This is a genomic window from Ancylobacter gelatini, assembly GCF_022601675.1.
Lineage (GTDB): Bacteria > Pseudomonadota > Alphaproteobacteria > Rhizobiales > Xanthobacteraceae > Ancylobacter > Ancylobacter gelatini.
This window is the reverse complement of the sequence record NZ_JAKVIL010000012.1, coordinates 1-55594: the sequence shown is the minus strand read 5'-3', so window position 1 is coordinate 55594 and position 55594 is coordinate 1. Positions and strand designations below refer to the sequence as shown.

Sequence of the window (55594 nt, the reverse complement as noted above, 5' to 3'; positions counted from 1 at the left end):
GCGAGGCGCCGCCATAGATCTGATCGCCGAGGATCGGATGGCCGATGGCGTCGAGATGGACGCGAAGCTGGTGCGTGCGCCCGGTTAGCGGCGACAGCGCGAGCACCGCAAGCCCCTCGCCGGCCGCCAGCACCTGCCACTCGCTGATCGCCTCCTGCCCCGAGGGGTCGACCGCCATCCACCAGCCGCGATGGGGCGAGCGCTTGGCAAGCCGCAGTTCGATGCGCCCGCGCGGCTGCGCCGGCACGCCGCGCACCACGGCTACATAGGTCTTGCCCACCGTGCCGTCGGCGAAGGCGCGCCCGAGATCGGCCAGCGCCTTGCGGTGGCGGCCGAGCACGAGGCAGCCGGAGGTGTCCTTGTCGAGCCGGTGCGCCAGCTCGGGCGCATTGGGCAGGCCGAAGCGCAGCGCGTCGAGATGGTCGGCCAGCGTCTCGCCGCCCTTCGGCCCCTTGTGGACCGGAAGGCCGGGCGGTTTGTCGATCACCAGCATCATCCCGTCGCGATGCAGCACCCGCGCGGCGATGCCGGCGGGAGCGGAGACGGTGGCGGAAACGATGTCGGACGCGGCGGGACCCTGTTCCATGCCGCGCTTCTCACCACAAAGACGCGGGCACGTCGAGAGGCGAGAACGCCTCCCTCACCCCGCTCAGCTCCGGGCGAGCTCCTCATGAACGTCGAGCGTCGAGCGCACGCCGATATCGTCGAAATGTTTTTCGAGGAAGGTCTCGGCGGATTCGCGGCCGATATCACGCAGGAATTGCAGGAATTCCCACTCGGCGTTCATCTTGGTGGAGGCGTCGAGCGCCACCAGCTTCTCGGCGCCGTCGATGCGGTGCATGCGCAGATTTCGGTAGCCGTCGATGCCATTGCCCTTCTCGGCCAGCTTGCCCTGATTGAGCAGGCGCGTGACGAAATCCGCCGCGCGGAGCTGGGCGAGCAGCGAGGCGTTGAAGGTGATCTCGTTCATCCGGTTGTTGATGTCCCGCGCGGTCTTGGGCGTCTCGCGGCGGATGATCGGGTTGATCTGCACCAGCAATATGTCGTCGGTCTTCACCGCGTCGTAGAATGGGAACATGGCCGGGTTGCCCATGTAGCCGCCATCCCAATAGGGCACGTCGTCGATCTCCACCGCCTGGAACATGAAGGGCAGGCAGGCCGAAGCCATGATCGCGGCCGGCGTCAGTTCCTTCTTGGAGAACACCCGCGCCTTGCCGGTGTGCACATTGGTGGCGCTGACGAAGACATGGACGTGCGAGCAGGACTGCACCGCGTCGAAATCCACATGCTCCTCGATGAGGTCCATCAGCGGATTGATGTTCAGCGGATTGAAGTCGTAAGGCGACAGGAACCGGCTCATCACGTCGAAGGCGATGTAGCTCGGATTCATGTTGAGCGACCAGTTGCCGAGCAGCCGGTCGAGCAGGGTGCGCTGGAGCGGGCTGGTGCGCCCGTCCTTGGAAACGGCTCGCCAGTAATTGGTAAGCGCCTCGCGCCCGCCTTCATTGCCGTCCCGCGCCAGCCCCGAGGCCAGCACCGCCGCGTTCATCGCCCCGGCACTGGTGCCGGAAATGCCTTCGATGACGATGCGCCCGTCCTCCAGCAGACGGTCCAGCACGCCCCAGGTGAAGGCGCCATGCGCGCCGCCGCCCTGAAGCGCGAGGTTGAGCGGCTTGAGATTGGTGCCACCGCGCCGGCGCGCCACCTTCACCGCCTCCGGGACGTCCTGTTCGCGCTTGACCGCCGCAGCCCCGGTCGGGCCGTTGGGCGCGAGGGCGCCGGCCAGCGTCTCGGGCGAGACATCGGCCGGCGAGGCTGCGGGCGGCATCTCCTTGGGAGGCGCCGACTCCACCGGAGCCGAAGCCGTCTCCGGCTTTGCGGTGACTTTGGCCGCGACTTTTGCCGCGGCGTTGCGAGCCGGCTTTGCAGTTGCCCTGGCGGTCGTTTTCACCGCCGGCTTGGGCGCGGACGCAGCTTTGGCGGCCGAAGCCGACATGTCGTCGGTCTTCGCAGCCTCAGTCGCGGCTGTCTCGGCCGTGATCGCGCCGCTCTTCGGGGCGGAGGAGGCGCTGCGGGGCGTGCGGGCCTTGGTGCCGGCCTTTGCGGCGCCTCGGGTCGGCTTCGGGCGTTCGACCACGTCGTCGTCCTCCTGTGCGCTCACTCGGCGACCCAGCCGCCATCGATCTGCTGCAGCGAGCCGGTGATGGAGCGGGCGGCGTCACCCGCCAAGAACACGGCCAGCGCCGCCACCTGGTCGACCGTGACGAATTCCTTCGTCGGCTGTTCGGCCAGCAGGAATTCCTTCACCTCCTGCTCGCTGATGCCGCGCGCCTTGGCGGTGTCGGGAATCTGCTTCTCGACCAGCGGGGTCCAGACATAGCCGGGGCAGATCGCGTTCACGGTGATGCCGAAGGTCGCGGTCTCCAGCGCCACGGTCTTGGTCAGGCCCGCAATGCCGTGCTTGGCGGAAACGTAAGCCGACTTGAAGGGCGAGGCGACCAGCGCATGGGCCGAGGCGGTGTTGATGATGCGGCCCCATTTGCGCGCCTTCATGCCCGGCACGGCGGCCTTGATGGCGTGGAAAGCGGCCGAGAGGTTCAGCGCGATGATGAGGTCCCACTTGTCGTCCGGGAAATCCTCGACAGGCGAGACGTGCTGCACGCCGGCATTGTTCACCAGGATGTCGACCGAACCGAGCGTGTCCTCCGCGAACTTCACCAGCGCCGCGCATTCCGAGCCCTTGGTCAGGTCGGCAGCGGAATAGATCGCCTTGACGCCGAACTCGCTCTCGATGCCGGCCCGTTCCTTCTCGATCGCGGCGGCATCGCCGAAGCCGTTCAGGGTGACGTTCACGCCTTCGGCCGCCAGTGCGCGGGCGATGGCGAGGCCGATACCGCTGGTGGAGCCGGTGACGACGGCGTTCTTTCCCTTAAGCATAGAAGGCGCTCCTGAACTGACCTGACTGAACGGCATCCGCCGCGCTCGCGCGGTCGCATTGTGCCGTGTGACTTCCTACATACCGGCAGGGTAGCACGACGACCCGGGCTGCAAAGGCCAAACGTCGCCCGCAGACCAATTGCCTATCGTCCTTGTGCATCCATGGTTTCCGGTTTTCCAGTGCTGGAGTACGATTGTCGTATGAACCCCTCCGCCGACCACGAGACCCGCGGGCACCAGTCCCACCACCACGGAACTGATGACCACGGTCATCACGACCACGACCACAGCGCCTGCGTCTCCGACGCGCTGGCGCGGGCGCAGGCGAGCTGCGAGGAGCGCGGCGCGCGCTTGACGCCGCTGCGTCGGCGGGTTCTGGAAGCTCTGGCCGACAGCCATGTGCCGCTCGGCGCCTATGAGCTGGTGGAGCGGCTCGGGGCGAGCGGCGACAAGCCGGCGCCGATGTCGGTCTATCGCGCACTGGACTTCCTGGTCGCCGAAGGGCTCGCCCACCGCATCGAGAGCCGCAACGCCTTCATGGCGTGCGGGCGGGCGCATGGCCGCGATGACGTGATCGTGTTCCTGATCTGCGAGCGCTGCGGGCTCACCTCCGAGGTCGCCTCCCATGCCGTGGGCCGAGATCTCGCCTGGGCGACGCGGGCCGCCGGCTTCACGCCCCGCACGCCGGTGATCGAGATCGCCGGCACCTGCGCGCGCTGCGAGGCCGCGCTGGTGCGGCAAGGCGCGAGCACCGACGCCGGTTGACGCCGCCGCGCCGCCGGCCTAACCCGATGGCGGTCGTTGCCCCGGAGCCCCGCGCCCATGAACGTCGCGTCCACCCTTTCGACCGCCCCCGTCGTCGCCCCGGAGCTGGAGGCTGCCGGACCCGCCGCGCGCCGTGACACGGTCGCAGTGAAGGTCGGCTCGGTCACGGTCGGCGGCGGCGCCCCGGTCGTGGTGCAGTCCATGACCAATACCGATACGGCGGACGCCGCCGGCACCGCCCGGCAGATCGCCGCGCTGGCCCGCGCCGGCTCCGAAGTCGTGCGCATCACGGTGGATCGCGACGAGTCGGCCGCCGCGGTGCCGGAGATCAAGGAGCGCCTGCTCAAGATGGGGCTAGAGACCCCGATCGTCGGCGACTTCCACTATAATGGCCATCTGCTGCTGGCGAATTTCCCGGACTGCGCCGCCGCGCTCGACAAATATCGCATCAACCCCGGCAATGTCGGCTTCGGCGAGAAGCGCGACCGGCATTTCACCACCATCGTCGAGTTGGCCATCAAGCATGGCAAGCCGGTGCGCATCGGCGCCAACTGGGGTTCTCTCGACGGTGACATGCTGACCCGGCTGATGGACGAGAATGCGCGTCTGCCGCGCCCGGCCGAGGCCCGCGCCGTGACGCGCGAGGCACTGGTGCGCTCGGCGCTGATGTCGGCGGCGCTGGCGGAAGACATCGGCCTGCCCCGCGACAAGATCATCCTCTCCGCCAAGGTCTCGGCGGTGCAGGACCTGATCACGGTCTATGCCGAGATGGCGCGGCGCTCGAATTACGCGCTGCATCTCGGGCTCACCGAGGCCGGGATGGGCTCCAAGGGCATCGTCGCCTCGACGGCGGCCATGGGCGTTCTGCTCCAGCAGGGCATCGGCGACACCATCCGCGTCTCGCTCACCCCCGAGCCGAACGGCGACCGCACCCGCGAGGTGACGGTGGCGCAGGAAATGCTGCAGACCATGGGCCTGCGCACCTTCGTGCCGCTGGTTGCCGCCTGCCCCGGCTGCGGGCGCACCACCTCCACCACCTTCCAGGAACTGGCCTTCGAGGTGCAGGACTTCATCCGCACCTCGATGCCGGAATGGAAGAAGCACTATCCCGGCGTCGAGACGCTCAATGTCGCGGTGATGGGCTGCATCGTGAACGGGCCGGGCGAGAGCAAGCACGCCGATATCGGCATCTCGCTGCCCGGCACCGGCGAGTTCCCCACCGCCCCGGTCTATATCGACGGCAAGAAGGCGCACACGCTGCGGGGCGCGAGCCTGCGCGACGATTTCAAGAAGATCGTCGAGGATTATGTGGCGAAGCGTTTCGGCGTGGGCAAGCCGGCGGGCGTCGACGCGGCGGAGTGAGGCGCCCCCGCGTTAGAACCCCATGCGCAGGGTGGCATCGAAGCGGGCGTCGGTGAACAGCACGAGGATCGCCACGAACACCACCGCCGCGCCAAGCGTGGTGATCGCGCGCACCCGCCGGGTGGGGCTGAAGAACGCGACGAGCGGCAGCGCCACCTCGACCAGCGAGAGCGCCGCCCAGAGCTGGCGCACATCCGCACCGAAGAAGAACCCGTTCGCGGCGATGGTCGCCAGATTGTAGAGCGCGAAAAACAGCAGCGACCATCGGCCCTCATTCTCGAAGAACTGAGCGAGATCGGTCGCCTGATCGGCCTCGGACTGCGGCAGCAACAGCGCCGCCGAGACGAACAGCAGGCAGGTGAGCAGCGAGAGCGCCACCACCGACTCGATGCTCCAGCCGCTGAAGCCGGGCGGGATGTGGTTCACCGACCACCAGAACTGCACGATGACGAGGAAGAGGATGCCGGCCCAGACCAGCGGGATCCAGTCCACCCGCGAGCGATGCCGGCCGCGGAACAGCACGATGCCGCCCGACAGCAGCCGGGTCATGCCCAGCCCGATGATGATCGAGACGACGGCGGCGATCTGCGAAAAGGAATCCATGGCGTATCCGTAGGACCCATCCAGCGCCGGGCGTCAAGCTGCGCGAGGATGCCGAGGGCGGGGCAACCCTGGCAGGCGCGCCATCCTTGCCCTTCTCCACCTTTCGGCGTAAAAGCCCGCGCTCGCCCGAGCCTGTGAATGGCAGGGCCTTCAGGAGAAACTGTGATGGGCTACAAGGTCGCCGTCGTCGGTGCCACAGGTAATGTGGGCCGTGAAATGCTCGACATCCTCTCCGAGCGGGGCTTTCCCGCCGACGAGGTGGTCGCGCTCGCCTCCCGCCGTTCGGTCGGGACGGAAGTGTCGTTCGGCGACAAGACCCTCAAGTGCAAAGCCCTGGAGAACTACGATTTCTCCGACACCGACATCTGCCTGATGTCGGCCGGCGGCGACGTGTCCAAGGAATGGTCGCCCAAGATCGGCGCGCAGGGCTGCGTGGTCATCGATAACTCTTCCGCGTGGCGCTATGACGCCGACGTGCCGCTGATCGTGCCGGAAGTGAACGCTGACGCGGTGAAGGGCTTCGTGAAGAAGTACATCATCGCCAACCCGAACTGCTCGACCGCCCAGCTCGTGGTAGCGCTGAAGCCGCTGCACGATCTCGCGACCATCAAGCGCGTGGTCATCTCGACCTATCAGTCGGTCTCCGGCGCCGGCAAGGATGCGATGGACGAACTGTTCTCGCAGACCCGCGCCGTGTTCGTCTCCGATCCGGTCGAGGCCAAGAAGTTCCCGAAGCGGATCGCGTTCAACGTGATCCCGCACATCGATGTCTTCATGGAAGACGGCTACACCAAGGAAGAATGGAAGGTGATGGCCGAGACCAAGAAGATCCTCGATCCGAAGATCAAGCTGACCTGCACCGCGGTGCGCGTGCCGGTGTTCGTCTCGCATGCGGAATCGGTCAACGTCGAGTTCGAGAAGCCGATCACGGTCGAGGAAGCCACCTCGGCGCTGCGCAACGCGCCGGGCATCCTGGTCGTCGACAAGCGCGAGCCCGGCGGCTACATCACGCCCTATGAGGCGGCCGGCGAGGACGCGACCTACATCTCACGCATCCGCGAGGATGCGACCGTCGAGAACGGCCTCGCCTTCTGGTGCGTCTCGGACAATTTGCGCAAGGGCGCGGCGCTGAACGCGGTGCAGATCGCGGAAGTGCTGGTCAACCGCAAGCTGCTGGCGCCCAAGCAGAAGGCGGCGTGAGCGCTGGTTTCTATTGTCTGAGACTGAGAATACGGAGAGGCGCCCGCGAGGCGCCTTTCTTCGTTTTCGACCGCCCGCTATGCGGACGTTGCGCGCAGCGGGCGCGCATGATCGATGACCGCCCGCAGAATCATTGCCAGCGTCTCGACATGCTGGGGGACCATGAGCGAGCCGCCAAGGCGCGGGTTGAACTCGAAGACGCAGATGCTCTGATCGCCGCGCACGATGTAATTGGCATTGCATGGGCCACTGAACCGCAGCGGCGCGAGGAAACGTTGCAGCGTCCGCAGCACGTGCCGGCTCGGGCGATAGGGGACCGATTGCACCTGCGTCGACCAGCGGCGCACCCGCTCGCCTTCCGGCAGAATGTGCATGAACGAGGCGTGGGATAGGATCCTGCCATCGAGGCAGACCATGTGCGTGACGATCTGCTGGCGCGCGCCTTCATAGGATTGCAGCACGACCTCCTGCCCCCGCCACGGGTCCATTGCGAGCAGGGCGTCGAGCTGCTCGCGGGAATCGGCGACCTCGATTCCAGCGCCGCCATTCAGGTCGCAGCGCTTCAGCATGCAGGGGAATGTCGCATGGTCGGCTGTCGGATAGGCGACAGGACAAAGGGCGGTGAGCCCCTGCGCCTGCGAATAGCCGGAGAACGCGGCCTTGTGGTCGAGCACCTTCACGGCCTGCAGGTCCGGCAGCAGCCCATGATGCTGGTGCCGCGGGCACACCATAAGATGGGCTTCCATCAGCGGCAGCAGGATGGTGCGCAAGCCCTGCTTCGGCTGCGGTATCGACGCCGCGTCATCGTCGGGAACGACCGCCACCTCGACAATGCCGGGCACCCGCCGCCACACCGGGGCGTCCGGGCGGAGAGCAAGCATCCAGTCGCCGGAATGGATGCCGAAGATGACGATGCGGGTTGGCCTGGGCTTGGAGCCGAAGATGCCGGCGATCCTGCCGGACAGATCAGCGAAAGTGCCGGCCATCACCATGCCATCCCCGCCCACAACTTTGCCACCAACGTCAGTCTGGACTGTTTTTTGCGGGTTGTCCTGGAGAACACCTTCCACTCCGGCGGTAAATCGCCTTGCTTTGGCGCAGGAGCGCCCTCCAGGTCTCGCTTGCGGCTTTCACATCGGCATGAACAGCTGAAGCGCAGCGCGTCACCATTCGGTCGAACTCCTGCGCCACGTATGAGGAACGAATCCCCCTTGGAAGGTACCAGCCCTTGATCAACCGGCTCTTCGCGGCGTGCCTTGCCTGCGGGCTTGCCCTCCTCGCTCTTGTGGTCCCCGCGGCCGCCCATCCCCATGTCTGGGTCGAGGTGCGCTCCGAGCTCGACTACGCGCCGGATGGCACCCTCAAGGGCGTGCGCCACAACTGGACCTTCGACGAGGCGTTCTCCTCCTTCGCGCTGCAGGGCCTGCCGACCAAGGCGGACGGCTCGCCGAGCGACGAGACGCTGAAGGACCTCGCCAAGGTGAACATCGATTCCCTCAAGGAGTTCGACTATTTCACCTATGCCAAGCGGGGAAAGACCGATGTCGCGTTCCTGCCGCCGGCCGACGACTACACGCTGACCTATGACGGCAAATCGCTGACGCTGCATTTCACCCTGCCCTTCGCGACCCCCCAGCCGAAAAAGGGCGCGCTGACGCTGGATGTCTACGACCCGACCTATTTCGTCGCCTTCCAGCTCGCCGACGAGGCCCCGATCACGCTGGCCGGCAATGCGCAGGACTGCGCGTTGACGCTGCACCGGCCCGACCCCGCCGTCGGCCAGACCACCACGCTGAGCGAGAGCTTCTTCAGCGCGCTGACCTCGACCTCGGAATTCGGCTCGCAATTCGCCAATCGGGTCACGGTGACCTGCTCTTGAACCGCGCGCTGGCCGCCCTCGCGCTGGCGCTGCTCGGCGCGGCGCTCGCCCATCCGGCACTGGCGCAGGCCAGCCCGTTCGGCATCGGCGCAGCCCCGACGGAGCCGGGCGGGATCTCGGGCTTCATCCTCGCCAAGCAGGCGGAGTTCTACCGGCTGCTGACCGGCGCGGTGCGGCAGGCCAAGGCAGACGGCGACGCGCTGTACCTGCTCGGCGCAATCTCCTTCGCCTATGGCGTGTTCCACGCCGCCGGCCCCGGCCATGGCAAGGCGGTCATCTCCTCCTATCTGCTGGCCAATGAGGCGACGTGGAAGCGTGGCGTCGGCCTCGCCTTCGCCAGCGCGCTCGCGCAGTCCATGACCGCGATCGTCATCGCCGGCCTGTTCGCGGCGGTGCTCGGCACCACGGCCGCGACCATGAGCCTGGCGGTGAACACCATCGAGATCGCCGCCTACGGGCTGCTGGTGGTGCTTGGCGCCCGGCTGAGCTTTCTCAAGGCGCGCGCGCTGATCACCGCATGGCGGGGGACGGCCGCCCATGTCCACACCCCGGACTGCGGCTGCGAGGATGGCCACGGGCATATGCCGGACCCGTCCGACCTGCCGAAGCGCAATGGCTGGCGCGACTGGGCGATGGCGGTGCTCTCGGTGGGGCTGCGGCCCTGCACCGGGGCGATCCTGGTGCTGGTATTCTCGCTGGCGCAGGGCATCTTCTGGGTCGGCGCGGCCTCGACCCTTCTGATGGGGCTCGGCACCGCGCTTACCGTGAGCGCGATCGCGGCGATCGCGGTGTTCGCCAAGCATCTGGCGGTCCGCCTCGCCGCCAACCGGCCGGGCGCGGGCGCCGGGGTGCTGCTGCGCGGCGTCGAGCTGGCGAGCGCGCTGGCGCTCACCGCCTTTGGCGTCGCTTTGCTGTTCGGCTTCATGGCGAGCGAACGGCTGGCTTTGGGATAGCTCAGCCCTGCGGCCTGTCACCCCGGACGGCCCGCGGCCGGGCCGGAGGACAAGCCCAGGCGCCCGCTCATTCCTTCAGATAGTCGTAGACCACCTTGCCGAGGCCGAGCGTGAGATCGGTGCGGAAATGCGCGGCCGAAATCACTTCCAGCACCGGAAGCTGGGATACCGTGCACAGCGCATGCGGAAACAGGCCGATCGCGGCCGGGCCGGTCCAGGCCTCCTTCACCACGAGGTCCTCCAGATAATACTCGACCAGTTCCAGCACCCGCGCCGAGCCGTCGACATGGGGGATGATCTTCAGCATCCAGTTCGGGGCCAGCAGCGATTTGTGCAGGGCGTCGAGGTCGAGCGCCTCGTATTTGTAGCCCATGGTGGCGCTGGTGCAGAGCACGCTGCCGTAATGCAGAGTGCCGACCAGCGTGTCGCTCTCCACCTGCAGCTTGGGCTTGGCGATCTTCTTGGGGAAGCCCCACAGCTCCCGCCCGCCGGCGGTCGGCGCCTCGTCGTCTAGATACATGGAGTGGACGTAACCGCCCTTCACGCCGTTGAACTCGACCGGGATCACCTGCCCGGTCTCGGTGTAGTCGCCGAAGCCGGTGGAATCCGGCATGCGGATGAACTCATATTTGACGATCGGGTCGACCACCTTCAGCGGCTCCGGCACCACCTTGGCCAGCGCGGCCGGGTCGGTCCGGTAGGTGATCACCAGGAATTCGCGATTGAAGAAGCGATAGGGTCCCCGGGGATAAGACGGACTGGTCAGCGGCATCGAATAGGCTTTGGCGCGCACGTCCTCGATCTTCATGGCGAATACCCTTTTGAGAAGCGGTACGTCCGACCCTAGTCGATCGGGTCGGGGGGCAATAGTCCCATTTAGGTCATGCCATCGACATGTGCGGCCGAAGCCATAGCCGGCTCAGAGCACCAGCAGGCCGGCCTTGCCGTCTTCGGCTCCGATCGCCAGCGCGCCGCCATCGGCCCGCCATGCCAGCGCGGAGACCGGCGCTCCGGCCGGCGCGCGCACGAGGATTTCCGCCCCGTCGGCGATGCGCACCATCAGCGCCAGCCCATCTTCATAGCCGACAGCAACCACCTCCTCCTTGGGATGGGTGGCCACCGCCGAGACCCGCACATCGCGCGGCGCCAGCATGGTCGGCTGCTTGCCCATCGGGCCTTCCTTGCTGGCGAAGGGCCAGAGAATGGCCTCGGTCGAGCCGGAGGTGGCGAGGAAGCGACCGCCCGGAGTGAACTCCATGGTCCGCACCCGCGAGGGATAGCCGGACATGCGCATGTGCTGCCCATCCGGCAGCCGCCAGCCATGGAGCGCGGGCTCCTGCATGGTGGTGACCACGAAGCGCGCTTCCGGGTGCCAGATCACGCCGCGATGCGAACCCTTCCATTCCAGTATCTGGGGCTTGGCGACCGCATTGGGAAACCACAGCGAGGCGCCGCCATAATGAGCGATGGCGAGCCGCGTGCCCTTGGGGGCGAAGGCGAGCCCTCCGACGGTCGAGGGCACCTCCACTGACTTCACCACGCCCTTGGCCGGCTGGAAATACGCGGTCTTGCCGTGAGAATAGGCGAAGGAGCCGTCCGGCGCGGCCGCCACATGATCGATCCAGCGCCCCTTCTGCTCGAACAGCGTCTCGACGGAGCCGTCGCCGCGCGTCGCCACCACCCGGCCGTCATCGCCGCCGGTGAGCACGCGCCGCGCATCGCCGGAGACCGAGAGCACCGATCCCTTATGCGCGGTGACGCGGGTCTCGCTCTCGCCCGCCAGCACGATGTCACCCTCGCCCAGCACGAAGGCGGCGTTCGCCCCCAGGAACCGGATACCAACCACCGCCCCGCCGAAATCGAACGGGCGCAGCCTGGAGGTCAGCGAGGACGGGGTGGCGGCAGTGGTCGGGGAGGAGGCCATGGCACTTTCGGCGTCGTTGCAGCGTCAGCCGGGTTAGCCCAATTCCGCTGCCGCGTCACGCGTGAGGTGACGATCACGGAGGGTGAGCGCAGACACGGCGGCGCGGTAGGCGACCTCCCCGGGTCGAGCCGGAGAGGTCGGAGCGGCGGGCATCACGCCACGCAGGACAGGAAACCGGCATGCAGCGCCTTGTCGTCGAGCTGGCGCCCGATGAAGACGATGCGGCTGGTCTTGGGTTCGTCCGCCTTCCACGGGCGCTGGTGGTCGCCGTCGAGGATCATGTGCACGCCCTGGAACACGAAGCGGTCCGGATCGTCCTTGAACGCCAGAATGCCCTTGGAGCGCAGGATGTTCGGCCCCTCGCGCTGGGTCAGCTCCTGAATCCACGGAAAGAACTTGTCCGGGTCCAGCGGCTTGTCGGACGAGAACGACACCGAACGCATGTCCTCGTCGTGGAAATGCTTGTGGCCGCCTTCGAGGAAGTCGGGATCGATCGCCGTGATGCGGTCGAGGTCGAAGGCGCCCTGCCCGAGCACCTTGTCGATCGCGATGTCCGAACGCTGGGTGCGGTGGATGCGGGCGAACGGGTTGATGGCGCGGATGCGCATCTCGACGTCCTTGAGCTCGGTCTCCGACACGAGGTCGGTCTTGTTGAGCAGGATGACGTCGGCGAAGGCGATCTGGTTCTTGGCCTCGGGCGCATCCTTCAGCCGCTCCTTCAGCCATTTGGCGTCGGCGACGGTAACCACCGCGTCAAGCGTGGTCTTGGCGCCCACGGTCTCGTCGACGAAGAAGGTCTGCGCGACCGGGGCGGGATCGGCGAGGCCGGTGGTCTCGACGATGATGCCGTCGAAGCCGTCCTTGCGCTTGAGCAGGCCGTCGATGATGCGGATCAGGTCGCCGCGCACGGTGCAGCAGATGCAGCCGTTGTTCATCTCGAACACTTCCTCATCGGCGCCGACCACGAGGTCGTTGTCGATGCCGATCTCGCCGAACTCGTTGACGACCACGGCGAATTTCTTGCCGTGCGGTTCGGAGAGGATGCGGTTGAGCAGCGTGGTCTTGCCCGCGCCCAGATAGCCGGTGAGCACGGTGACGGGAATCTTGGTGGTCTCGGCCTCAGCCATGGGAAACCTCGGTCCTTTAACGACGTCATGCCCGAGCGTGACCCGGGCATCCACGCCTTGCGGCGAAAGTCATGAATGGCCGGGACACGCCCGGCCACGAACAGGAATGGCGATCCGCCGGATCGTCCTCAGCTGGACAGCGCCGCGGACAGCTGGCGGATGTTGTTCTGCATCATGTCGATGTAGGTGCTCGCCGGGCCTTTGTCATCGGAGAGCGCGTCGGAATACAGCGTGCCGCCGATCTTGGCGCCGGTCTCCTGCGAGATGCGCTTGACGAGACGCGGATCGGAGATGTTCTCGACGAACACCGCCGGCACTTTCTCGGCCTTGATCTGGCGGATGATGCGGGCGACATCCTTGGCCGACGCTTCCGCCTCGGTCGAGACGCCCTGCGGCGCGATGAACTCGACATGATAGGCGTCGCCGAAATAGCCGAAGGCGTCATGCGAGGTGATGATGCGGCGGCGCGCCTCGGGGATTGCCGCCACCGCCGCCTTCACCTGTGTCTCCAGCGCGTCGAGCTTGGCGGTATAGGCCGCCGCATTGGCCTCATACTCCGCCTTGCCGGCCGGATCGGCGGCGATCAGACCATCGCGGATATTGGCGACGTAGACCTTGGCGTTGGCAATGGACTGCCAGGCATGGGGATCGGTCGGGCCGTGATCGTGGCCATCATGGTCGTGCGCGGCGTGATCCTCGCCCTTGGCGTGATCGTCATGCTTGGCGTGATCGTCATGCTTGGCGTGATCGTCATGCTTTGCATGATCGTCGTGCTTTGCATGATCGTCGTGCCCATGGGCGTGCCCCTCCTCTTCCTCCTCGAACGCCAGCGGCTTGATGCCGGTAGTGGCGACCACCACCTCCGCTTTCGTGCCGGAGGCCTTCACCAGCCGGTCCAGCCAGCCCTCGAAGCCGAGGCCGTTGACGAAGACCAGCTTGGCGGCCGCGACCGTCTTGGCATCCGCCGGGGCGGGCTGGAACACATGGGCGTCGCCGTCCGGCCCGACCAGCGTGGTCACCGCCACGCGGTCGCCGCCGACGTTCTTCACGAGATCGCCGAGGATGGAGAAGGAAGCGACGACCGGCAGCTTGTCCTGCTGGGCATTTGCGGGAACGGCCAGCGCGGTCAGGCCGAGCGCGAGGACGGCACCGGCGAGGGAACGGCGGGTGAGCATGGGGATAAGCTCCTTCAGGCTTCGAGATGGCGGCGCGGCACGAGGCGGAGCAACAGCCCGCCGACCGGCCCGATCAGCACCGACAGCGCATAGGCGCCGCCGGCAACGAGGATGATCGCCGGGCCCGAGGGCACCCCGGCGTGATAGGAAACCAGCAGGCCGACCACGCCGGAGGCGCAGGCGGTGAGCACCGACAGGACGACCATGCCGGTGAGATCGCGCGCCCAGAACCGGGCGGTGGCGGCCGGCAGCATCATCAGCCCGACCGCGAGCAGCGTGCCGAGCGCGTGGAAGCCGCCCACCAGGTTCAGCACCACCAGCGCCAGGAACACCAGATGCGTCGGCGCCCCCGCCGCGCTCACCGAGCGCAGGAAGCCGGGATCGACGCTCTCCAGCACCAAAGGCCGCCACAGCACGGCGAGTACCATCAGCGAGAGCGAGGAAATCGAGACGATGAGCAGCAGCGTCGCGTCGTCCAGCGCCAGCACCGTGCCGAACAGCACGTGCAGGAGGTCGACATTGGAGCCGCGCAGCGACACCAGCAGCACGCCGAGCGCCAGCGAGATCAGGTAGAACGCCGCCAGCGCCGCGTCCTCCTTCATCTGCGTGGCGCGGGCGATCGCGCCGGCGCCGAGCGCCACCGCGAAGCCGGCCACCAGCCCGCCCACCGTCATGGCCCAGAGGTTCAGCCCGGCGGCGAGGAAGCCCACCGCCGCGCCGGGCAGGATGGCGTGCGCCATGGCGTCGCCGGCCAGGCTCATGCGGCGCAGCATCATCAGCACCCCGACCGGCCCGGCACCGAGCCCGAGCGCGATGACGCCCACCAGCGCGCGGCGCATGAAATCGAACTCGGCGAAGGGCGCGATCAGGAGATCATACGGATTCATGCCGCCACCCCGGTCCCGTGGAACTTCGGCGCCGCGCAGGCCTCCGCCCTCTCGTCCCACGCCTCGCACATGCGCCGGGCGCGGCTCAGATTTTCCGGCGTCAACGCTTCGCGCGTGTCGCACCACGCCACTTCCTCGCGGGCGAGCAGCAGCGTGCGCGGAAAATGGTGGCGCACCAGATCCATGTCGTGCAGCACCGCGACCACGGTGCGGCCCTCGCTGTGCCAGCGCTGGATCAGGGCGAGCAGGTCCGCGCTGGTGCCGGCATCGACCGCGGTGAAGGGTTCATCCAGCAGGATCAGCCGCGCATCCTGAAGCAGCAGCCGCGCGAACAGGGCGCGCTGCATCTGGCCGCCGGACAGCGTGCCGATGGGCCGTGCCTCGAAGCCGGCGAGCCCCACCGCCGCGATGGCGTCGGCGATGCGCGTGCGGTCGGCCCGGGACACGCCGCCGAACAGGCCGGTACGCCGCCACAGGCCCATGGCGACCAGATCATAGACGTCGATCGGGAAGGAGCGGTCCAGTTCGGCTGCCTGCGGCAGATAGGCGATGTCGCGGCGCGGCAGCGCGCCCAGAATCGCGCCGGAGAGCGGCGAGAGCACGCCGGCGATCGCCTTCAGCAGGGTCGACTTGCCCGCCCCGTTCGGCCCGCACACCGCGAGCAGGTCGCCGTCGGCCACCGCGCCACCGAGATGGTGCACGGCGGGATGGCGGTCATAGCCGAGCGTCAGGTCGCGAAAGGTGAGAAGGTTCATGATGAGGCCCCCCCCCACACCACAAGGGCCGTCGCCGCCCAGAGCAGCCCGGCCAGCGGCAGCGCGATGCCGAGCCGTTGCCACACCGAGAGGCGCAGCAGCGAGGGCGCCGGCCGCGCGGGCGGGTGGTGCTCGCCGGGCGCGTGGGAATGGGCATGGGAATGCGAATGCGCGTGGGAATGCGACGGCGTGGAATCGTGCCGCGGCGCGACCGCTTCACCGTGAGGGTGCTCATGGTCATGGTCATGACCATGAGCATGGGCGCGCGCCTCGCCGGGCGACAGCGGGGACAACACAGCGGAAGCGGCAGGCGAAGGCGACATGAACATCTCCGTTGGGCGGATTGATACAACATATCAATTCATCCCGTCCAGCAGAATGATATGTTGTATCAGGTGCCCAACCGAAACGCCTTCCCGGCAGGCTCTTCGCCGAAATGAGGGTTCTTCCCGGTCTCGACGCCGCGCGCGTGGCGACCTATAGGGAAGCGCTTTTAGCCGGCGTGCCCGGCCTGTTCGATCTGGAGCCTGTTTTATGGACCTTTCCCGCATCTCGGCCGGACCGAATCCGCCGGAAGAAGTTCACGCTGTCATCGAGATCCCGGCCGGCGGCCCGCCGGTGAAATACGAAATCGACAAGGAATCCGGCGCGCTGTTCGTCGACCGCTTCCTGCACACGCCGATGTTCTACCCGGCCAATTACGGCTTCATCCCGAACACGCTCGGCGATGACGGCGACCCGCTCGACGTGCTGGTCATCACCCCCTTCCCGCTGGTGGCGGGCTCGGTGATCGCCTGCCGCCCGGTCGGCGTACTGGAAATGACCGACGAGAAGGGCGGCGACGAGAAGATCCTCGCCGTGCCGGCCGACAGCGTCTACCCGATCTACAAGTCGGTGAAGAATGCGGTCGACCTGCCGGAGCTGATCATCGAGCAGATCGGCCATTTCTTCAGCCGCTACAAGGATCTGGAGAAGGGCAAGACCGTGACGATCAAGGGCTGGGCCGATGCCTCGCGCGCCCATGAAATCATCCGGACCGGCCTCGCCGCCCACAAGAAGTGAGCGCAGCGCCCCGCGCGACGTTCTGGACGAAGGCCCGGAGCCGCGCTCCGGGCCTTTCGCTTATTCAGCCGGCAAAGCCGATATGCGCCAGCGCCTTGCGCAGGCTCGCGACCACGACGACGCCCTCGCGCGCCGCCCTCGCCCGGTTGGCGACGCGCCGCGTGCCGGGAAGCCGGGCGCCGGGCTCGTTCTCGATCAGCGCGGCCAGCCGCTCCAGATGGTCGAGATAGGCCGCTCCCGCCAGTCGCGTCGGGTCGATGGCGATCACGACATGGCCGATCGCCGCCGGCGGCCCCTCGCCGTCGAACAGGCTCGGCATGTCGGCCGCGAAGGTCGAGGCGGTGATCGCCGCGGCCATCACCTCGATGATGAAGGCCAGCGCCGTGCCCTTGGCCTCGCCCATCGGCACCATGGTTCCGGCAAGACCCGCCTTGGCGTCGGTGGTCGGGTTGCCCTCACCGTCGAGCGCCCAGCCTTCCGGTATCGGCTCCCCGCGCTGCGCCGCGGCAAGGATCGGCCCGCGCGCCACCTTGGAAACCGACAGGTCGACCACCGCGGGCGGGCGACCGCGGAGCGGGGTGGCGAAGGCGAGCGGATTGGTACCGAACACGGCGCGGCGCCCGCCCGCCGGGGCGATGGACGCCGGGGCATTGGTGAAGGCCAGCGCCACGAGGCCGCGCTCGGCGAGCTTTTCCACCGGCTGGCCGGCAACGCCGAAATGGCTGGAGCGGCGCACCGCCATCAGCCCGATCCCGGCCTCGCGCGCGATCGCCTCCAGCTGCGGCAGGCCGAGATCGAGCGCGGGATAGGCAAAGCCATTGCCGGCATCGACCGCCAGCACGGCCGGCGCGGCGCGCCAGGCGCGCGGCACGGCGTGGCCGTCGATCTTGCCGCTCGCCACCATGGCGGAGTAGCTCGGCAGCCGGGTGAAGCCGTGGCCGCCGAGCCCGTCGGCCTCCGCCGCCACCAGGGCGCGGGCGGTCGAGGCCGCGTTCGCCGCATTGGCGCCGAAGCGCTCCAGCACGCGGGCGGCATAATCGGCGGCCTCGTCAAGGGTGAGGCGCAGATCGGGGAGCGGGGCGTGGTCCATCTAGCGGGCTCCTCCGCCCAGCGGCCCGGCCGCGAGGCGGGACAGGTCGAATTTCTGGACATCGGCCAGCAGTTCGACAAAGGCGCGCGCGCCATAGAGCGCACAGGCCGCGCCCTTCTCAGGGCTCGCCTGCGCGGCGTCGCCCATCGCCCCGCTCGGCTGGATATCCTGCGACATCCATCCAAAGCCGGCCGGGGAGCCGGCGCGCAAGAACGAGAATTCCTGCTCCATCGCCAGCGTCACCGGCGGAAAATCCGCAATCTCGTCATCCTTCACCGTGTCCGGCCGGAAGGCCAACATCAGCGAGGTCTCCACCCCGCCGGCATGGATGCCGTGCTGGCGCTCGGTATTGGTGAACAGCCCTTCCGGGTAGCCAAAGCGATGCCACGATGCAGTGACCGCCAGCATGCCGAGCCGCGCGCGCAGGTCGCGGGCCACGATGTCGAGGATCGGCACATTGCCGCCATGTGAGTTCACCATCACCAGCTTGCGCACGCCGGCGCGGTGCACGCTCTCGCCGATCTCGGTCCACAGGCGGATGATGGTCTCGGCGGAAAGGGTCAGGGTGCCGGGAAAGAACAGGTGCTCATTGGACTTGCCGATCGCCTGCATCGGAAGGAAGACGGCGGGGCTGCCGTCCGGCAGGAGCTTCATCACCTCGTCGAGATAACCCTGCCCGATATAGGCATCGACGCCGACCGGCAGATGCGGCCCGTGCTGCTCCACCGCCGAGACCGGCAGCACGGCGATCCAGTTCTGCGTATCGCCGGCCGCGAAATCGGTCCAGGCGAGTTCGGTCCAGAAACGTTTGGGGGGCATGGCGTCAAGGTCCGGCTGCTGCACTGGCGCGCGTTCTAGCAAGGAACGCGCCCGCGCCCAACTCCCACCGGCGGACTGAGCCCGCTGCCTAGCCCGCCTTCGCCGCCAACGCTTCGACCTCGACCTTGAAGTCGGGCCGCGTGAAGCCGGAAACGATCATCAGCGTCGAGGCAGGCGGCGGATCGACGGTGAAGCGGTCACGCGCGGCCATGTAGCCGGCCATGTGCGCACGGTCGGTGACATAGGCGTTGATCCGCACCACATCGGCCGCGCTCATGCCGGCCTCCGCGAGGCAGGCGGCGATGGCGCGGAAGCAGATATCGGCCTGCGCCTCAGCGCTGTCGGGAATCTCGTCCTGCGCGCTGATGCCGAGCTGGCCGGAGACCAGCAGCAGCCGGGCGCCGGCCGGCACCTCGACCGCGTGGCTGTAGCGCGCGAAGGGGTGGCGGATGAGGGCGGGGAGCAGATGGCGGAGCATACCGGCAGCTTAGGCGCCCCGGCTTTGCGCGCAAGCGCCGCCGCCATCGCGGGACGGGCCGCGACCGACCGTCGCGCCAATGGCGGCCAAACTGAACGGCAATTGATTGAAAACCGGGCACTTTCGCTGCAACGCAGCGATTTATTCGCTGCACGAACCGCTCTACACTGCGTGCCACAGCCACGCTCCATCGGGAGAATTTCGATGCGCTACGCGCCGCGCCTGCGTTCCGCCATTGTCGCGCTTGCCGCGCTCGCAACCGCCGCCCTCGCGGCTCCTTCCGCGCGCGCCGCCGACAAGGTGACCTTCGGCACAAACTGGGTGGCCCAGGCCGAGCATGGCGGCTTCTACCAGGCGGTGGCGGACGGCACCTATGCCAAATACGGGCTGGACGTCACCATCGTCCCCGGCGGACCGCAGGCCAATAACCGGCTGCTGCTGCCGGTCGGCAAGATCGATTTCTACATGGGCGCCAACATGCTTCAGGCCTTCTCCTCGGTGGTGGAAGGCATCCCGACCATCATTGTCGCGGCGCTGTTCCAGAAGGAGCCGCAGGTCCTGATCGCCCATCCCGACGTCACCAGCTTCGAGCAGCTCAAGAACAAGACGCTGTTCATCTCCAAGGAGGGGCTGGCCAGCTACTATCAGTGGCTCGTCGCCGATTACGGCTTCAGCGAAAAGCAGGTAAAGCCCTACACCTTCAACGCCGCGCCGTTCCTCGCCGACAAGAACAGCGCCATGCAGGGCTATGTCACCTCCGAGCCGCTGGCGATCGAGAAGCAGGGCGGCTTCAAGCCGAGCCTGTTCCTGCTGGCCGATTTCGGCTTCGACACCTATTCCACCACCATCGAGACCCGCAGCGAGTTGGTGAACCAGAATCCCGAGCTGGTGCAGCGCTTCGTCGATGCCTCGATCCTCGGCTGGTACAATTATCTCTACGGCGACAACGCCGCCGCCAATGAGCTGATCAAGAAAGACAACCCCGAGATGACCGACGAGATGATCGCCTTCTCCATCGCCAAGATGAAGGAATACGGCATCGTCGATTCCGGGGATGCGAAGACACTCGGCATCGGCGCGATGACCGACGCCAAGATCAAGAGCTTCTACGACAAGATGGTCCACGCCAAGGTTGTGCAGTCGGATATCGACTACAAGAAATCCTACACCACCGCCTTCGTGAACAAGGGCGTCGGCAAGGAACTGGGGCCGAAGTGACGGCGGGTTCGCCCGTCCCGCCGCGCGGCTTGGCCGTGACCGCCGTGGTCGACACCCCGCCCGCCCCGCTCCTGCGGCTCGAAGCCGTCGAGAAGCGCTTTGCCAACGCCGTGACCGCCCTCAAGGGGCTGGACATGGAGGTGCGGCAGGGCGAGTTTCTCTCGCTGCTCGGCCCTTCCGGCTGCGGCAAGTCCACCGCGCTGCGGCTCATCGCCGGCCTGTCGGAGCCCACCGCCGGACGGCTGGTGTGGAACGAGAAGGAGCGCGAGCCGCATTCCATCGGCTTCGTTTTCCAGGAGCCGACGCTGATGCCCTGGGCCAGCGTGTTCGGCAATGTCCATCTGCCGCTCAAGCTCGCAGGCCAGTCGCGCCGCGCGGCCGCTCCGGCCATCGAGGAAGCGCTGGAAATGGTCGGGCTTGCCGGTTTCCGCGACGCCTATCCGCGCGAATTGTCCGGCGGCATGAAGATGCGCGTCTCCATCGCCCGCGCGCTGGTGACGAAGCCGCGCCTGCTGCTGATGGACGAGCCTTTCGCCGCGCTCGACGAAATCACCCGCTTCAAGCTGAACAACGATCTTCTTGAGGTGTGGCGCCGGCTGAACTGCACCATCGTCTTCGTCACCCATTCGGTGTTCGAATCGGTGTTCCTGTCGACCCGCATCCTTGTGTTCCGCGCCCGGCCGGGACAGGTCTCGGCCGCACTCGACATCGACCCCAACCAGCCGCGCGACGAGGCGTTCCGCACCTCGCCCGAATATGCCGGCCTGTGCCGCGACACCTCGCTCGCGCTGGCCCGCGCCATGGAAGCGGGCGAGTCCCTCTCGCCCGTCCCACGGGCCGGCTGAAGGCGAGGGCGAGGCCATGCGCGCGAGGGGTATCGAGAATTCGCCGTTCCGCTGGCTTCTCCCGATCGCGGTGATGGCAGCCGTCATCCTTGCCTGGGAGGCGGTGGTCCGGCTCAATGACCTGCCGGCCTATATTCTGCCGGCGCCCTCGCGCGTGATCGAGACCCTGATCGCCGACCACGCCGTGCTGCTCGCCTCCATGCTGGTGACGTTGAAGACCACGGCGCTGGCGCTGCTCGTCGCCATCGTCGGCGGGGTGGCGCTGGCACTGGTGTTCGCCAGCGCGCGCATCGTCGAGTTCTCGCTGTTCCCGATCGCGGTGATCCTTCAGGTGACGCCGATCATCGCCATCGCGCCCCTGATGCTCATCTACCTGTCCACCGACACCGCCGTGCTGATGTGCGCCTTCATCGTCGCCTTCTTCCCGATCCTGTCCAACACCACGCTCGGGCTGAACTCTGTAGACCCGAATTTGCGCGACCTGTTCGCGCTGTCGGGCGCCAGCCGGTTGCAGACGCTGCTGCAACTGCGCCTGCCGACCGCCCTGCCCTATTTCCTCGGCGGCGCGCGCATCGCTGGCGGGCTGGCGCTGATCGGCGCGGTGGTCGGCGAGATCGCGGCCGGCTCGGCGGGCCAGGGCTCGGGCCTTGCCTTCCGCATCGTGGAATCCGGCTATCGGCTGAACATTCCGCGCATGTTCGCGGCGCTGTTGCTGATATCGCTGGCGGGCATCCTGATCTATGCCGCGCTCAGCCTCGTCTCCTGGCTGCTTTTGCGGCGCTGGCACGAGAGCGCCCTGCAATCGAACCGCTGAAACCCATGAACCCCGACCATGCCAGCGTCGACCTCGCCCACCCGCCCCGGCATTACGCGCTGACCGGCCTGCGCGCGCCGGCCTGTCTGGTGCCGGAGCTTGAGGCGGCGCCGGATGCCGAAGGGCTGGTCGCGCTCGATCTCGCGATCTCGGAGGGTGGGGTTTCCCGCGTCGTCGCGACTGGCACCCTCGATGCCGACCTGCCCCGCCTCTCCATGGCCGGCGCGCTCGCTTTGCCGGGGCTGATCGACGCCCACACCCATCTCGACAAGGGCTTCATCTGGCCGCGCGCGCCCAATCCCGATGGGAGTTTCCAGGGCGCGGTGCGGGCGGCCGATGGCGATCGCCGCGCCAACTGGAACGCGCAGGATGTGCGCCGGCGCATGGAATTCGGCCTGCGCTGCGCCTATGCGCACGGCACGGTGGCGATCCGCACCCATCTCGATTCCGTCGGCCCGCAGACCGCGATCTCCTGGCCGGTCTTCGACGAATTGCGCGCGGAATGGGCCGACCGCATCGCGCTTCAGGCGGTCAGCCTCACGCCGATCGACCTGGTGCTGGACGATGCCGAGTTCGAGCCGATGCTCGCCGCCGTGCGCCATCACGGCGGAGTGCTCGGCGCGGTGACCTATATGGGCCCGCATCTCGATGCCGGGCTGGAGCGGCTGTTCGACGCCGCCGAGCGCTTCGGCCTGGATCTCGACTTCCATGTCGACGAGAGCGCCGACCCCCGCGCCCGTTCGCTCGCTCGCATCGCGGCGGTCGCGAACCGGCGACGCTTCGCCGGGCGCATTCTGGTCGGTCATTGCTGCTCGCTGGCCCGGCAGGACGAGGCCGCCATCGACCGCACGCTCGATGCCGTGGCGCGGGCGAACATCGCCGTGGTCTCGCTGCCCATGTGCAATCTTTATCTTATGGACCGAACGCGAGGGCGTACCCCGCGCTGGCGCGGCGTCACGCTGCTGCACGAAATGGCGGCACGCGGCATCCGCGTGATGGTGGCCAGCGACAATGTCCGCGACCCGTTCTTTGCCTATGGCGATCTCGACCTGATCGAGGTCTATCGCGAGGCCACCCGCATCGCGCATCTCGACCACCCCATTGCCGGCTGGCCGGCCGTTGTGACCCGCGCGCCGGCGAAGGTCCTCGGCCTCGACCGCCTCGGGCTGATTGCGCCGGACCGGCGCGCCGATCTGTCCATTTTCCGCGCCCGCAGCCTCAACGAATTCCTCTCCCGCCCGCAGGCGGACCGCCTCGTCCTGCGCGCCGGTCGGACCATCGACACCGCGCCGCCGGACCATGCCGAGCTCGACGATCTGATGGGAGGCTATGATGGCGCCTGAAGCCCGCTACGACCTCGCCGCGCTACGCGCCCGCCTGCCCGGCATCCGCTTCGAGGACAATCCCGCGCTGGTGCGCCAGAAGAGCCGCGATTTCTACTGGTACTCGCCGACACTCAAGCGCCAGCTCGACGCGGTGAGCGCCGACCTCGTCGCCTTCGCCACAAGCGAGGACGAGGTGCTGGACATCCTGCGCGCCTGCTACGCCCTGCGCATCCCGGTCACCCCGCGCGGTGCCGGCACCGGCAATTACGGGCAGGCCATGCCGCTGGCGGGCGGGATTGTGCTGGACCTCTCCGGCCTCGACAAGGTGCTGGAGATCGGTCCCGGTCGGGTGCGGGCGCAAGCCGGCGCCATCCTCGCCGACATCGATATCGCCTGCGCGGCCAGCGGGCAGGAATTGCGGCTGCACCCCTCGACCTATCGCACGGCGAGCCTCGGCGGCTTCATCGCCGGCGGCTCGGGCGGGGTCGGCTCCATCACCTGGGGCGGGCTGCGCGACCTCGGCAACATCATCGCCCTCACCATCGCCACCATGGAGGCCGAGCCACGCGTGCTGGAGCTTACCGGTGATGAGGTCTCAAAGGTCGCTCATGCCTATGGCACCAACGGCATCATCCTTTCCGCCGAGGTGCCACTGGCCCCGCGCTATGAGTGGGTGGACATCATCGTCGGCTTCGAGGAGTTCGGCGCGGCGGCCGCCTATGCCAACGCGCTCGGCGAGCAGGATGCGATCCTGAAGAAGCTGCTCTCGGTGATCGCCGCGCCCATCCCGCAGACCTATTTCCTGCGCCACCGCACATATCTGCCGGACGGCAGGCATGTGGTGCTCGCCACCATTGCCCCGATGGCGCTGGCGGCGTTTGACGCCTTCACTGCCCGTCATGGCGGGCAAGTGCTGCTGCGCTCGGATCAACTCGCGCCGGAGGAGGCTAAGGGCCTGCCCCCGCTCTACGAACTCACCTGGAACCACACCACGCTGCGCGCGCTCCGCATCGATCCGTCGATCACCTATCTGCAGGTGCTCTACCCATTCCCGAACCAGCTCGACCTCGTGGCACGGATCCACGCCGCACTCGGCGACGAAGTGCCGGCGCATCTGGAATTCGTGCGCTTCGACGGCAAGGTGACCTGCTTCGGCCTGCCGCTGGTGCGCTATTCCACCGAGGCCCGGCTGGAGGAAATCGTGGCGCTGCACGAGACCATGGGCGCGCCGATTTTCAATCCGCACCGCTACACGCTGGAGGAAGGCGGCATGAAGCAGACCGACGCCACCCATCTCGCCTTCAAGCGCGACGCCGATCCCGCCGGCCTGCTTAATCCGGGAAAAATGATTGCCTGGGACCACCCGGATTTCGACTTCGGCAGCGGGCGCACCTATCTGTTTGCCGGGCTCAAGGACTAGGTTCAGGAGGCCAGCCGCCATGCGCGTACTCGTCGTCTATTGCCACCCGGTCCCGGACAGCTTCGGCGCGGCGGTGCGCGACGCCGTGCTGCGCGGGCTGGCGCGCGCCGGCCACGAGGCCGAACTGCTCGACCTTTACGACGCGGGCTTCAACCCGGTGATGAGCGAAGCGGAGCGCCGCGCCTATCACAGCGAGGGCAGCAATATCGCGCCCGTGGCCGACGAACTGGTGCGGCTGAGGCGCGCCGAGGGGCTGGTCTTCGTCTACCCGACCTGGTGGTACGGCCCGCCCGCCATGCTGAAGGGCTGGCTCGACCGGGTGCTGGTGCCCCATGAGACCTTCGGCATGCCCGGCCCGCTGCGCATGCTGGAACGCCGGCTCACCAACATCCGCGTACTCGCCGCGGTGTCCACGCTCGGCTCCCCCTGGCTGTGGTGGCTGTGGATGGGGCAGCCCGGCCGGCGTATCCTGCTCTCCGGCGTCGGCGAGATCGTGCATCCGCGCGCGCGCCGGCTATGGATGGCGCTGCACAGCATGGATTCGGCGAGCCCTTCGCGTCGCGCGGGGTTCCTTGCGCGGGTCGAGACGCGCTTTTCGCGCCTACGCACAAAATAACGTCGCCTCACTGATAATTTTGACGGCGAAGCAGATTGCAGCCATGCTCCTGTCACGACATACCGTTTCTGTTGCAACAAATAGTTGTTGCGATCGCGCGTCGTACGGAGTCCCCCATGAAGGACGGCTTCGAAAAGAGCATAGGCAACCGGCTGCACCATGCGGCCAGGCTCCAGCGTGCGCTGGCAGCGCGGCGTCTGACGGAGATCGGCCTGTTTCCCGGTCAGGAGACGGTGCTCAAGCTGCTGGTGGAAGCCGACGGCCGCACCATGACCGAGCTTGCCGATGCGCTCAGGGTACGCCCGCCCACCGCCTCCAAGACCGTGGGCCGGCTCTCCGCGCAGGGGCTGCTGGAGCGCCGCGCCTCGGACGGCGACGCCCGGCTGGTGCGGGTGCATCTCACCGAGGAAGGCCGCTCACGCGCCGGGGCGATCGACGCCATCCGCGATTCGCTGGAAGACCAGATGATCGCGGGACTGGACGGCAAGGATCGCAAGCGCCTGCGTAAATTACTGCGCCGGCTGGAGAAGAACCTCTCGATCCAGCTCGGCGCAGCCGATTCCGAACCCGATGACGAGCCGGACGGCCCGGAAGACGGGAGCTGAGGCGCGGGCCAACCGCCCCGGCACGCCGCCCCGGCATCCATCGCGTGATCGGATGGAAACACTCGATCGATAAAATCTGCTTCTCATCCTGATTTCCCATTCCACGCGCTTGTGGAGCCGGCGCGGCGCGCCTAATCCTCCATGAGGACTGCTGGCGACGGATCTCGCCAGCGCGCCTGACGCCGAATGTCCCACGCCTGCCCTCGAGCCGACGAGTAGCGCCTTGAAGCCCGCCTCTTCCGGCGCCTCGCCGGGTCGCATGCCCGATTCGAACGATTCCCGGACGCGGCTGACAGGCATCGGGCTGATCTGCGTGGCCTTCGTGCTGTTCACCATGCTCGACACCACGGTGAAGTGGCTGAACAACACGGTGCATCCGCTGGAGATCGCCTGGGCGCGCTATGCCGGGCAGTTCGTGCTGTCCTTCCTGGTGCTGAATCCGTGGTCGACACCGGGCTTCTGGCGCACGCGGCGGCTCGGGCTTCAGGTTACGCGCTCGCTGCTGCTGGTGGGCACGACGCTCGGCAACTTCTTCGCGCTGCAGTATCTGCAGCTCGACCAGACCATGTCGATCACCTTCTCGACGCCGTTCCTGGTCGCACTCTTCGCCGGCCCGTTGCTGGGCGAGTGGATCGGGGTGCATCGCTGGCTCGCGATCATGGTCGGCTTTGCCGGCATATTGATCATCGTGCAGCCGAGCACGCAGGGCCTGCACCCGGCGGTGCTGGCCTCGCTCGGCGGGGCGCTGTGCTATGCGTTCTACAACATCTCGACGCGCATGCTGGCGGCGACCGATTCCACCGCGACCACGATGTTCTACACCTCCTTCGTCGGCACCGCAGTGCTCACCGTGCCGCTTCCCTGGTTCTGGTCGGTGCCGGACGAGGCGTTCGTCATCGGCGGCATGTCGCTGCTGGGCATCTTCGGCGGGCTCGGCCATCTGCTGGTGGTCATGGCTCACCGCCGCGCTCCGGCGGCCGTGCTCTCGCCCTTCCTCTACACACAGATGATCTGGATGATGCTGTCGGGTTGGCTGATTTTCCACCAGACGCCCGACACGCCCACGCTGATCGGTGCCGGCATCGTCATCTGCTCGGGGCTGTACCTGCTGTGGCGCGAGCATGTGCGACACGCCACCCAGTCGCTGGAAGCCAATCTCGGCGAGTGAGCCACCTCCGGGTGCTTGAAACCGTCCCGGCTTTGGTGACGAATAGCCGCGCAAGCGGCTTCCCGCGCCTGACCGGAAAGCCGCCCGTACCAGAGGGAATAACGCCGATGAGTGATGCCGAGAACCGCCCCGACCTGCTGCAGACCGGCCCGATGATGCCAATGATCGAGGCGCAGCTCGCCGAGCATTTCACCGTGCACCGCCTCGACGCCCCCGATGCCGACAGCCTGCTCGCGCAGCTCGGCCCGCGCATCCGCGCGGTCGCCACCGGCGTCAACTCCACGAGCGGCGGCAAGACCCGCGTCACCGGCGCGCTGATGGCGAAGCTGCCGGCGCTGGAGATCGTGGCCAATTTTGGTGTCGGCTATGATGCGGTCGACGTGGCGGATGCCGCCGCGCGCGGCGTCATCATCACCAACACGCCCGGCGTGCTCGACGACGAGGTGGCCGACCTCTCGGTCGCGCTGCTGCTCGCTACGCTGCGCCGCGTGCCGCAGGCCGACCGCTTCATACGCGAGGGCAAATGGCCGAAGGGCAGTTTCCCGTTCTCCGCGACGCTGCGCGACCGCACCATCGGTATTGTCGGCATGGGCCGCATCGGCCAGACCATTGCCAAGCGGCTTGAAGGCTTCGGCCGCCCGATCGCCTATCACAGCCGCCGCCCGGTGCCCGGCCTTGCCTATGCCCATTATCCCGAGCTGATCGCCATGGCGCGCGATGTCGACGCCCTGATCGTCATTGTGCCCGGCGGGCCGGCGACGCAGAACATGATCGATGCGCAGGTGCTGGCGGCGCTCGGCCCGAACGGCGTGCTGATCAATGTCGCACGCGGCTCGGTGGTGGACGAACCGGCGCTGATCAAGGCGCTGCAGGACGGCACCATCGCGAGCGCCGGGCTCGACGTGTTCGCCGACGAGCCCAACGTGCCGGAGGCGCTGCGCGCCATGGACAATGTGGTGCTGCTGCCGCACATCGCCTCCGCGACCCATGTGACGCGCAACGCCATGGGCCAGCTCGTGGTCGACAACCTCCTCGCCTGGAAGGCCGGCAAGCCACCACTGACACCGGTGCCCGAAACGCCGCGCTCCGCGACCTGAACCGGGTAGGGCGTGACCTCGCATCGGGGCGGTGCTAGCCTGTGGAAACATCTTCCACGGTGAAAGTGCCGCACATTCATGCGCGGAATTGTCCTTCCGGCTATGAAGCTGCTCCTTGCGGGCCTGCTGGCGCTCGCTGCCATGCCGCAGGCGAGCGCTCAGTCGCAACCATCCGCGACCGATGACGCCCATCTGGTCGGCGACTACCAGCTCGCCAGCGCCGACGGCATGCGGGCCTGCCCGATTATGCTGTCTCCGCGCGATCTGCGCGCGCGGGACACGGACGCGGCGAATTTCCGCGAGGCCAATATTCACGAGGCGACACTCGATCGCGCCGCCTGCGCGCAGATGATCGCCTTCAGCGCCGATATTGCCGGCTGGAGCATGGGGCCGGGCAATGCGATCCGGCTCCATGATGCCCGCGGCTCGCTGGTGGCGGAGTTCACCGAAGGCGTAGGTGGCACCTGGGAAGCGCTGCGCGAGCGCGACGGCGTGTATTTCCTCGTCAATCCGCGGCTCGCCGATCCGGTCGAGCAGGCGCGGCCGGACGACATGTTCGGCCTGTGGGATGTGGCGCGCGCCTATGGGCGGCCGGTCTGCCGGATCCGGCTATCCGACGCCACGGTGCGGCAGGGAGCCTACCGGCTCGATCCCGATGGAGGTTGCCGCCTGCTGTTCGGCCGCTTCATGCCGGACCGCTGGCGTATCGAGCGCGGCGATCTGGTGCTGGAATCAGCCGCCGGCGTTGCCCTGCGCTTCGCCAGCAACGAGGAAGGCGGCTTCACCAAGGTGCCCGAGGACAACCGCCCGCTGTTCCTGTCACGCGTGCGCTGACGGATACCGCGTCAGATCAGCCGCAGCCCCTTGAGGCTGGCATGGCCTTCCTTGCCGACGATGATGTGGTCGTGAACCTCAATGCCCAGCGGCTTGGCGACATCGATGATGATCTTGGTCATCTGGATGTCGGCATGTGAGGGCGTCGGGTCACCGCTCGGGTGGTTGTGGACCAGAATGATCGCGCTGGCGGAGACTTCGAGCGCGCGCTTCACCACTTCGCGCGGATAGACCGGAGTATGGTCCACGGTGCCGCGCTGCTGCACCTCGTCGAGGATCAGCTGGTTGCGCTTGTCGAGGAACAGCACGCGAAACTGCTCGTGGTCCACGAAGGCCATCGCCGCCCGGCAATGCGCCAGCACCGCGCTCCATGACGAGAGCACCGGGCGGGCCCGCACCTTGCCACGCGTGACGCGCTCCACCGCCGCACCGATCAGCTTGAGTTCGGTGACGATGGCCTCGCCCACACCCTTGACCTCGACCAGACGCCTGGGAGGCGCGGCGACGACCTCGGCGAAGGAGCCGAAGCGCTCGATGAGCCCTTTGGCGAGCGGCTTCACATCCGCGCGCGGCACCGCGCGGAACAGCACCAGCTCCAGCAGCTCGTAATCCGGCAAGGCTTCGCCACCGGCATTGCGGAAGCGCTCGCGCAGCCTCTCGCGATGGCCCATGAAATGCGGCGCCGGTTCAGCCATCCCCTGCCGCATGTCGGCAGCTTCGTTCGGCAGCGGAATGGTGTCGCCACCCGCGGCCGCGTCCTGCCCGGCCGTTCCGCCCTGCCCGGTCTTGCGAGTCATGCCGGCTCCTCGGGCGCGTCAGGCGGCGAAGACCGGCCGGTGATAACCCTTGGGCGACAAGGTGAAGATTTCGACGCCGGTCTCGGTCACGCCCACCGAATGCTCGAACTGCGCGGAGAGCGAACGGTCGCGCGTCACCGCTGTCCAGCCGTCGGAGAGCACCTTCACATGCGGACGGCCGAGATTGATCATCGGCTCCACGGTGAAGATCATGCCCGGCAGCAGCTCCGGCCCCTCGCCCCGCCGCCCGACATGCACGATGTTCGGCTCATCGTGGAACAGCTGGCCGACGCCATGGCCGCAGAAATCGCGCACCACGCTCATGTGAAGCGGCTCGACGAATTCCTGAATCGCCGCGCCGATATCGCCGACATGCGCACCGGGACGGATTACGTCGATCCCGCGAATCAGCGATTCGTAGGTGACGTCGAGCAGGCGCTCCGCGCGGCGCGGAATGGCGCCGACCGGGTACATGCGGCTGGAATCGCCATACCAGCCATCGACGATCAGCGTGACGTCGACATTCACGATGTCGCCCTCGCGCAGCGGCTTGTCGTTGGGAATGCCATGGCAGACCACGTGATTGATCGAGGTGCAGGTCGAATGCCGGTAGCCGCGATACATCAGCGTCGCCGGCTGCGCGCCATTGTCCATGGCGTATTCGAACACGAGGTCGTCGATCGCGCCGGTGGTGACGCCGGGCGCCACCATCTCGTGCACCAGATCCAGCGCCTCGGCGGCCAGGCGGCCGGCGCGGCGCATGCCCGCGAAGCCTTCCGGCCCGTGCAGCTTGATCTGGCCGGTCTTGCGCAGCGGGGCACCCGCCGCTTCCACATAAGTCATCGTTTAAAAGTCCAGAACAGAAGGGTTAGCTCGAATGTAAGCCTTTCGCGGCGTGGTGCAAGAAAGCGAAGGGCTTAGCGCGCTGCGCATCGTCAACCGCACAGCTTCAGCATGTGCACCACGCGCCGGTCCGCCAGCTGCTCCACCCGCTCGATGGCGAACCCCTTGCGCCGGTACCAGTCCACATTGTCCACCAGCTTCTCGCCGGTGATCAGCCGCATCTGCCGGCTCCCCAGTGCGCGGGCGCGTGTTTCCGCGGCGTCGAGCAGGACATTGCCGAGACCCCGGCCCTGCGCGGCCGGGGCGACGCCGATATTATCGATATAGAGATCGTCGGCGCGCGGCTGGAGGATGAGCACGCCCGCCAGCGCCCCCGACGCCCCGCCGGCCTCGGCATCGTCGAGCACCCACACCTCGCGCGTGCGGAACACCTGCCCGTACTCCCATTGCAGCGGGATCGGCTCGGTTCCCAGCACCTCCCGGTTCCGGGCGAAAGCGGCGCGCTGCAGCTTCTCCACCGCCGGTCGGTCGGCAAGGCTGGCGCGGCGCAGGCTATGGGTCGGCGTCTCGATGGCGTCGGCATTGAGCACGGCGAGCGAGACAAGCTGCCGGCCATCGGCGTCGAAATTCTCCGGCGCCAGCCACGCCTCCATCGCCACCGCGCGCTGGGGCCATTCCTCTTCCAGCATCGAGAACCACGCGGTGTCGCGATTGTGCCCCTTCACGATCATATGGTGCCGGAAGATGCCCTCGAAGGTGAAGCCGTAGCGCTCCGCCGCGCGGCGCGAGGGGGCGTTGAGCGCGTTGCATTTCCACTCATAACGCCGATAGCCCAGCGTCTCGAAGACGTGGCGGGCCATCAGATACATGGCCTCGGTGCCGCCCGGCGTGCGCATCAGCGCTGGCGTGTACAGGATGTTGCCGACCTCGATCACGCGGTTGGCGCTGTCTATCCGCATATAGGTGGCATGCCCCACCGCCCGGCCGGTCGCGCGGTCGAGTATCGCGAACATCAGCGGGTCCTCGCGTCCAGCCGCCGCTTCATAGGCGGCCAGGAACGTCGCGAAATCGGGATAGGGCGCGGCGCCGAGATAGGCCCAGAGCCGCTCGCGATCCTCGCCATGGGAAAGCTCGTACAGATCGCGTGCATGGCGCTTCGGGTCGAGGGCCACGATGTCGACATGGCGCCCGGCGAGCACGGTGGAGCGCGCGGGTTGCGGGGCGGCGTGCGCGTCCACCGGCGCGCCGACAGGGAGGAAACTTGACACTGCGGTCATTTGAGAACTCGCTTGTTGCGCCCGCCGCCGGCACGGCCGCTTGCAGCATCGGCCGGCGGCGTGACAGATAGTACAAAACCGACGGTGCGGAACCGACAAATAAAGTACCGGAGGCCCCCAAGGCCCGGCCATTGGCTGACCCGCGCAGGACCGCCGCCTAACGCCAAGAGACGCTCATGACCCAGACTGCGACGATCGCGCCGGCCGCCGGCTTCCGGCCCCAGCCCGTGGAAGCCTTCAACCGTATCGGCGAGGAAAACGCCTTCGCCGTGCTGGCCCGCGCTACCGCGCTCGCCGCCGAAGGGCGGGATATCGTCAATCTCGGTATCGGCCAGCCGGATTTCCCGACCCCGCCGCACATCGTCGAGGCCGCCATCAAGGCGCTGCGCGACGGCCATCACGGCTACACCCCGTCCACCGGTATCGCGCCGCTGCGCGAGGCGGTGGCGGCCGACGTGCACCGCCGTTTCGGCGAGGAAATCGATCCCGGCCGCGTGGTGATCGTGCCCGGCGGCAAGGTCACGATGTTCTCGGCCATTTTGATGCTGGGCGAGCCGGGCGCGGAAATCCTCTATCCCGATCCCGGCTTCCCGATCTATCGCTCGATGATCGAGTTCACCGGCGCAAAGCCGGTGCCGGTGCCGATCCGCGAGGAGAACGGCTTCGGCTTTTCGGCGGAGGAGACGCTGGCGCTGATCACTCCGCGCACCCGGCTCATCATCCTCAACTCGCCCGCCAACCCCACCGGCGGCGTGACGCCCAAGGCCGAGATCGACGCGCTGGTGGCGGGATTGGCGAAGCACCCGCATGTCGTCATCCTCTCGGATGAGATTTACGACCAGTTCCTGTTCGACGGCGAAGCCCACACCACGCTGCTGGCCTATCCGGAGATCCGCGACCGGTTGATCCTGCTCAATGGTTGGTCCAAGACCTATGCCATGACCGGCTGGCGGCTCGGCTGGTCGCTGTGGCCGGTCGGGCTGTTCGAGCCGATGCGCAAGCTGGCGGTGAATGCCTGGTCCTGCGTGAACGCGCCGGCCCAGTTCGGCGCCCTCGCCGCGCTCACCGGTCCGCAGGAGTGTGTGGGCGAGATGGTCGCGGAATTCGACCGGCGCCGGACCCTGGTGGTGGACGGGCTGAACGCCCTGCCCGGCATTTCCTGCGCAATGCCGAAGGGCGCGTTCTACGCCTTCCCTAACGTCACTGGCACGGGATGGCATTCGGCCAAGAAGCTCGCGAGCGCGCTGCTCGACGAAGCGGGGGTCGCCACTATTGGCGGGCCGGATTTCGGTGTCCATGGCGAAGGTTACATCCGTTTGTCCTACGCCAATTCCGCGCAGAACATCACGCGTGCGCTTGAGCGCATGGCGGATTTCCTTGCGCACGCACGCGCGGCATGAGGGATCGGACCGGCATGACGGAAAACGTTCCATGCCGTGCGACCCGTGCCGTCCTCGCCTGCGCGCTGCTGGCCGGGCTGTCCTTGCCGGCTGTGGCGCGCACCAGCGCGTGCGAAACCATGAAGGCGCAGATGCGCGCCTATCTCGACTGCCTTGGCAGCACGCAGAAGGCCAGCGAACGGCGGCTCGAGCGGGCGATCGACGCCGCACGGGCGGCGATTGCGGCGCGGGTTGAGCTCAAGCAGGTGCAGCGCAACCGCTGGACCGCGCTGCTGGAGGAATCGCACGGCCGTTTCGTGCACTGGCGCGACTTCGAGTGCCAGAGCATCGCGCCCTATGAAGGGGGCGGCGCCGAGAAGACGATCGGGGGCCGGGTGAGCGGAATCGGCGCGCTGGAGCAGCGGCTGATCTGCGTCATCTCGCTGAACGAGGGCCGTATCGCCGATATCGAGCAGCGCTACCGGGCGCCGCCAGACTGGCTGGAGAGCCATCCCGATGCCGCCCTGGCGGAGGGCGCCGATCGGCCAGAATCGCCCGCCGATTCCGCCGAAACGGCGCCGGTTTCCGGCGGTGTGCCGCGCCTCATCGAACTCTCACCCTGAACGTCCCGGCGCGGCTCTGTACACAGGCCGGACCGCCCGCCTTGCCCCGAGCGGCGAAAGAGGCGAGTCTCGCGCGGGGTGCGAGGCGCGCCGGTTCGAAACGGAGGGACGCGCATGTCCAAGGTCATCTCTATCGGTGAGGTCATGGTCGAATTCTCCCGCGGCGCGGATGGGCGCTACGGGCTCTCGATCGGTGGCGACACCTTCAACACCGCGGTCTATCTCGCGCGGGCCGGCATCGAGACCGCCTATGCCACCGCGCTCGGCGATGACCGCTTCTCGCAGGCGATCCGCGCCTCGGCCGAGGGCGAGGGCATCGGCACCGGGCAGATTCTGCACGTCGCGGGCCGCAGCCCCGGCCTTTATGTGATCGACACCGATGCGCGCGGCGAGCGCAGCTTCACCTATTGGCGCGACACTTCCCCCGCGCGCGAACTGTTCGAGCTGCCGGGGTGGGAAGGCATCGCGGAAGCGGTCATCGAGGCCGGCACCATCTATTTCTCCGGCATCACGCTCTCGCTCTACAGCAATGCCGGGCTCGGCCGGCTGTTCGCCACGCTGGAATTCGCGCGCGAGCGCGGGGCGCGCATCGTGTTCGACGGCAATTTCCGCCCGCGCAACTGGAAGGGCGATGTCGGCCGCGCCCGCGCGGTCTATGCCCAGGCGCTGAAGCGCTCGTCGATCGCGCTGCCGACCTTCGACGACGAGGCCATGCTGTGGGGCGACGGCTCGCCCGCCGCCACCGCCGAACGGCTCGCCACCTTCGGCGTGCCGGAAGTGGTGGTGAAGAACGGGCCGGAGGGCGCGCTGGTCTCGGTCGGCGGTTCCTCGCATTTCGTGCCGATCCCCGCGCCGGTCGAGCCGGTCGACACCACGGCGGCCGGCGACAGCTTCAACGCCGCCTATCTCGCCGCCCGGCTCGGCGGGCAGAGCCCGGTGGCGGCGGCAGAGGCCGGCCATGAGCTGGCCGGGCGGGTGATCCGCCATCGCGGCGCGATCCTGCCACGGCAGGCGCATTCCTGAGCGGCTCCGCGCGCCCGCGCGGCGCTGCTAACGCTTCTGCGAATGACTTGCAAACCGTTGGTACTGCTTGATTTCCGCGGCTCGACCCCGTAAGCGAATGCCGATTGCCGCTGCCTCACGGGCGGCGGCATCGGTTTTATCGGGGCAGGGTGACGATGGAACGATCCCAGCGGGTTGCGATCGGCAATGTCGGCATCAGCGTCATCGTGCTGGCGCTGAAATATCTGGCCTTCGTGCTGACGGGCAGCATCGCGCTCTATTCCGATGCGCTTGAGAGCGTGGTGAACGTCGCGACCTCGATCGCGGCGGTGATCGCGCTGCGCGTCAGCGCCAAGCCGGCCGACGCCGCGCACCCTTACGGCTATGCCAAGGCGGAATATTTCTCGGCGGTGATCGTGGGCGTGCTGATCGTGGTCGCCGCCCTCACCATCTTCCGCGAAGTTTACCAGAACTGGTTCGAGCCCTCCCCGCTCGACGCCTCGCCGCGCGGCCTCGCCATGAACGCGGCCGCGGGCGTGATCAATGCCGTGTGGTGCCTCGTGCTGTTCCGCGAGGGGCGCCGCGCCCGCTCCCCCGCCCTGCTGGCCGACGCCAAGCACCTGCTGACCGACGTGCTGTCCTCCGGCGGCGTGCTGATCGGCGTGGTGCTGGCCATCGCGACCGGATGGGAAAAGCTCGACCTGATCCTCGCCGGGCTGGTGGCGCTCAACATCCTGTGGTCCGGCTGGGGCGTGCTGAAGGAAAGCGTCGGCGGGCTGATGGACCAGGCGGTGCCGGGCGAGACGCTGGCACGCATCCGCGCCCGAATCGCCGAGGAGGCGACCGGCGCCATCGAGGCCCATGACGTGCGCACCCGTCAGGCCGGGCGGATGACCTTCGTGGATTTCCACCTCGTGGTGCCCGGCGACATGGCGGTGCGCGAGGCGCACGCCATCTGCGACCGGATCGAGGACGCGCTGGAGGCCGAGGTCTCCGACATCCTCGTCAACATCCATGTCGAGCCCGAGGTGAAGGCCAAGCAGGCCGGAATCCCGGTGCTGTGATCCTGCCGGTGCTGTGACGCCTACCGACCGGCGCGCAGCGCCGCGAGAAGATCGGGCGTGGGGTAGGAATCGGCCGGCAGGCCGAGCCGGGTCTGTTCCACCTTCACCGCCTGCCGCGTCGCCGCGCCGGTGATGCCGTCAACCCGCCCGACATGGTGGCCGCGCGCATTGAGCAGGCGTTGCAGTTCCATGACCTGAGATTGCGACAGCACCGGGATCGCCTTGCCCTGCCCGCGATTGAACGGGCCCGCCCCCGCCACCCGCGCGGCGAGATAGGCGGCCGAGGTGGCGTAGACCAGCGAGTTGTTCCACTCGGTGAACACGTCGAAATTCGGATAGACGAGGAAGGCCGGGCCGTTGCGCCCCATCGGCAGCAACACCGAGGCGGGAAGCTGGTCGTTGGGCAGCGGGCGACCATCGGCCCGCACCACGCCCCACGCCGCCCACTGCCCGCGCGGCAGCTTGATGGACAGATCGGCCTGCTGCCACGGCAGGTTCGCCGGCACCCGGACCTCTTCCAGCCAGGGCTGGCCGCGCTGCCAGCCCAGCGCCTTGATGTAATTGGCGGCCGAGGCCAGGGCGTCCGGCGTCGAGCGGATCAGGTCCACCCGGCCGTCGCCGTCGAAATCGACGCCGTAATTCAGATAGTGGTCCGGCAGGAACTGGAACTGGCCGAGTTCGCCGGCCCACGGCCCGCGCATGGCCTGCGGGGTGAGGTCGCCGCGCTCGACGATGCGCAGGATCGCCATGAGCTGGGTGCGGAACATCTCGGCGCGGCGGCAATCCCAGGCCAGCGAGGCCACCGAGCGGATGGTCTGCTTGTCGCCCATGAAGGCGCCGAAATCGGTCTCCAGCCCCCAGAACGCCACCAGCACCGCGCCGGGCACGCCGAATTGCTGCTCGATATGGTCGAACAGCGCCTTGTTCTTCTGGATGAGCTGGCGGCCCTGCTGAATGCGGTAATTGGCGACCATGCGGTCGGAGAACTCGAAGAAGCTCTGCCCGAACACCTTCTGGCCGCGGTCGGCCCCGACGACATTGGCGTCATAGGTGATGCCACCCAGCGCCGCCGACACCGCGCGCGGGGAGACGCCCTGCGCCACCGCCTGCTGCTTGAACAGCTCCAGCCATTGGGGAAAGCCCTGCCCGCTATTGCCGCAGCTGGTGAGCGCCACGCCCTGCGCGGCGGCGGGAGCCGGCAGCAGCGCGAAGCCGGAAACGGCGAGGGTGGTGGAAAAGGCGGCGGCCGCCAGCCGCGCCATCAGACTTTTGCGCATCGCATCCCCGGTTCGATCGAGCTGAAAATCACGGGCTTTTTCGAATCAGCAATCTACAGGAAACGCGGCGCGGGGGGAGCGCCGCCGGCAGCGGATTGACAGCGCCGGCGACTTTCGTCGTATAGTCCGCCCGTTCCAAGGGGAGCCCCGTGAAGGGGCTGAGAGATCGACGGGCCTGCCGCAAGGCGGGCCGCCGCGATGACCCTTCGAACCTGATCCGGGTCATGCCGGCGAAGGGATCGGAACCAGAAGGCGCATGCAGCCCGCAAGGGGCGACCATGCCGCCCTCTCCCCCCAGCGTCACAACGCCCGGATCTCCGTAACCCATGGTTTCAGGAGATCCATATGCCGTCCAAGCCGACCACCGAAGACACCACGCCCGGCATTGCCACCGGGCCGATCCCCGGTTCGCGCCGCCTCTATGCCGAGTGCCCCGAGCGCGGCTTTCGCGTGCCGTTCCGCGAAATCCTGCTGCACCCTTCCGCCAATGAGCCGAATCTGGCGGTCTATGACGCCTCCGGCCCCTACACCGACCCGGACGCCGCCATCGACATCACCGCCGGCCTCGCCCGCCCCCGCGCGGCATGGGTGAGCGCGCGCGGCGATGTGGAGGCCTATGACGGGCGGGAGGTGAAGCCCGAAGACAACGGGCATGTGCCGGCGGACAAGCTGGTCGCCCCGTTCCCGATCCGTCACCGCCCGCTGCGGGCGAAGGCCGGCGCGGGCGTGACGCAGATGGCCTATGCCCGTGCCGGCATCATCACGCCCGAGATGGAATATGTCGCGATCCGCGAGAACGGCCTGCGCGCGCGCATGGGCGAGATCATCCGCGACGGCGAGGATTTCGGTGCCTCGATCCCCGATATCGTGACGCCGGAATTCGTGCGCGACGAGGTGGCGCGCGGGAGGGCGGTGATCCCGGCCAACATCAACCATGGCGAACTGGAGCCGATGGCGATCGGCCGCAATTTCCTGGTCAAGATCAACGCCAATATCGGCAATTCCGCCGTCACCTCCTCGGTGGCGGACGAGGTCGACAAGATGGTGTGGGCGATCCGCTGGGGCGCCGACACGGTGATGGACCTCTCCACCGGCCGCAACATCCACAACATCCGCGACTGGATCGTGCGCAACTCCCCCGTCCCCATCGGCACGGTGCCGATCTATCAGGCGCTGGAGAAGGTCGGCGGCATCGCGGAGGACCTCAACTGGGAGGTGTTCCGCGACACGCTGATCGAGCAGGCCGAGCAGGGCGTGGACTATTTCACCATCCATGCCGGGGTGCGCCTGCCTTATGTGCCGCTCACCGCCCGGCGCGTCACCGGCATCGTCTCGCGCGGCGGCTCGATCATGGCCAAGTGGTGCCTCGCCCATCACCGCGAGAGCTTCCTCTATGAGCGCTTCGCCGAGATCTGCGAGATCATGCGCGCCTATGACGTCACCTTCTCGCTCGGCGACGGGCTGCGCCCCGGCTCGATCGCCGATGCCAACGACGCCGCGCAGTTCGCCGAGCTGGAGACGCTGGGCGAATTGACGAAGATCGCGTGGGCCAATGACTGCCAGGTGATCATCGAGGGCCCCGGCCATGTGCCGATGCACAAGATCAAGGCCAACATGGACAAGCAGTTGAGCGTGTGCGGCGAGGCGCCGTTCTACACGCTCGGGCCGCTGACCACCGACATCGCGCCGGGCTACGACCACATCACCTCCGGCATCGGCGCGGCGATGATCGGGTGGTTCGGCACCGCGATGCTCTGCTACGTCACGCCGAAGGAGCATCTCGGCCTGCCCAACCGCGACGACGTGAAGACCGGCGTCATCACCTACAAGATCGCCGCCCATGCCGCCGACCTCGCCAAGGGCCACCCGCTGGCGCGGGCCTGGGACGACGCGCTGTCGCGGGCGCGCTTCGAGTTCCGCTGGGAGGACCAGTTCAACCTAGGCCTCGACCCCGAGACCGCCCGCGCCTTCCACGACGAGACCCTGCCGAAGGAGGCGCACAAGCTGGCGCATTTCTGCTCGATGTGCGGCCCGAAATTCTGCTCGATGAAGATCAGCCAGGACATTCGCGACGCCGCGCGGGCCGCGGATTCGCAAGCGGCCGAGGCCGGCATGAACGAGATGGCGGAGCGTTTCCGCGCCGGTGGCGGGCAGCTCTACGCGCCTGCTGCGGAATAAACGGACGACACGCCGGGCGATGCCGGGTTAAGGCTCCGGCATCGCCCCTGGGAGACGAGATGACCTCACCCGCCGACGACGTTGTCGCGCTCTATGAGCGCCATGCGCATGAATGGGACCGGACTGGCGGCCGCCGCAAGGCGGAGGCGATCTGGCTCGACCGATTCATCGCGGCGCTGCCGAAACCGGGGGCGGAAATTATCGACCTGGGCTGCGGTTCGGGCGAACCCGTGGCGCGCTATCTGATCGATAAAGGCTGCCGGCTGACCGGGCTCGATGCCTCGCCGACGCTGCTCGGCCTGTGCCGCCGGCGCCTCCCGACGCATAGCTGGATCGAGGGCGACATGAGGCAGCTGGCGCTGGGACGCCGTTTCGATGGCCTGCTGGCCTGGAACAGCTTCTTTCACCTGCCCCCGGACGATCAACGCCCGATGTTTCGGATCTTCCGCGACCATGCCGCGCCCGGTGCCGCGCTGATGTTTACCAGCGGACCGGGCCATGGCGAGGCGATCGGCCGCTTTGGCGGCGACGCGCTCTACCATGGCAGCCTCGACCCGGCGGACTACCGAGGCCTGCTTGCGCAGAACGGCTTCACTGTCCTGGCGCAAAGGGTCGAGGACCCGGAATGCGGCGGGCTCACCGTCTGGCTGGCGCGCCTTAGCTGAGATGCGCCGAACGGTGGACGGCACGGCAGATGCCACGCCATTGTCGGAATGTGCAGGCAGGAGGCGTAAGCATTTTTTAGAGAGGCCCGCACATGACCGCTGCCCTTCACTGGAAACACCTGCCGGCCCTCGCCTTCCTCGCCACCCTCGGGCTTACCCCGGCCCAGGCGCAGCAGGCCCTTCAGCCGCTGACCGCCGAGGCGAGCCCCGCGACCCCGCTCGAATGCACGCTGATCCTCGATGCCGCCTCCGGCGACACGCTGCATCGCAGCGGCACCTGCGACCGCGCCTTTGCGCCGGCCTCGACCTTCAAGGTGCCGCTCGCGGTGATCGGCTTCGATGCCGGGATCCTGAAGGACGCCACCACGCCGGCCTGGCCCTATAAGGCCGAGTACGACGCGCCCGAGCGGGTGCGCAAAACCGTCGATCCCACCATCTGGGAAGCCGATTCGGTGGTGTGGTACTCGCGCGAGATCACGCGGCGGCTCGGCATGGAGCGCTTTGCCAGCTATGTCGCCCGCCTCGACTACGGCAACAAGGACGTGGCCGGCGACCCCGGAAAGGACAATGGCCTGACGCGGAGCTGGCTCGGCTCCTCGCTCGCCATCACGCCCGAGGAACAGGCCGGCTTCCTTCGGCGCCTGCTGTCCGACGCGCTGCCGGTCTCGTTCCAGGCGCAGGACAAGACCCGCGCCATCGTCCCGACCTTCACCGCCGCCGACGGCTGGAGCGTGCACGGCAAGACCGGCAGCACCTGGCTGAACGGCCCCGACGGGCAGAGCGACAGGAACCGCCCGATCGGCTGGTTCGTCGGCTGGGGCGAGAAGGACGACCGGCGTATCGTGTTCGCGCGGCTCTATGTCGGCACCGAGCCTTATGAGGACGGCATGGGGCTGAAGCAGCGCGGCATTTTCCTCGACGCCCTGCCCTCGCTCGTGAAGTGACGCCACCGGAAGGATGAAGATGAGCCCCGCGCCTGCCGGCCCCTCGCGCCCCGTTCCCGCCGTGCTTGCCCTGGTGCTCCGGGGCGAGGAGGTGATGCTGGTGCGCCGGGCCAACCCGCCGGACCAGGGGCTATGGGGCTTTCCCGGCGGACGCATGGAGGTGGGCGAGAGCCATCTCGACGCCGCGCTCCGCGAACTTCACGAGGAGACCGGCATCCACGCCGACGCGCCGCGTCTGGTCACGGTGCTGGACTTCATCGAGCACGATGCCGAAGGACGGCTCGCGCACCATTTCGCGATGATCGCTGTGCTGTGCCGCTGGCAATCCGGCGAGGGCGAGGCGGCGGACGACGCGCTGGAGACCCGCTGGTTCGGCGCGGCCGAACTCGCGGAGGTGGGGCCGGCCGCCAGCGCGCAGGTGCTCACTCTGGCGCGGCTTGCGCGCGAGATGAGCGCGGCATGAGCGCGGCCTGAGCGTGGCTTGAGCGCGGTTTGAACGAACGCCTCTGATACGCCCGATGGCCCTGCCCAAAAGAAAAGGCGGGCTCCCCGAAGGAAGCCCGCCCCGTCATTCACGTCTCGCCTGGATCAGGCGTGGGCCGAAGCCACCGTCTTGTCCCCCGCGGCGCCGGGCGCCGATGGGATGATCGACTTGGCGACATGCCGCTTCAGCGTGCCGGGCAGGACGGCGATCGCGAGGAAGGCCGCGAACAGGTCCATGGCAGCGACGGTGTAGAGAACGGTCGACCAGGTGCCGGTCGCTTCCATCAGCAGGTTGCCGACCGGAACGAACAGCGCGCCGATGCCCTTGGCGGTGTAGAGCACGCCGTAGATCTTGCCGATGTGCTTGGTGCCGAAGGCATCGCCCGCCAGCGCCGAGAACAGCGAGTAGACTTCACCCCAGGCCAGGAACACGACGCCCGAGAGGATGAGGAACGCCCAGGGATTGTGACCGAAATAGCCCAGAGCGATGATGCCGACGCCTTCGAGCGAGAAGGCGATGACCATGGTCTTTTCACGGCCGATATGATCCGAGATCCAGCCGAAGAGCGGACGCGAGATGCCGTTCATGACGCGGTCGAGCATCAGGGCGAGCGGCAGGGCGGCCATGGTGAAGAAGTACAGGTTGACCTTGAACTCCTTCACGCCGAGGTCCTGCGCGATGACGCCGAGTTGGGCGACCGCCATCATGCCGCCGGTGACGACGCAGGTGAACATCAGGAGCATCAGCCAGAACAGGCGGGTGTTCAGCGCTTCCTTCAGCGTGTAGTCGCGACGGGTCTGCGACAGCTTGTCGGAGGGCTTCACTTCGCCAACCTTCGGCGAGCGCAGGAACCACGCCGCGATGAAGGCCAGGCCGCCCTGGAGCAGACCGAAGAAGAAGAAGGTCTCCTGGAAGCCCGAGGACTCGATCATGGCGGCGATCGGCAGGATGGTCGCGGCGGAGCCGGCGCCATAGCCGCCCGCGGTCAGACCGACGGCGAGGCCGCGGCGATCGGGGAACCACTTCAGGGCGTTGTTGATGCAGGTCGCGTAGATACAGCCGACGCCGACGCCGCCGACCGCGGCCGCGACATAAAACGCGAACAGCGTGGTGGCCTGCGAGTTCAGCACCCAGGCGGTGCCGATCATCACGGCGCCGAAGGCGACCATGAAGCGGGGGCCGAGCTTATCGATGAAGTAGCCTTCAATCGGGGCGAGCCAGGTCTGCACCAGCACGAAGATCGTGAAGGCGATCTGGATCGAGGCGCGCTCCCAGCCGAAAGTCTCCTGAATTTCAGGCACGAACAGCGTCCAGGCGTACTGGATGTTGGCCGTAGCCACCATACAGACCACACCGACGGCGAGCTGAATCCAGCGACGGCTTTCCGAAAAATCCTTGCCGGGCCCCACGGCCGCCGGCGTCTGCGAATAGGCGCTCACAGGCGTTTCTCCTCTCCAAAATTAATGATCGCCGCGGATCGGCTTGTTCTTGTCGGCTACTCGCCCCCGTTGACCAGGGATCGGCAGCGTCTTGACATTATTGGCCGCAGGCCGGCTCTACGCCGTCCTGCCGCGGCCGCTTGCGCGGCTTTTAGGGTGTTCATCAGTGATCCGGTCCCACCGTCCCGGCGGCAGCGCGCGCAGGCTGCACGACGACTGACGCAAGGTTGAGGGATCCGACCCGCATGGTGATGATCATAATAGACAATATTATGTATGCCAATCGCCTTTTATGGACTCTTCGCATTTCGGGAATATGCAAGCATTCGCCTTGGATAACCTTCACCAATATAAGACAATACAAATATTAATATCGATAATAGAGTCGACTCCCCTTAATTATAAACCCGTTTATGATCATTAAAAATCAGCAACGCTAAGGAACAGCCCGCGACGATTGCCATGGTTCGATTGCGAGGGACCATGGGGCACGACTTGAGAAGGTGGCCGAACCGTGTCGGGAACCGGGCGGATTACGCTGCCACAACTGAACGGCGCTGCGGCGCCCTGCCACAGGCGCGAACGAAAAAGGGCGCGTCCGAAGACGCGCCCTTCTAAAAGGCCCGGAAAATTGAGGGCGGATTACTCGGCCGCAATCACCTTGGCGGCGTTGTTGGCGGCCGAGGCGCGGCGGCTATGCGCCGAGGCCAGCGGCTTCAGGATCGCCAGCGCCATGACCGCGGCGATGATGTTGAGCGCGGCGGCCGAGACGAACACCGCGTGCCAGCTGCCCGTCACGGTGGTGATGATGCTGGTGAACGGCACGATGATCGCGGCGGTGCCCTTGGCGGTGTAGAGCAGGCCGGCATTGGTGGTGGCGAACTTCGAGCCGAAGGCGTCGCCGCACATGGCGGGGAACAGGCTGTAGATTTCACCCCAGGCGAAGAACACCAGGCCGGTGAGGATGACGAACAGCACCGGGTTGTGGCCGAGCACGCTCAGCGCATAGATGCCGACGCCCTCGATGGCGAACGCGACGAACATGGTGTTCTCGCGGCCGATCTTGTCCGACACCCAGCCGAAGAACGGACGCGTGAGGCCGTTCAGCACGCGGTCGATGGCGGCAGCGAAGGTCAGGGCCGGCAGGGTGATGCCGATCAGGCTGACGGGAACGTCGGCGATGCCGAAATCCTTGGCGATCGGGCCGAGCTGAGCGGTCGCCATCAGGCCGCCGGCGGCCATCATGACGAACATGGCGTACATCACCCAGAACAGCGGGGTGGTCAGCATTTCCTTGGGCGAGAAGTCGCGGGCCGACTGGGCGACACTGGCGGCAACCCTCTTCGCGGCCGCCGCGATCTGGTCCTTCTTCGGCGCCATGAGGAACAGGGCCAGCACGGTGATGACGATACCCTGGGCGAGGCCGAAATACAGGAACGCCGCCTCGTAACCCTGGTTCTTGATCATGTTCTGGATCGGGATCACGGTCAGGGCCGAGCCCGCGCCGAAGCCGGCCGCGGTGATGCCGGCCGCCAGGCCGCGCTTGTCCGGGAACCACTTGAGCGAGTTACCCACGCAGGTGCCGTACACCGCGCCGGCGCCGATGCCGCCGACCGCCGCAGCGATGTAGAGCACGGTGAGGGTGGTGGCATAGGAGTTCATCACCCAGGCCAGGCCGCACATCAGGCCGCCGAACAGCACGACGATGCGCGGGCCGTACTTGTCCACGAACCAGCCCTCGACCGGCACCAGCCAGGTCTCGGTGACGATGAAGATCGAGAACGCGACCTGGATCGCCGCGCGATCCCAGCCATGGCGTTCCTGCATCGGGCCGACGAAGAACGTCCAGCCGTACTGCATGTTCGCGATCATGCACATGCAGATCACGCCAAACGCAAGCTGGAGCCAACGAGTCTTATTCAGAGATGCCGCTGCGGTAGTTTCCATTGTTTCCTCGAACGTTTCCCAACGTAATTGCTCGCAATAGCTCTATTATTTTTGTTGAATACGCTAACGGTCACCCTGCTTCCGCAAGATACCGAGGGAGCCATTACCCAACGCATAAGGCATTTTTCCGAGAATGCAATATTATGAATACCAGCCTTGCGAAATTTTCACAGCACGGTATTTACGCAGGGTCATATTCCCATACGTAATACTTTGGCACTTCTTACGTTGCGTGAGGTTTGGCCGAAAAAGCGCCCGCAATGGACATTCGGGGCGCGATAGATAATGCTTGGCATCTGGAATGCCGCATTCGAGAATCAGGCGTGCCGTGCCGCCGCCCGCGCCCACCGGCAAGGGCTCGCGGCCGTCGCGCCGGAACAGAAAAAACAAGACAAAACAACAATAAGACACCTGACCGACGAGGACGCCGCCCGTGGAAGCCGCCGATACCCAGACCCGCCTCAACATCGCCCCTCTCGCCGCCAATACCAGCCTGCGGACGCTGGCCTACGACGCCATCAAGAAAGCCATCACCGAGATGGACATGTATGGCCAGGACAACGAGATCCGTCTGGACGAACGGCAGCTCTCCGCCGACCTCGGCGTGAGCCGCACCCCGATCCGGGAAGCGCTCACCGTGCTGGAGCAGGAAGGCTTCGTGCGCTCCGTTCCCCGGCGCGGAATCTTCGTGGTCCGCAAGTCGAAGCGCGAGATCATCGAGATGATCACCGTGTGGGCCGCGCTGGAGAGCATGGCCGCCCGCCTTGCCGCCACCCGCGCGAGCGAGCGCGACCTCGCCAGCCTGCGCGACATGTTCCATGACTTCGAGGGCGGGGCACCCTCCGAGCATATGAACGAATATTCCGACGCCAATATCCGGTTCCACCAGACCGTCATCCGGCTCTCGGGCTGCGCGATGATCGGCGAGATGACCGAGAACCTGTTCATCCACATCCGCGGCATCCGCGCGGTGTCGGTGCGCCAGGAGAATCGCTCGGAGCGCTCGCTGCAGGAGCACCGCGCCATCATCACCGCACTGGTGGCCCGCGATGCCGACCTCGCGGAACGGCTGGTGCGCGAGCACACTCTGGGCCTCGCCGCCCATGTGGAAAAGCACGGGAAATTCCCGTCCTGAGCCAGCGCCCGCGCCATTTGAGCGCGTAGCGCGCCAGCGGATCGAGAACTTTCTGCTCTCGCGGACATCAAACTGTTCGCGCGCCCTCGCCACGCGGAAAATGTCGTGGTATATTGCATACGCAACGATGGTAGCCACGCCAAAAGGCCTTCACAGAAAGGTCGGGCCGCCGCTCGTTACGCTAGGGAAAAAGGAGCGCCGCCATCCCCGGCTATGGGGATATCCGATTGACATGTTGGTATTTGGTATGCCAAATTCAGAGGACTCCTGCGGGTATGTCCTCCGAGGACATTCGTGTGAGCAGCAAGGCAGTTCTGAATAAGCGTTGGCAGAGCGGCGACCATGGCTTGTCCATCGAGCGCCTGCCGGCCAAGGAGAGCTTCAAGAGCAAGGCCTACGCCGCCCTCAAGGAAGCTATCACCAACATGAACATCTACGGCTCCAACGAGCCGGTGCTGCTCGACGAGCGGGATATTTCGGAGCGTCTGGGCGCAAGCCGGACGCCCGTCCGCGAGGCGGTCGCGATGCTGGAGCAGGAAGGCCTGCTCCGCGCCGTGCCCCGGCGGGGAATTTTGGTGGTTCGCCGCACCAAGGCCGAGATCATCGAAATGATCGAGGCCTGGGCGGCACTGGAAAGTATGGCGGCCCGTCTTGCCACGCTGCGTGCCAGCGACGAGGCGATCGCCGAATTAAGGGCCTACTACAAGGAGTTCGATACTTCTCGGATCGAGCGTGAACGGAACGACGACTATTCCTCCGCGAATATCGCCTTCCACCAGGGCTTGATCCGGCTGAGCGGCTCCTCTCTGCTCGCCGCGATGACGGACAACCTGTTCTTCCATGTTCGGGCCATCCGCCATCGCACGATCTTCGAAATGGACCGGGCGCAGCGTTCGGCGGCCGACCATCAGGAGATCATCCTCGCTCTCGAGGCACGGGACGCGGACCGTGCCGAAAGGCTGGTCCGGGACCACACGCTCCGGCTGGCCCGGCACGTCGAGAGCCATGTAGATTTAGATTAGGGCGGCAAAAACCCGCCGGATTGCATTGGGAGGGAATACGGGATGTCCGCAGTCGCACAAGTCATCGACGTCAACGCCGGCGCAGAAGAGCAGGAGCTCACCGACGGCTTTCACCTCGTCATCGATGCGCTCAAACTCAACGGCATCGATACCATTTACGGCGTGCCCGGCATTCCGATCACCGATCTCGGCCGCATGGCGCAGGCCGAAGGCATCCGGGTGATCTCGTTCCGCCATGAGCAGAACGCCGGCAACGCCGCCGCGATCGCCGGCTTCCTCACCAAGAAGCCCGGCATCTGCCTGACCGTTTCCGCGCCCGGCTTCCTCAACGGCCTGACCGCGCTGGCGAACGCCACCACCAACTGCTTCCCCATGATCCTCATCTCCGGCTCCTCCGAGCGCGAGATCGTCGACCTCCAGCAGGGCGACTATGAGGAGATGGACCAGCTCGCCATCGCCAAGCCGCTGTGCAAGGCGGCGTTCCGCGTGCTGCACGCCGCCGATATCGGCATCGGCGTGGCCCGCGCGATCCGCGCGGCGGTCTCGGGCCGTCCCGGCGGCGTCTATCTCGACCTGCCGGCCAAGCTGTTCTCGCAGGTGATGGATGCGGCCGAAGGCGAGAAGTCGCTGGTCAAGGTCATCGACGCCGCCCCGGCCCAGCTCCCCGCCCCCGCCGCCGTGAAGCGCGCGCTGGACGTGCTGAAGTCCGCCAAGAAGCCGCTGATCATCCTCGGCAAGGGCGCGGCCTACGCGCAGGCCGACGAGGAAATCCGCGAATTCGTCGAGAAGACCGGCATCCCGTTCCTGCCGATGTCCATGGCCAAGGGCCTGCTGCCCGACACCCATGAGCAGTCCGCCGGCGCCGCCCGCTCGGTGGCCCTCAAGGACTCCGACGTCGTGGTCCTGGTCGGCGCCCGCCTGAACTGGCTGCTGTCGCACGGCAAGGGCAAGACCTGGGGCGAGCCCGGTTCCAAGAAGTTCATCCAGATCGACATCGAGCCCAAGGAAATGGACTCGAACGTCGAGATCGTCGCTCCGCTGGTCGGCGACATCGGCTCGGTCATCGCCGCGCTGAACGCCGGTATCGACAGCTCCTGGCCGGCGGCTCCGGCCGACTGGGTCGGCACGCTGAAGACCCGCAAGGAAGCCAACATCGCCAAGATGGCGCCCCGCCTGAAGAAGAACTCCTCCCCGATGGACTTCCACTCGGCGCTCGGCGTTCTCAAGGACGTGATGGCGGCCCGCCCCGACGCGATCCTGGTCAATGAAGGCGCCAACACGCTCGACCTCGCCCGCGGCATCATCGACATGTACAAGCCGCGCAAGCGCCTGGACGTCGGCACCTGGGGCGTGATGGGCATCGGCATGGGCTTCGCGGTCGGCGCGGCGGTCGAGACCGGCCAGCCGGTCCTGGCGGTCGAGGGCGACTCGGCCTTCGGCTTCTCCGGCATGGAGGTGGAGACGATCTGCCGCTACAACCTGCCGGTCACCGTGGTGGTCTTCAACAATAACGGCATCTACCGCGGCGTCGACGTCGACCCGACCGGCCGCGATCCCGCGACCACCGTGTTCGTGCCGGACTCGCGCTACGACAAGATGATGGAAGCCTTCGGGGGCGTCGGCTACCACGTCACCACCCCGGACGAACTGCGCAGCGCCGTCGAAGCCTCGATGGACAGCGGCAAGCCGACCCTCATCAACGCGGCGATCGATCCGGCCGCCGGCTCCGAGAGCGGCAATATCGGCAGCCTCAACCCGCAGAGCGTGGTCGGCAAGAAGAAGTGATGCCTGCCTGAGGCAGGTACCGGCCGGCGCTCATCCGCCCCGGCCGGCCCCCTCGGGTCACCAGCCAGGACCCCGCCTTCCGCCGGACGACAGCCCGGCCCGGCGGGGCCCGAAGCGGCCGGGAAACGTGCGTCCCGTCCGTGATCTCCGAAGTCACACCAGCAATCGGCAATAAAAACAAAGCCGAGCTAACCATTCTCGAGAGGAACCCCATGGGCAAGGCACTCGACGGCGTTCGCGTCCTCGATTTCACCCATGTTCAGTCTGGCCCGTCCTGCACCCAGCTTCTGGCTTGGTTCGGCGCCGACGTGATCAAGGTGGAACGTCCGGGCGAAGGCGACGTCACGCGCGGCCAGCTGCGCGACGTCCCGAACGCGGACAGTCTTTATTTCACGATGTTGAACTCCAACAAGCGTTCCATCACGCTCGACACCAAGAACCCCGAGGGCAAGAAGGTGCTCGAGGATCTGGTCAAGATGTGCGACGTGATGGTCGAGAATTTCGCGCCGGGCGCCCTCGATCGCATGGGCTTCACCTGGGAGCGCATCCAGGAGATCAACCCGCGCATCATCCTTGCCTCGGTCAAGGGCTTCGGCCCCGGTCCCTTCGAGGACTGCAAGGTCTATGAGAACGTCGCCCAGTGCACCGGCGGCTCGGCCTCGACCACCGGCTTCCGCGACGGCCTGCCGCTGGTCACCGCCGCCCAGATCGGCGATTCCGGCACCGGCCTGCACCTCGCGCTCGGCATCGTCACCGCGCTGTACCAGCGCACGCTGACCGGCCGCGGCCAGAAGGTGCTGTGCGCCATGCAGGACGCGGTGCTGAATCTGTGCCGCGTGAAGATGCGCGACCAGCAGCGCCTGGAGCGCGGCCCGCTGCGCGAATACAGCCAGTTCGGCGAAGGCCACCCGTTCGGCGACGCGGTTCCCCGCGCCGGCAACGATTCCGGCGGCGGCCAGCCCGGCCGCATCCTGAAGTGCAAGGGCTGGGAGCACGATCCCAACGCCTATATCTACTTCATCACCCAGGCCCCGGTCTGGGCGAAGATCTGCGACGTGATCGGCGAGCCGGACTGGAAGACCCATCCCGACTACGCGACCCCGGCCGGTCGCCTGCCGCATCTCAACGAGATCTTCCATCGCATCGAGGCGTGGACCATGGCCCACACCAAGTTCGAGGCGATGGACATCCTCAACGAGTACGACATCCCGTGCGGGCCGGTGCTCTCCATGAAGGAGATCGCCGAGGAGCGTTCGCTCTACGAGACCGGCACGCTGGTGGAGGTCGAGCACCCGACCCGCGGCGCCTACCTGACCGTCGGCAACCCGATCAAGCTGTCGGACAATGACGTGTCGGTCGAGCGCTCGCCGCTGCTCGGCGAGCACACCGAGGAAATCCTCGCCTCCGTGCTCGGCCTCAGCAGCGACGAGATCGCCAAGGTCAAGGCGTCCGGCGCGGTCGGCACGCCGGTGGCGCTCGCCGCCGAATGAGAGTTCCGGGTGGCGGCGCCCCGTGCGTCGCCGCCCGCACAGGAATGGCTCGCGGCCGGCGTCGTGCGGACGCGGTTGCGGGACATGTATCCGAGGCGGGCGCCGGAAGCCGAGAAGGCTTCCGGTCCATGCATCGCCCGGGCCGGCATTTCCGCCTGTGCGTGGGAATGGCGTAGGGAGAAGTGGAGTTTTCACCCGTTCGGGGTGAAGTTTCGACTTGTCGGTACGGCTGGGAGAGCCAGCGTATTGTGAACAAGTCGAGCGCTTGAAAGGAATTCGACCAAGATGACTAAGCCGCTCGAAGGTATTAAGATCATCGACTTCACGCACGTTCAGGCGGGTCCCGCCTGCACGCAGCTCCTGGCCTGGTTCGGCGCCGACGTGATCAAGGTCGAGCGTCCCGGCGCGGGCGACGTCACCCGTTCGCAGCTGCGCCACGTCAAGGACGCCGACGCGCTCTATTTCACCATGCTGAACTCGAACAAGCGTTCGCTGACGCTGGACACCAAGACCCCCCAGGGCAAGGAAGTCCTCACCAAGCTGATCAAAGAGTCGGACGTGATGGTCGAGAATTTCGGCCCCGGCGCTCTCGATCGCATGGGCTTCACCTGGGCGCACATCCAGGAACTCAACCCGGGCATGATCCTCGCCTCGGTGAAGGGCTTCTCGGAAGGCCATGCCTATGAGGACCTGAAGGTCTACGAGAACGTCGCGCAGTGCGCCGGCGGCGCCGCCTCCACCACCGGCTTCTGGGACGGCCCGCCGACGGTTTCGGCCGCCGCGCTCGGCGATTCCAATACCGGCATGCACCTCGCCATCGGCATCCTCACCGCGCTCCACCAGAAGGTGAAGACCGGCAAGGGCCAGAAGGTCGCCGTGTCGATGCAGGATTCGGTGCTGAACCTGTGCCGCGTGAAGCTGCGCGACCAGCAGCGCCTCGATGCGCTGGGCTATCTCGAAGAGTATCCCCAGTACCCGCACGGCGAGTTCTCGGACGTGGTTCCGCGCGGCGGCAATGCCGGCGGCGGCGGTCAGCCGGGCTGGGTGCTGAAGTGCAAGGGCTGGGAAACCGACCCGAACGCCTACATCTACTTCACCATTCAGGGCCATGCCTGGGCGCCGATCTGTAAGGCTCTCGGCAAGCCGGAGTGGATCGACGATCCGGCCTACAACACCGCCGAAGCCCGCCAGGACAAGATCTTCGACATCTTCGCTTTCATCGAGAGCTGGCTGGCCGACAAGACCAAGTTCGAGGCCATCGACATCCTGCGCAAGTTCGACATCCCCTGCGCGCCGGTGCTGTCGATGAAGGAAATCGCCAATGACCCGTCGCTGCGCGCCAGCGGCACCGTGGTCGAGGTCGATCATCCCAAGCTCGGCAAGTACCTGACCGTCGGCTCGCCGATCAAGTTCTCGGACGTCGAGGTCAACGTGACCGCCTCGCCGCTGCTTGGCCAGCACACCAACGAAGTGCTCGCCGATCTCGGCTACTCGCAGGAAGAAATCTCGGCCCTGCACGACGCCAAGGCGGTCTGAGCCAGACCTTCCGGGCGGCGCCTCGCGCGTCGCCCGCTCTTCCGCGCCCGACGCGGAAAGGATCGGCCATCCGGCCCCAGCCGCGGCAATCGCCCGGCCCGCCGCATGGCCCCCGAGCCTCCCGGAGCAGGACGCTTCGGGGCCTGTCTCCAACCGGATCGCAAGACCCGGCCCGGGCAGTCTCCGGCACGTTCGGTTCCTCCTAGGCGACTGATGCCGGCGCTTTTTCGAGCGCCGGCATTTTTTTGTTCGGGCGTGCTGCTTTCAAGGCTGATGGCGCGACGGTATCGCCTGGAAACCCCGGCGCCAGAGCGACACCGCCCCGGTCCGTGTACCGAGAACTCCGCGCGGTCGCGTTCGTGCTTGATGTCCACGGCGCCGCCGATCACGAATTGCCGCGACGCCGGATAGCCCCGAAGCTGACGCGGCGTCGCCCGGAGGCACCAAGCCGGGCATGGCGCGCACCGACAGGCACGGTCGCGCGCCGACGCGGCGCTGCGCCGTTTATCTCCACATCAAGGAAAGACGGGGGACGCGCCCCTCACAGCCCCGAATAACGCGTCGTCAGCCGCTGTGCGGCCTCGCGCACGCGGATGCCGAGATCGGCGATGCGCTCGGGCGGCATGCGGACCACGGGGGCGGAAATCGACAGCGCGCCGACCGGCTCGCGCCATTCGTCGAGCACCGCAGCGGCCACGCAGCGCATGCCCGGCGTGTGCTCCTCGTCGTCGATCGAAAAGCCGCGCTCGGAAATCGAGGCGAGGTCGACCTGAAGCGCGCGGCGGCTGACATGGGTGTGCTCGGTGAAACGCTTGAGCTGGTCGTCGCCGAGCCAGGCGCGGCGCGCTTCCACACTCATCGCCGCGAGGATAGCCTTGCCGCCACCCGAGGCATGGATCGGCAGGTCGCCGCCGATGCGGAAGAACGCGCGCACCGCCGCATGGCTCTCCACCTGCGCCACGCAGATCAGATGCGGCCCGTCGATCAGCGACAGGTTCACCGTCTCGTTGACGCCGTGCGACAGCTCGCGGATCAGCGCGCGGGCGATCTCGGGCAGCTTGCGGATGCGCAAGTAAGCCGAGCCGATGCGGAACAGGCCGAGCCCGACCATCCAGTGCCCGGTCTCCGCCTCATGCCCCACCAGCCCGCGCCGCTCCAGCGTGGTGAGCAGGCGATGCACGGTGGAAGTCGGCAATTCGGCGCGGCGCGCGACCTCGCTCAGGGTCATGCCGTCGGAAAGCGCCAGCACTTCGAGCAGCGCGATGGCGCGATCGAGCGACTGCACCTCTCCGCCACCTTCCGCGCCCCCCGAAGCGGAGGGACGGCCGCGGCGGCGGGTCGTCGTGACGGCATCCTGCATGCGCGTGGCACCTCTCGCCCAACCGAATTCGCCCCCCGGACGGTTATGGCATCCCCCGTCTCCCGGCGCTTCTCAGCATAAAGACGCATCCGGCTTTTTTTCGCAAATCAGAAATACATCCCGTATTGCGGAAAAGGGTCGGTCGTGGCATGTTTGCCGCGATTTCGGAAATTCATCCCGCACAGCGGGAATGAACGCACTGCACCGCACAACGGAATTCCGAATAACGGGCGCAGGCACCGGAACCGGGAGAAGATCAACACGCCGCACTGTCGGATGTTCGGGCCGCCTTCCCGCCCTCGCCGCCTCGGCCTCGGGGGAAGCGCGACACCGCCTCCGGCAACAGGCGTCAGGAGGAATGCAATGGCCAAGATGCGTGCCGTCGACGCGGCGATCCGAGTGCTCGAAAAGGAAGGCGTCACCACCGCTTTCGGCGTGCCGGGTGCCGCGATCAATCCGCTCTATTCCGCGATGCGCGCCTATGGCAAGACGCGCCACGTGCTCGCCCGCCATGTCGAGGCCGCCTCGCACATGGCCGAAGGCTACACCCGCGCCAAGGCCGGCAATATCGGCGTGTGCATCGGCACGTCCGGCCCCGCCGGCACCGACATGATCACCGGCCTGTACTCGGCCGCCGCGGATTCGATCCCGATCCTGTGCATCACCGGCCAGGCGCCGCGCGCGCGCCTCTACAAGGAAGACTTCCAGGCGGTGGACATCGAATCCATCGCCAAGCCGGTCGCCAAATGGGCCGTGATGGTCCGCGAGCCGGCGCTGGTGCCGATGGTGTTCCAGCAGGCGTTCCACATCATGCGCTCCGGCCGTCCCGGCCCGGTGCTGATCGACCTGCCGATCGATGTCCAGCTCGCCGAGATCGAGTTCGACGAGGACACTTACGCCCCGCTCGAGGTCTACAAGCCCAAGCTCACGCGCAAGCAGGCCGAGAAGGCCATCGCCATGCTGAACGAGGCGGAAAAGCCGCTGATCGTTTCCGGCGGCGGCATCATCAATGCGGACGCCTCCGACCTGCTGGTCGAGTTCGCCGAGCTGACTGGCGTGCCGGTGATCCCGACCCTGATGGGCTGGGGCACCATCCCCGACGATCACGACCTGATGGCCGGCATGTGCGGCCTGCAGACCTCGCACCGCTACGGCAATGCCAACATGCTGGCCTCGGACTTCGTGTTCGGCATCGGCAATCGCTGGGCGAACCGCCACACCGGCTCGGTCGAGGTCTACACCAAGGGCCGCAAGTTCATCCATGTCGACATCGAGCCGACCCAGATCGGCCGCGTGTTCGGCCCCGATCTCGGCATCGTCTCCGATGCCAAGGCGGCGCTGGAGCTCTTCATCGAGGTCGCCAAGGACTACAAGGCGAGCGGCAAGCTCAAGGACCGCTCGGCCTGGGCCAAGGAATGCCTCGACCGCAAGAAGACCATGCTGCGCAAGACGCATTTCGACAACGTGCCGCTGAAGCCGCAGCGCGTCTATGAAGAGATGAACGAGGCGTTCGGCCGCGACACCCGCTATGTCTCGACCATCGGCCTCAGCCAGATCGCCGGCGCGCAGATGCTGCACGTCTACAAGCCGCGCAACTGGATCAATTGCGGCCAGGCCGGCCCGCTCGGCTGGACGCTCCCGGCGGCGCTCGGCGTGCGCGCGGCCGACCCGGATGCCGAGATCGTGGCGCTCTCGGGCGATTACGACTTCCAGTTCCTCATCGAGGAACTCGCGGTCGGCGCCCAGCACAAGCTGCCCTACATCCATGTCGTCGTGAACAACTCCTATCTCGGCCTGATCCGTCAGGCCCAGCGCGGCTTCAACATGGACTTCGAGGTCTCGCTCGCCTTCGACAACATCAATGCCGAGGAAAATGCCGGCTATGGCGTCGATCACGTCGCGGTCGCGGAAGGCCTCGGCTGCAAGGCGGTGCGCGTTTCCTCGCCCAACGAGTTCAAGGACGCCTTCGTCAAGGCCAAGGCCCTGATGGCCGAGCACCAGGTGCCGGTGGTGATGGAGTTCATTCTCGAGCGCGTCACCAACATCGCCATGGGTGTCGAGATCGACGCCGTGAACGAGTTCGAGGAAGTGCTCGACCTGCCGCTGGACACCGCCAAGGAACCGGCCTGACGCTCTGCCGCTCGCGCGCCGTCCGCTCCGCCGTCATAGGTGGATCGGATCGGCGCGCGCTTGGTTCCGCGGCCGTTTCATGCGAACGACGGACAGGTGGTCCACACTCGTCGTCGTTCCACGCCCGACCTGCCGGCGACGGCGCCATGTCGCGCCGCCCCGGCTTTCCGCCTTGTCCGTCACACATTTCAGGAGCGGTCCATGCCCCGTTTCGCCGCCAATCTGACCATGCTCTTCAACGAGGTGCCCTTTCTCGATC

General features: G+C 67.1%; 53 protein-coding genes and 1 riboswitch (1 of these 54 cut by a window edge). Of the genes, 30 read left to right on the top strand and 23 right to left on the bottom strand.

The features are described 5' to 3' along the window. The 3 genes from MKI84_RS18200 to MKI84_RS18190 form a co-directional block, all read right to left on the bottom strand. On the bottom strand, positions 1-586 hold the 5' portion of the coding sequence (locus tag MKI84_RS18200) for an RluA family pseudouridine synthase (protein ID WP_241621677.1). The gene continues 194 nt to the left of window position 1, outside the view; the window shows 586 of its 780 coding nt (coding positions 1-586); it begins with the start codon at positions 584-586; its stop codon lies beyond the left edge, outside the window. A gap of 63 nt (positions 587-649) precedes the next feature. Next, on the bottom strand, positions 650-2137 hold the full coding sequence (locus MKI84_RS18195) for a patatin-like phospholipase family protein (RefSeq protein WP_241621676.1): 1488 nt from the start codon (positions 2135-2137) through the stop codon (positions 650-652). 20 nt (positions 2138-2157) lie between these two features. Continuing rightward, positions 2158-2937, bottom strand: a complete 780-nt coding sequence (locus tag MKI84_RS18190) for a 3-hydroxybutyrate dehydrogenase (RefSeq protein ID WP_241621675.1) — start codon at positions 2935-2937, stop codon at positions 2158-2160. 201 nt (positions 2938-3138) lie between these two features. Here MKI84_RS18190 and MKI84_RS18185 point away from each other — a divergent pair, with 201 nt between their 5' ends. Next, complete coding sequence (locus MKI84_RS18185) at positions 3139-3702, top strand: Fur family transcriptional regulator (protein WP_241621674.1); 564 nt, start codon at positions 3139-3141, stop codon at positions 3700-3702. Between the two features lie 57 nt (positions 3703-3759). Continuing rightward, a complete protein-coding gene (gene ispG / locus MKI84_RS18180) occupies positions 3760-5064 on the top strand; it encodes a flavodoxin-dependent (E)-4-hydroxy-3-methylbut-2-enyl-diphosphate synthase (RefSeq protein WP_241621673.1) in 1305 nt (434 codons plus the stop codon). Between the two features lie 12 nt (positions 5065-5076). On the opposite strand, the gene MKI84_RS18175 is transcribed toward ispG, so the two are convergent. Next, positions 5077-5667, bottom strand: coding sequence for a hypothetical protein (locus MKI84_RS18175; protein WP_241621672.1), 591 nt, complete (start codon positions 5665-5667; stop codon positions 5077-5079). A 165-nt stretch (positions 5668-5832) separates the two neighbouring features. Between MKI84_RS18175 and MKI84_RS18170 the strand changes: the two genes are divergently transcribed. After that, entirely contained in the window at positions 5833-6867 is a 1035-nt protein-coding gene (locus MKI84_RS18170) for an aspartate-semialdehyde dehydrogenase (protein ID WP_241621671.1), read from the top strand. A gap of 77 nt (positions 6868-6944) precedes the next feature. Here the strand turns inward: MKI84_RS18170 and MKI84_RS18165 are convergent, their stop codons facing one another. Beyond that, complete coding sequence (locus MKI84_RS18165; RefSeq protein WP_241621670.1) at positions 6945-7853, bottom strand: CarB family protein; 909 nt, start codon at positions 7851-7853, stop codon at positions 6945-6947. A 242-nt stretch (positions 7854-8095) separates the two neighbouring features. On the opposite strand from MKI84_RS18165, the gene MKI84_RS18160 reads away from it, so the two are divergent. Next, positions 8096-8746, top strand: a complete 651-nt coding sequence (locus tag MKI84_RS18160; RefSeq protein WP_241621669.1) for a DUF1007 family protein — start codon at positions 8096-8098, stop codon at positions 8744-8746. Continuing rightward, positions 8743-9699, top strand: a complete 957-nt coding sequence (locus MKI84_RS18155; protein ID WP_241621668.1) for a nickel/cobalt transporter — start codon at positions 8743-8745, stop codon at positions 9697-9699. The genes MKI84_RS18160 and MKI84_RS18155 overlap by 4 nt, the downstream gene beginning before the upstream one ends. Positions 9700-9766: 67 nt before the next feature. Here the strand turns inward: MKI84_RS18155 and MKI84_RS18150 are convergent, their stop codons facing one another. The 7 genes from MKI84_RS18150 to MKI84_RS18120 all read right to left on the bottom strand — a co-directional run bounded on the left by MKI84_RS18150 (position 9767) and on the right by MKI84_RS18120 (position 15890). Beyond that, entirely contained in the window at positions 9767-10507 is a 741-nt protein-coding gene (locus MKI84_RS18150; RefSeq protein WP_241621667.1) for an acetoacetate decarboxylase, read from the bottom strand. Positions 10508-10618: 111 nt separating this feature from the next. Then, positions 10619-11623, bottom strand: a complete 1005-nt coding sequence (locus MKI84_RS18145) for a WD40 repeat domain-containing protein (RefSeq protein ID WP_241621666.1) — start codon at positions 11621-11623, stop codon at positions 10619-10621. A gap of 152 nt (positions 11624-11775) precedes the next feature. Further along, positions 11776-12750 carry a CobW family GTP-binding protein gene (locus MKI84_RS18140; RefSeq protein WP_241621665.1) on the bottom strand — a complete coding sequence of 325 codons (975 nt, stop codon included), beginning with the start codon at positions 12748-12750 and terminating at the stop codon, positions 11776-11778. A 128-nt stretch (positions 12751-12878) separates the two neighbouring features. After that, complete coding sequence (locus tag MKI84_RS18135) at positions 12879-13925, bottom strand: metal ABC transporter substrate-binding protein (protein WP_241621664.1); 1047 nt, start codon at positions 13923-13925, stop codon at positions 12879-12881. A 14-nt stretch (positions 13926-13939) separates the two neighbouring features. Next, positions 13940-14812: a metal ABC transporter permease gene (locus MKI84_RS18130; RefSeq protein ID WP_241621663.1), complete on the bottom strand. Its 873-nt coding sequence runs from the start codon at positions 14810-14812 to the stop codon at positions 13940-13942. Beyond that, entirely contained in the window at positions 14809-15567 is a 759-nt protein-coding gene (gene aztA, locus MKI84_RS18125; RefSeq protein ID WP_245404854.1) for a zinc ABC transporter ATP-binding protein AztA, read from the bottom strand. The genes MKI84_RS18130 and aztA overlap by 4 nt, the downstream gene beginning before the upstream one ends. Then, positions 15564-15890, bottom strand: a complete 327-nt coding sequence (locus MKI84_RS18120) for a hypothetical protein (RefSeq protein ID WP_241621662.1) — start codon at positions 15888-15890, stop codon at positions 15564-15566. The genes aztA and MKI84_RS18120 overlap by 4 nt, the downstream gene beginning before the upstream one ends. Before the next feature lie 211 nt (positions 15891-16101). Between MKI84_RS18120 and ppa the strand changes: the two genes are divergently transcribed. Then, positions 16102-16629, top strand: coding sequence for an inorganic diphosphatase (gene ppa / locus MKI84_RS18115; RefSeq protein WP_241621661.1), 528 nt, complete (start codon positions 16102-16104; stop codon positions 16627-16629). A gap of 64 nt (positions 16630-16693) precedes the next feature. Here the strand turns inward: ppa and MKI84_RS18110 are convergent, their stop codons facing one another. The 3 genes from MKI84_RS18110 to MKI84_RS18100 form a co-directional block, all read right to left on the bottom strand. Beyond that, positions 16694-17719 (bottom strand): Ldh family oxidoreductase, encoded by a 1026-nt coding sequence (locus MKI84_RS18110; protein WP_241621660.1) that lies wholly within the window; start codon positions 17717-17719, stop codon positions 16694-16696. Beyond that, on the bottom strand, positions 17720-18538 hold the full coding sequence (locus MKI84_RS18105) for a creatininase family protein (RefSeq protein ID WP_241621659.1): 819 nt from the start codon (positions 18536-18538) through the stop codon (positions 17720-17722). 88 nt (positions 18539-18626) lie between these two features. Beyond that, entirely contained in the window at positions 18627-19016 is a 390-nt protein-coding gene (locus MKI84_RS18100; RefSeq protein ID WP_241621658.1) for a RidA family protein, read from the bottom strand. Positions 19017-19220: 204 nt separating this feature from the next. On the opposite strand from MKI84_RS18100, the gene MKI84_RS18095 reads away from it, so the two are divergent. The 10 genes from MKI84_RS18095 to MKI84_RS18050 all read left to right on the top strand — a co-directional run bounded on the left by MKI84_RS18095 (position 19221) and on the right by MKI84_RS18050 (position 28958). Continuing rightward, positions 19221-20234 (top strand): ABC transporter substrate-binding protein, encoded by a 1014-nt coding sequence (locus tag MKI84_RS18095; protein WP_241621657.1) that lies wholly within the window; start codon positions 19221-19223, stop codon positions 20232-20234. Positions 20235-20263: 29 nt separating this feature from the next. Beyond that, positions 20264-21079, top strand: coding sequence for an ABC transporter ATP-binding protein (locus MKI84_RS18090; RefSeq protein ID WP_241621775.1), 816 nt, complete (start codon positions 20264-20266; stop codon positions 21077-21079). 16 nt (positions 21080-21095) lie between these two features. Continuing rightward, entirely contained in the window at positions 21096-21893 is a 798-nt protein-coding gene (locus tag MKI84_RS18085) for an ABC transporter permease (protein WP_241621656.1), read from the top strand. A 5-nt stretch (positions 21894-21898) separates the two neighbouring features. After that, positions 21899-23236 (top strand): cytosine deaminase, encoded by a 1338-nt coding sequence (locus MKI84_RS18080; RefSeq protein ID WP_241621655.1) that lies wholly within the window; start codon positions 21899-21901, stop codon positions 23234-23236. Next, positions 23226-24638 carry an FAD-binding oxidoreductase gene (locus tag MKI84_RS18075; RefSeq protein ID WP_241621654.1) on the top strand — a complete coding sequence of 471 codons (1413 nt, stop codon included), beginning with the start codon at positions 23226-23228 and terminating at the stop codon, positions 24636-24638. Before MKI84_RS18080 ends, MKI84_RS18075 begins: the two co-directional genes overlap by 11 nt. Before the next feature lie 19 nt (positions 24639-24657). Beyond that, a complete protein-coding gene (locus MKI84_RS18070) occupies positions 24658-25254 on the top strand; it encodes an NAD(P)H-dependent oxidoreductase (protein ID WP_241621653.1) in 597 nt (198 codons plus the stop codon). 116 nt (positions 25255-25370) lie between these two features. Then, positions 25371-25859 (top strand): MarR family winged helix-turn-helix transcriptional regulator, encoded by a 489-nt coding sequence (locus tag MKI84_RS18065; protein WP_241621652.1) that lies wholly within the window; start codon positions 25371-25373, stop codon positions 25857-25859. 259 nt (positions 25860-26118) lie between these two features. Continuing rightward, complete coding sequence (locus tag MKI84_RS18060; protein WP_241621651.1) at positions 26119-27027, top strand: DMT family transporter; 909 nt, start codon at positions 26119-26121, stop codon at positions 27025-27027. Positions 27028-27134: 107 nt separating this feature from the next. Next, on the top strand, positions 27135-28124 hold the full coding sequence (locus MKI84_RS18055) for a 2-hydroxyacid dehydrogenase (RefSeq protein ID WP_241621650.1): 990 nt from the start codon (positions 27135-27137) through the stop codon (positions 28122-28124). A 102-nt stretch (positions 28125-28226) separates the two neighbouring features. Further along, positions 28227-28958, top strand: a complete 732-nt coding sequence (locus tag MKI84_RS18050) for a protease inhibitor Inh/omp19 family protein (protein ID WP_241621649.1) — start codon at positions 28227-28229, stop codon at positions 28956-28958. An 11-nt stretch (positions 28959-28969) separates the two neighbouring features. On the opposite strand, the gene radC is transcribed toward MKI84_RS18050, so the two are convergent. The 3 genes from radC to MKI84_RS18035 all read right to left on the bottom strand — a co-directional run bounded on the left by radC (position 28970) and on the right by MKI84_RS18035 (position 31875). Further along, positions 28970-29665, bottom strand: coding sequence for a RadC family protein (gene radC / locus MKI84_RS18045; protein WP_241621774.1), 696 nt, complete (start codon positions 29663-29665; stop codon positions 28970-28972). Between the two features lie 108 nt (positions 29666-29773). Further along, positions 29774-30598: a type I methionyl aminopeptidase gene (gene map / locus MKI84_RS18040; RefSeq protein WP_241621648.1), complete on the bottom strand. Its 825-nt coding sequence runs from the start codon at positions 30596-30598 to the stop codon at positions 29774-29776. Positions 30599-30690: 92 nt separating this feature from the next. Next, the gene (locus MKI84_RS18035) at positions 30691-31875 is read right to left on the bottom strand and encodes a GNAT family N-acetyltransferase (RefSeq protein WP_241621647.1); all 1185 of its coding nucleotides are present in this window, start codon (positions 31873-31875) and stop codon (positions 30691-30693) included. 176 nt (positions 31876-32051) lie between these two features. On the opposite strand from MKI84_RS18035, the gene MKI84_RS18030 reads away from it, so the two are divergent. The 4 genes from MKI84_RS18030 (at position 32052) to MKI84_RS18015 (ending at position 35943) form a co-directional block, all read left to right on the top strand. After that, positions 32052-33275 (top strand): pyridoxal phosphate-dependent aminotransferase, encoded by a 1224-nt coding sequence (locus MKI84_RS18030; protein WP_241621646.1) that lies wholly within the window; start codon positions 32052-32054, stop codon positions 33273-33275. Between the two features lie 14 nt (positions 33276-33289). Beyond that, positions 33290-33877 (top strand): lysozyme inhibitor LprI family protein, encoded by a 588-nt coding sequence (locus tag MKI84_RS18025; RefSeq protein WP_241621645.1) that lies wholly within the window; start codon positions 33290-33292, stop codon positions 33875-33877. Positions 33878-33991: 114 nt separating this feature from the next. Further along, positions 33992-34900: a sugar kinase gene (locus tag MKI84_RS18020; protein ID WP_241621644.1), complete on the top strand. Its 909-nt coding sequence runs from the start codon at positions 33992-33994 to the stop codon at positions 34898-34900. 155 nt (positions 34901-35055) lie between these two features. After that, complete coding sequence (locus MKI84_RS18015; protein WP_241621643.1) at positions 35056-35943, top strand: cation diffusion facilitator family transporter; 888 nt, start codon at positions 35056-35058, stop codon at positions 35941-35943. Positions 35944-35963: 20 nt separating this feature from the next. Here the strand turns inward: MKI84_RS18015 and MKI84_RS18010 are convergent, their stop codons facing one another. After that, a complete protein-coding gene (locus tag MKI84_RS18010) occupies positions 35964-37205 on the bottom strand; it encodes a lytic murein transglycosylase (RefSeq protein WP_425353865.1) in 1242 nt (413 codons plus the stop codon). A gap of 143 nt (positions 37206-37348) precedes the next feature. Continuing rightward, positions 37349-37477, top strand: a riboswitch (TPP riboswitch). Between the two features lie 88 nt (positions 37478-37565). On the opposite strand from MKI84_RS18010, the gene thiC reads away from it, so the two are divergent. The 4 genes from thiC (at position 37566) to MKI84_RS17990 (ending at position 41470) form a co-directional block, all read left to right on the top strand. After that, complete coding sequence (gene thiC / locus MKI84_RS18005; protein WP_241621641.1) at positions 37566-39398, top strand: phosphomethylpyrimidine synthase ThiC; 1833 nt, start codon at positions 37566-37568, stop codon at positions 39396-39398. A gap of 59 nt (positions 39399-39457) precedes the next feature. Next, entirely contained in the window at positions 39458-40063 is a 606-nt protein-coding gene (locus MKI84_RS18000) for a class I SAM-dependent DNA methyltransferase (protein ID WP_241621640.1), read from the top strand. A gap of 92 nt (positions 40064-40155) precedes the next feature. Then, positions 40156-41007, top strand: a complete 852-nt coding sequence (blaOXA, locus tag MKI84_RS17995; protein WP_241621639.1) for a class D beta-lactamase — start codon at positions 40156-40158, stop codon at positions 41005-41007. A gap of 19 nt (positions 41008-41026) precedes the next feature. Continuing rightward, complete coding sequence (locus MKI84_RS17990; RefSeq protein WP_241621638.1) at positions 41027-41470, top strand: NUDIX hydrolase; 444 nt, start codon at positions 41027-41029, stop codon at positions 41468-41470. Positions 41471-41595: 125 nt separating this feature from the next. Here MKI84_RS17990 and oxlT (MKI84_RS17985) read toward each other — a convergent pair whose 3' ends face one another. Beyond that, a complete protein-coding gene (oxlT, locus tag MKI84_RS17985) occupies positions 41596-42834 on the bottom strand; it encodes an oxalate/formate MFS antiporter (RefSeq protein WP_241621773.1) in 1239 nt (412 codons plus the stop codon). Between the two features lie 738 nt (positions 42835-43572). Next, the gene (oxlT, locus tag MKI84_RS17980; protein WP_241621637.1) at positions 43573-44877 is read right to left on the bottom strand and encodes an oxalate/formate MFS antiporter; all 1305 of its coding nucleotides are present in this window, start codon (positions 44875-44877) and stop codon (positions 43573-43575) included. A gap of 433 nt (positions 44878-45310) precedes the next feature. Between oxlT (MKI84_RS17980) and MKI84_RS17975 the strand changes: the two genes are divergently transcribed. From MKI84_RS17975 to frc (MKI84_RS17955), 5 genes are all read left to right on the top strand, one after another. Beyond that, a complete protein-coding gene (locus tag MKI84_RS17975) occupies positions 45311-46012 on the top strand; it encodes a GntR family transcriptional regulator (protein ID WP_241621636.1) in 702 nt (233 codons plus the stop codon). Positions 46013-46287: 275 nt separating this feature from the next. Continuing rightward, entirely contained in the window at positions 46288-47034 is a 747-nt protein-coding gene (locus MKI84_RS17970) for a GntR family transcriptional regulator (RefSeq protein WP_241621635.1), read from the top strand. A gap of 42 nt (positions 47035-47076) precedes the next feature. Then, entirely contained in the window at positions 47077-48819 is a 1743-nt protein-coding gene (gene oxc / locus MKI84_RS17965) for an oxalyl-CoA decarboxylase (RefSeq protein WP_241621634.1), read from the top strand. A gap of 212 nt (positions 48820-49031) precedes the next feature. After that, complete coding sequence (gene frc / locus MKI84_RS17960; RefSeq protein ID WP_241621633.1) at positions 49032-50309, top strand: formyl-CoA transferase; 1278 nt, start codon at positions 49032-49034, stop codon at positions 50307-50309. 285 nt (positions 50310-50594) lie between these two features. After that, positions 50595-51845: a formyl-CoA transferase gene (frc, locus tag MKI84_RS17955; RefSeq protein WP_241621632.1), complete on the top strand. Its 1251-nt coding sequence runs from the start codon at positions 50595-50597 to the stop codon at positions 51843-51845. Positions 51846-52386: 541 nt separating this feature from the next. Here frc (MKI84_RS17955) and MKI84_RS17950 read toward each other — a convergent pair. Next, the gene (locus MKI84_RS17950) at positions 52387-53205 is read right to left on the bottom strand and encodes an IclR family transcriptional regulator (protein WP_241621631.1); all 819 of its coding nucleotides are present in this window, start codon (positions 53203-53205) and stop codon (positions 52387-52389) included. 363 nt (positions 53206-53568) lie between these two features. Here MKI84_RS17950 and gcl point away from each other — a divergent pair, with 363 nt between their 5' ends. Next, the gene (gcl, locus tag MKI84_RS17945; protein WP_241621630.1) at positions 53569-55335 is read left to right on the top strand and encodes a glyoxylate carboligase; all 1767 of its coding nucleotides are present in this window, start codon (positions 53569-53571) and stop codon (positions 55333-55335) included. Positions 55336-55368: 33 nt separating this feature from the next. Here gcl and MKI84_RS17940 read toward each other — a convergent pair. Next, the coding region (locus tag MKI84_RS17940) for a hypothetical protein (RefSeq protein WP_241621629.1) at positions 55369-55594 on the bottom strand (226 nt) is incomplete at its 5' end.

Excerpts from the sequence above, each read along its gene's own strand:
- MKI84_RS18190 (WP_241621675.1), bottom strand. The coding sequence starts at position 2,937 with ATGCTTAAGGGAAAGAACGCCGTCGTCACCGGCTCCACCAGCGGTATC.
- MKI84_RS18185 (WP_241621674.1), top strand. The coding sequence starts at position 3,139 with ATGAACCCCTCCGCCGACCACGAGACCCGCGGGCACCAGTCCCACCAC.
- ispG (WP_241621673.1), top strand. The coding sequence starts at position 3,760 with ATGAACGTCGCGTCCACCCTTTCGACCGCCCCCGTCGTCGCCCCGGAG.
- MKI84_RS18175 (WP_241621672.1), bottom strand. The coding sequence starts at position 5,667 with ATGGATTCCTTTTCGCAGATCGCCGCCGTCGTCTCGATCATCATCGGG.
- MKI84_RS18170 (WP_241621671.1), top strand. The coding sequence starts at position 5,833 with ATGGGCTACAAGGTCGCCGTCGTCGGTGCCACAGGTAATGTGGGCCGT.
- MKI84_RS18165 (WP_241621670.1), bottom strand. The coding sequence starts at position 7,853 with ATGGCCGGCACTTTCGCTGATCTGTCCGGCAGGATCGCCGGCATCTTC.
- MKI84_RS18150 (WP_241621667.1), bottom strand. The coding sequence starts at position 10,507 with ATGAAGATCGAGGACGTGCGCGCCAAAGCCTATTCGATGCCGCTGACC.
- MKI84_RS18145 (WP_241621666.1), bottom strand. The coding sequence starts at position 11,623 with ATGGCCTCCTCCCCGACCACTGCCGCCACCCCGTCCTCGCTGACCTCC.
- MKI84_RS18140 (WP_241621665.1), bottom strand. The coding sequence starts at position 12,750 with ATGGCTGAGGCCGAGACCACCAAGATTCCCGTCACCGTGCTCACCGGC.
- MKI84_RS18135 (WP_241621664.1), bottom strand. The coding sequence starts at position 13,925 with ATGCTCACCCGCCGTTCCCTCGCCGGTGCCGTCCTCGCGCTCGGCCTG.
- MKI84_RS18130 (WP_241621663.1), bottom strand. The coding sequence starts at position 14,812 with ATGAATCCGTATGATCTCCTGATCGCGCCCTTCGCCGAGTTCGATTTC.
- aztA (WP_245404854.1), bottom strand. The coding sequence starts at position 15,567 with ATGAACCTTCTCACCTTTCGCGACCTGACGCTCGGCTATGACCGCCAT.
- MKI84_RS18120 (WP_241621662.1), bottom strand. The coding sequence starts at position 15,890 with ATGTCGCCTTCGCCTGCCGCTTCCGCTGTGTTGTCCCCGCTGTCGCCC.
- ppa (WP_241621661.1), top strand. The coding sequence starts at position 16,102 with ATGGACCTTTCCCGCATCTCGGCCGGACCGAATCCGCCGGAAGAAGTT.
- MKI84_RS18110 (WP_241621660.1), bottom strand. The coding sequence starts at position 17,719 with ATGGACCACGCCCCGCTCCCCGATCTGCGCCTCACCCTTGACGAGGCC.
- MKI84_RS18105 (WP_241621659.1), bottom strand. The coding sequence starts at position 18,538 with ATGCCCCCCAAACGTTTCTGGACCGAACTCGCCTGGACCGATTTCGCG.
- MKI84_RS18100 (WP_241621658.1), bottom strand. The coding sequence starts at position 19,016 with ATGCTCCGCCATCTGCTCCCCGCCCTCATCCGCCACCCCTTCGCGCGC.
- MKI84_RS18095 (WP_241621657.1), top strand. The coding sequence starts at position 19,221 with ATGCGCTACGCGCCGCGCCTGCGTTCCGCCATTGTCGCGCTTGCCGCG.
- MKI84_RS18085 (WP_241621656.1), top strand. The coding sequence starts at position 21,096 with ATGCGCGCGAGGGGTATCGAGAATTCGCCGTTCCGCTGGCTTCTCCCG.
- MKI84_RS18080 (WP_241621655.1), top strand. The coding sequence starts at position 21,899 with ATGAACCCCGACCATGCCAGCGTCGACCTCGCCCACCCGCCCCGGCAT.
- MKI84_RS18075 (WP_241621654.1), top strand. The coding sequence starts at position 23,226 with ATGGCGCCTGAAGCCCGCTACGACCTCGCCGCGCTACGCGCCCGCCTG.
- MKI84_RS18070 (WP_241621653.1), top strand. The coding sequence starts at position 24,658 with ATGCGCGTACTCGTCGTCTATTGCCACCCGGTCCCGGACAGCTTCGGC.
- MKI84_RS18065 (WP_241621652.1), top strand. The coding sequence starts at position 25,371 with ATGAAGGACGGCTTCGAAAAGAGCATAGGCAACCGGCTGCACCATGCG.
- MKI84_RS18060 (WP_241621651.1), top strand. The coding sequence starts at position 26,119 with ATGCCCGATTCGAACGATTCCCGGACGCGGCTGACAGGCATCGGGCTG.
- MKI84_RS18055 (WP_241621650.1), top strand. The coding sequence starts at position 27,135 with ATGAGTGATGCCGAGAACCGCCCCGACCTGCTGCAGACCGGCCCGATG.
- MKI84_RS18050 (WP_241621649.1), top strand. The coding sequence starts at position 28,227 with ATGAAGCTGCTCCTTGCGGGCCTGCTGGCGCTCGCTGCCATGCCGCAG.
- radC (WP_241621774.1), bottom strand. The coding sequence starts at position 29,665 with ATGCGGCAGGGGATGGCTGAACCGGCGCCGCATTTCATGGGCCATCGC.
- map (WP_241621648.1), bottom strand. The coding sequence starts at position 30,598 with ATGACTTATGTGGAAGCGGCGGGTGCCCCGCTGCGCAAGACCGGCCAG.
- MKI84_RS18035 (WP_241621647.1), bottom strand. The coding sequence starts at position 31,875 with ATGACCGCAGTGTCAAGTTTCCTCCCTGTCGGCGCGCCGGTGGACGCG.
- MKI84_RS18030 (WP_241621646.1), top strand. The coding sequence starts at position 32,052 with ATGACCCAGACTGCGACGATCGCGCCGGCCGCCGGCTTCCGGCCCCAG.
- MKI84_RS18025 (WP_241621645.1), top strand. The coding sequence starts at position 33,290 with ATGACGGAAAACGTTCCATGCCGTGCGACCCGTGCCGTCCTCGCCTGC.
- MKI84_RS18020 (WP_241621644.1), top strand. The coding sequence starts at position 33,992 with ATGTCCAAGGTCATCTCTATCGGTGAGGTCATGGTCGAATTCTCCCGC.
- MKI84_RS18015 (WP_241621643.1), top strand. The coding sequence starts at position 35,056 with ATGGAACGATCCCAGCGGGTTGCGATCGGCAATGTCGGCATCAGCGTC.
- MKI84_RS18010 (WP_425353865.1), bottom strand. The coding sequence starts at position 37,205 with ATGGCGCGGCTGGCGGCCGCCGCCTTTTCCACCACCCTCGCCGTTTCC.
- thiC (WP_241621641.1), top strand. The coding sequence starts at position 37,566 with ATGCCGTCCAAGCCGACCACCGAAGACACCACGCCCGGCATTGCCACC.
- MKI84_RS18000 (WP_241621640.1), top strand. The coding sequence starts at position 39,458 with ATGACCTCACCCGCCGACGACGTTGTCGCGCTCTATGAGCGCCATGCG.
- blaOXA (WP_241621639.1), top strand. The coding sequence starts at position 40,156 with ATGACCGCTGCCCTTCACTGGAAACACCTGCCGGCCCTCGCCTTCCTC.
- MKI84_RS17990 (WP_241621638.1), top strand. The coding sequence starts at position 41,027 with ATGAGCCCCGCGCCTGCCGGCCCCTCGCGCCCCGTTCCCGCCGTGCTT.
- oxlT (WP_241621773.1), bottom strand. The coding sequence starts at position 42,834 with ATGGTGGCTACGGCCAACATCCAGTACGCCTGGACGCTGTTCGTGCCT.
- oxlT (WP_241621637.1), bottom strand. The coding sequence starts at position 44,877 with ATGGAAACTACCGCAGCGGCATCTCTGAATAAGACTCGTTGGCTCCAG.
- MKI84_RS17970 (WP_241621635.1), top strand. The coding sequence starts at position 46,288 with ATGTCCTCCGAGGACATTCGTGTGAGCAGCAAGGCAGTTCTGAATAAG.
- oxc (WP_241621634.1), top strand. The coding sequence starts at position 47,077 with ATGTCCGCAGTCGCACAAGTCATCGACGTCAACGCCGGCGCAGAAGAG.
- frc (WP_241621633.1), top strand. The coding sequence starts at position 49,032 with ATGGGCAAGGCACTCGACGGCGTTCGCGTCCTCGATTTCACCCATGTT.
- frc (WP_241621632.1), top strand. The coding sequence starts at position 50,595 with ATGACTAAGCCGCTCGAAGGTATTAAGATCATCGACTTCACGCACGTT.
- MKI84_RS17950 (WP_241621631.1), bottom strand. The coding sequence starts at position 53,205 with ATGCAGGATGCCGTCACGACGACCCGCCGCCGCGGCCGTCCCTCCGCT.
- gcl (WP_241621630.1), top strand. The coding sequence starts at position 53,569 with ATGGCCAAGATGCGTGCCGTCGACGCGGCGATCCGAGTGCTCGAAAAG.